At 61.4% G+C, this 55579-nt stretch carries 58 protein-coding genes and 1 pseudogene (2 of these 59 only partly in view); 39 read left to right on the top strand and 20 right to left on the bottom strand.

The features are described from left to right. Together nuoM and nuoN are read left to right on the top strand one after the other, a co-directional pair. Nucleotides 1-775: the 3' portion of an NADH-quinone oxidoreductase subunit M gene (gene nuoM, locus VCJ09_RS11895; RefSeq protein ID WP_324734489.1), read on the top strand. The gene continues 758 nt to the left of window position 1, outside the view; only the last 775 of its 1533 coding nucleotides appear in the window; its start codon lies beyond the left edge, outside the window; its stop codon occupies nucleotides 773-775. 5 nt (nucleotides 776-780) lie between these two features. Next, complete coding sequence (gene nuoN / locus VCJ09_RS11890) at nucleotides 781-2247, top strand: NADH-quinone oxidoreductase subunit NuoN (RefSeq protein WP_324734488.1); 1467 nt, start codon at nucleotides 781-783, stop codon at nucleotides 2245-2247. Between the two features lie 60 nt (nucleotides 2248-2307). Here nuoN and VCJ09_RS11885 read toward each other — a convergent pair whose 3' ends face one another. After that, entirely contained in the window at nucleotides 2308-3627 is a 1320-nt protein-coding gene (locus tag VCJ09_RS11885) for a Na+/H+ antiporter family protein (protein WP_324734487.1), read from the bottom strand. A gap of 344 nt (nucleotides 3628-3971) precedes the next feature. Here VCJ09_RS11885 and VCJ09_RS24790 point away from each other — a divergent pair. The 3 genes and pseudogenes from VCJ09_RS24790 to VCJ09_RS11875 form a co-directional block, all read left to right on the top strand. Further along, nucleotides 3972-5255, top strand: a pseudogene (locus tag VCJ09_RS24790) (PDC sensor domain-containing protein); the annotation flags it as partial. A gap of 105 nt (nucleotides 5256-5360) precedes the next feature. Next, the gene (locus VCJ09_RS24785) at nucleotides 5361-6116 is read left to right on the top strand and encodes a methyl-accepting chemotaxis protein (protein WP_407693040.1); all 756 of its coding nucleotides are present in this window, start codon (nucleotides 5361-5363) and stop codon (nucleotides 6114-6116) included. Nucleotides 6117-6193: 77 nt separating this feature from the next. Beyond that, on the top strand, nucleotides 6194-6790 hold the full coding sequence (locus VCJ09_RS11875) for an NADPH-dependent FMN reductase (RefSeq protein ID WP_324734485.1): 597 nt from the start codon (nucleotides 6194-6196) through the stop codon (nucleotides 6788-6790). A gap of 159 nt (nucleotides 6791-6949) precedes the next feature. On the opposite strand, the gene VCJ09_RS11870 is transcribed toward VCJ09_RS11875, so the two are convergent. Further along, a complete protein-coding gene (locus VCJ09_RS11870; protein WP_324734484.1) occupies nucleotides 6950-7267 on the bottom strand; it encodes a hypothetical protein in 318 nt (105 codons plus the stop codon). Between the two features lie 50 nt (nucleotides 7268-7317). Between VCJ09_RS11870 and VCJ09_RS11865 the strand changes: the two genes are divergently transcribed. Continuing rightward, complete coding sequence (locus tag VCJ09_RS11865; protein ID WP_324734483.1) at nucleotides 7318-8169, top strand: transglutaminase-like cysteine peptidase; 852 nt, start codon at nucleotides 7318-7320, stop codon at nucleotides 8167-8169. A gap of 145 nt (nucleotides 8170-8314) precedes the next feature. Here VCJ09_RS11865 and VCJ09_RS11860 read toward each other — a convergent pair whose 3' ends face one another. From VCJ09_RS11860 to VCJ09_RS11845, 4 genes are read right to left on the bottom strand one after another with little or no spacing between them, the layout of a single operon-like run. Beyond that, on the bottom strand, nucleotides 8315-9643 hold the full coding sequence (locus VCJ09_RS11860) for a sensor histidine kinase (protein WP_324734482.1): 1329 nt from the start codon (nucleotides 9641-9643) through the stop codon (nucleotides 8315-8317). Then, the gene (locus VCJ09_RS11855) at nucleotides 9640-10308 is read right to left on the bottom strand and encodes a response regulator transcription factor (RefSeq protein ID WP_324734481.1); all 669 of its coding nucleotides are present in this window, start codon (nucleotides 10306-10308) and stop codon (nucleotides 9640-9642) included. The genes VCJ09_RS11860 and VCJ09_RS11855 overlap by 4 nt, the downstream gene beginning before the upstream one ends. Beyond that, entirely contained in the window at nucleotides 10309-10623 is a 315-nt protein-coding gene (locus tag VCJ09_RS11850) for a PepSY domain-containing protein (protein WP_324734480.1), read from the bottom strand. Next, nucleotides 10623-10931 (bottom strand): PepSY domain-containing protein, encoded by a 309-nt coding sequence (locus VCJ09_RS11845; RefSeq protein ID WP_324734479.1) that lies wholly within the window; start codon nucleotides 10929-10931, stop codon nucleotides 10623-10625. The genes VCJ09_RS11850 and VCJ09_RS11845 overlap by 1 nt, the downstream gene beginning before the upstream one ends. A gap of 187 nt (nucleotides 10932-11118) precedes the next feature. Between VCJ09_RS11845 and VCJ09_RS11840 the strand changes: the two genes are divergently transcribed. Both VCJ09_RS11840 and VCJ09_RS11835 read left to right on the top strand, forming a co-directional pair. Beyond that, a complete protein-coding gene (locus VCJ09_RS11840; RefSeq protein WP_324734478.1) occupies nucleotides 11119-12198 on the top strand; it encodes a patatin-like phospholipase family protein in 1080 nt (359 codons plus the stop codon). A gap of 69 nt (nucleotides 12199-12267) precedes the next feature. Next, nucleotides 12268-13116 (top strand): hypothetical protein, encoded by an 849-nt coding sequence (locus VCJ09_RS11835; protein WP_324734477.1) that lies wholly within the window; start codon nucleotides 12268-12270, stop codon nucleotides 13114-13116. 125 nt (nucleotides 13117-13241) lie between these two features. Here VCJ09_RS11835 and VCJ09_RS11830 read toward each other — a convergent pair whose 3' ends face one another. After that, a complete protein-coding gene (locus VCJ09_RS11830) occupies nucleotides 13242-13910 on the bottom strand; it encodes a hypothetical protein (protein ID WP_324734476.1) in 669 nt (222 codons plus the stop codon). A gap of 270 nt (nucleotides 13911-14180) precedes the next feature. Beyond that, complete coding sequence (locus VCJ09_RS11825; RefSeq protein WP_324734475.1) at nucleotides 14181-14366, bottom strand: hypothetical protein; 186 nt, start codon at nucleotides 14364-14366, stop codon at nucleotides 14181-14183. Between the two features lie 150 nt (nucleotides 14367-14516). Here VCJ09_RS11825 and VCJ09_RS11820 point away from each other — a divergent pair, with 150 nt between their 5' ends. The 4 genes from VCJ09_RS11820 to VCJ09_RS11805 all read left to right on the top strand — a co-directional run bounded on the left by VCJ09_RS11820 (nucleotide 14517) and on the right by VCJ09_RS11805 (nucleotide 16865). Continuing rightward, complete coding sequence (locus VCJ09_RS11820) at nucleotides 14517-14786, top strand: hypothetical protein (RefSeq protein ID WP_079204919.1); 270 nt, start codon at nucleotides 14517-14519, stop codon at nucleotides 14784-14786. 178 nt (nucleotides 14787-14964) lie between these two features. Then, a complete protein-coding gene (locus tag VCJ09_RS11815) occupies nucleotides 14965-15960 on the top strand; it encodes a GlxA family transcriptional regulator (protein ID WP_324734474.1) in 996 nt (331 codons plus the stop codon). Between the two features lie 22 nt (nucleotides 15961-15982). Then, nucleotides 15983-16216: a DUF1272 domain-containing protein gene (locus tag VCJ09_RS11810; protein WP_324734473.1), complete on the top strand. Its 234-nt coding sequence runs from the start codon at nucleotides 15983-15985 to the stop codon at nucleotides 16214-16216. Between the two features lie 169 nt (nucleotides 16217-16385). Next, a complete protein-coding gene (locus VCJ09_RS11805; RefSeq protein ID WP_324734472.1) occupies nucleotides 16386-16865 on the top strand; it encodes a nuclear transport factor 2 family protein in 480 nt (159 codons plus the stop codon). Between the two features lie 232 nt (nucleotides 16866-17097). Here VCJ09_RS11805 and VCJ09_RS11800 read toward each other — a convergent pair whose 3' ends face one another. From VCJ09_RS11800 to nfuA, 3 genes are all read right to left on the bottom strand, one after another. Beyond that, the gene (locus VCJ09_RS11800; RefSeq protein WP_324734471.1) at nucleotides 17098-18063 is read right to left on the bottom strand and encodes a sensor domain-containing diguanylate cyclase; all 966 of its coding nucleotides are present in this window, start codon (nucleotides 18061-18063) and stop codon (nucleotides 17098-17100) included. A gap of 2 nt (nucleotides 18064-18065) precedes the next feature. After that, nucleotides 18066-19064, bottom strand: a complete 999-nt coding sequence (locus VCJ09_RS11795) for a response regulator (RefSeq protein ID WP_324734470.1) — start codon at nucleotides 19062-19064, stop codon at nucleotides 18066-18068. 199 nt (nucleotides 19065-19263) lie between these two features. Continuing rightward, a complete protein-coding gene (gene nfuA, locus VCJ09_RS11790) occupies nucleotides 19264-19848 on the bottom strand; it encodes a Fe-S biogenesis protein NfuA (RefSeq protein ID WP_079201988.1) in 585 nt (194 codons plus the stop codon). A 144-nt stretch (nucleotides 19849-19992) separates the two neighbouring features. Between nfuA and VCJ09_RS11785 the strand changes: the two genes are divergently transcribed. Continuing rightward, nucleotides 19993-20748 carry a DUF1223 domain-containing protein gene (locus tag VCJ09_RS11785; protein WP_324734469.1) on the top strand — a complete coding sequence of 252 codons (756 nt, stop codon included), beginning with the start codon at nucleotides 19993-19995 and terminating at the stop codon, nucleotides 20746-20748. 157 nt (nucleotides 20749-20905) lie between these two features. Next, entirely contained in the window at nucleotides 20906-21322 is a 417-nt protein-coding gene (locus VCJ09_RS11780) for a universal stress protein (RefSeq protein ID WP_324734468.1), read from the top strand. 64 nt (nucleotides 21323-21386) lie between these two features. Here the strand turns inward: VCJ09_RS11780 and VCJ09_RS11775 are convergent, their stop codons facing one another. Next, nucleotides 21387-23666, bottom strand: coding sequence for a fatty acid cis/trans isomerase (locus tag VCJ09_RS11775; protein WP_324734467.1), 2280 nt, complete (start codon nucleotides 23664-23666; stop codon nucleotides 21387-21389). A 156-nt stretch (nucleotides 23667-23822) separates the two neighbouring features. On the opposite strand from VCJ09_RS11775, the gene metH reads away from it, so the two are divergent. Together metH and VCJ09_RS11765 are read left to right on the top strand one after the other, a co-directional pair. Then, a complete protein-coding gene (gene metH, locus VCJ09_RS11770) occupies nucleotides 23823-27539 on the top strand; it encodes a methionine synthase (RefSeq protein WP_324734466.1) in 3717 nt (1238 codons plus the stop codon). 406 nt (nucleotides 27540-27945) lie between these two features. Beyond that, entirely contained in the window at nucleotides 27946-28827 is an 882-nt protein-coding gene (locus VCJ09_RS11765) for a vitamin K epoxide reductase family protein (RefSeq protein ID WP_324734465.1), read from the top strand. A gap of 281 nt (nucleotides 28828-29108) precedes the next feature. On the opposite strand, the gene VCJ09_RS11760 is transcribed toward VCJ09_RS11765, so the two are convergent. Together VCJ09_RS11760 and VCJ09_RS11755 are read right to left on the bottom strand one after the other, a co-directional pair. Beyond that, complete coding sequence (locus VCJ09_RS11760) at nucleotides 29109-29792, bottom strand: phosphoribosyltransferase (RefSeq protein ID WP_324734464.1); 684 nt, start codon at nucleotides 29790-29792, stop codon at nucleotides 29109-29111. 302 nt (nucleotides 29793-30094) lie between these two features. Beyond that, nucleotides 30095-30313 carry a hypothetical protein gene (locus VCJ09_RS11755; protein WP_324734463.1) on the bottom strand — a complete coding sequence of 73 codons (219 nt, stop codon included), beginning with the start codon at nucleotides 30311-30313 and terminating at the stop codon, nucleotides 30095-30097. Between the two features lie 305 nt (nucleotides 30314-30618). On the opposite strand from VCJ09_RS11755, the gene VCJ09_RS11750 reads away from it, so the two are divergent. The 9 genes from VCJ09_RS11750 (at nucleotide 30619) to VCJ09_RS11710 (ending at nucleotide 37020) form a co-directional block, all read left to right on the top strand. Then, nucleotides 30619-31152, top strand: coding sequence for an iron transporter (locus VCJ09_RS11750; protein WP_324734462.1), 534 nt, complete (start codon nucleotides 30619-30621; stop codon nucleotides 31150-31152). Nucleotides 31153-31170: 18 nt separating this feature from the next. Then, nucleotides 31171-31503 carry a cupredoxin domain-containing protein gene (locus tag VCJ09_RS11745; protein WP_324734461.1) on the top strand — a complete coding sequence of 111 codons (333 nt, stop codon included), beginning with the start codon at nucleotides 31171-31173 and terminating at the stop codon, nucleotides 31501-31503. 24 nt (nucleotides 31504-31527) lie between these two features. Next, on the top strand, nucleotides 31528-32382 hold the full coding sequence (locus VCJ09_RS11740) for an FTR1 family iron permease (RefSeq protein WP_324734460.1): 855 nt from the start codon (nucleotides 31528-31530) through the stop codon (nucleotides 32380-32382). Then, nucleotides 32370-33743 (top strand): 4Fe-4S binding protein, encoded by a 1374-nt coding sequence (locus VCJ09_RS11735; RefSeq protein WP_324734459.1) that lies wholly within the window; start codon nucleotides 32370-32372, stop codon nucleotides 33741-33743. The genes VCJ09_RS11740 and VCJ09_RS11735 overlap by 13 nt, the downstream gene beginning before the upstream one ends. Nucleotides 33744-33871: 128 nt before the next feature. Next, nucleotides 33872-34549 (top strand): Crp/Fnr family transcriptional regulator, encoded by a 678-nt coding sequence (locus VCJ09_RS11730; RefSeq protein ID WP_324734458.1) that lies wholly within the window; start codon nucleotides 33872-33874, stop codon nucleotides 34547-34549. A gap of 92 nt (nucleotides 34550-34641) precedes the next feature. Further along, on the top strand, nucleotides 34642-35079 hold the full coding sequence (locus VCJ09_RS11725; protein ID WP_324734457.1) for a putative zinc-binding protein: 438 nt from the start codon (nucleotides 34642-34644) through the stop codon (nucleotides 35077-35079). Between the two features lie 191 nt (nucleotides 35080-35270). Beyond that, complete coding sequence (locus tag VCJ09_RS11720; RefSeq protein ID WP_324734456.1) at nucleotides 35271-35783, top strand: DnrO protein; 513 nt, start codon at nucleotides 35271-35273, stop codon at nucleotides 35781-35783. A gap of 140 nt (nucleotides 35784-35923) precedes the next feature. Beyond that, complete coding sequence (locus tag VCJ09_RS11715; protein ID WP_324734455.1) at nucleotides 35924-36607, top strand: Crp/Fnr family transcriptional regulator; 684 nt, start codon at nucleotides 35924-35926, stop codon at nucleotides 36605-36607. A 221-nt stretch (nucleotides 36608-36828) separates the two neighbouring features. Continuing rightward, the gene (locus tag VCJ09_RS11710; RefSeq protein WP_324734454.1) at nucleotides 36829-37020 is read left to right on the top strand and encodes a DnrP protein; all 192 of its coding nucleotides are present in this window, start codon (nucleotides 36829-36831) and stop codon (nucleotides 37018-37020) included. Nucleotides 37021-37468: 448 nt separating this feature from the next. Here VCJ09_RS11710 and VCJ09_RS11705 read toward each other — a convergent pair whose 3' ends face one another. The 6 genes from VCJ09_RS11705 to VCJ09_RS11680 form a co-directional block, all read right to left on the bottom strand. Next, nucleotides 37469-39310, bottom strand: coding sequence for a nitric oxide reductase activation protein NorD (locus VCJ09_RS11705; RefSeq protein WP_324734453.1), 1842 nt, complete (start codon nucleotides 39308-39310; stop codon nucleotides 37469-37471). Nucleotides 39311-39412: 102 nt separating this feature from the next. Next, a complete protein-coding gene (locus VCJ09_RS11700) occupies nucleotides 39413-40843 on the bottom strand; it encodes a cbb3-type cytochrome c oxidase subunit I (RefSeq protein ID WP_324734452.1) in 1431 nt (476 codons plus the stop codon). 3 nt (nucleotides 40844-40846) lie between these two features. Continuing rightward, complete coding sequence (locus tag VCJ09_RS11695) at nucleotides 40847-41287, bottom strand: c-type cytochrome (protein ID WP_324734451.1); 441 nt, start codon at nucleotides 41285-41287, stop codon at nucleotides 40847-40849. Between the two features lie 321 nt (nucleotides 41288-41608). Further along, nucleotides 41609-41863: a cytochrome C oxidase subunit IV family protein gene (locus VCJ09_RS11690; protein WP_324734450.1), complete on the bottom strand. Its 255-nt coding sequence runs from the start codon at nucleotides 41861-41863 to the stop codon at nucleotides 41609-41611. Nucleotides 41864-41890: 27 nt separating this feature from the next. After that, on the bottom strand, nucleotides 41891-42478 hold the full coding sequence (locus VCJ09_RS11685) for a cytochrome c oxidase subunit 3 (protein ID WP_324734449.1): 588 nt from the start codon (nucleotides 42476-42478) through the stop codon (nucleotides 41891-41893). After that, nucleotides 42462-43241, bottom strand: a complete 780-nt coding sequence (locus tag VCJ09_RS11680) for a CbbQ/NirQ/NorQ/GpvN family protein (protein ID WP_324734653.1) — start codon at nucleotides 43239-43241, stop codon at nucleotides 42462-42464. The genes VCJ09_RS11685 and VCJ09_RS11680 overlap by 17 nt, the downstream gene beginning before the upstream one ends. A gap of 251 nt (nucleotides 43242-43492) precedes the next feature. On the opposite strand from VCJ09_RS11680, the gene VCJ09_RS11675 reads away from it, so the two are divergent. The 14 genes from VCJ09_RS11675 to VCJ09_RS11610 all read left to right on the top strand — a co-directional run. After that, nucleotides 43493-45181 carry a nitrite reductase gene (locus VCJ09_RS11675; RefSeq protein ID WP_324734448.1) on the top strand — a complete coding sequence of 563 codons (1689 nt, stop codon included), beginning with the start codon at nucleotides 43493-43495 and terminating at the stop codon, nucleotides 45179-45181. Nucleotides 45182-45459: 278 nt separating this feature from the next. After that, the gene (locus VCJ09_RS11670) at nucleotides 45460-46071 is read left to right on the top strand and encodes a NapC/NirT family cytochrome c (protein WP_324734447.1); all 612 of its coding nucleotides are present in this window, start codon (nucleotides 45460-45462) and stop codon (nucleotides 46069-46071) included. A 40-nt stretch (nucleotides 46072-46111) separates the two neighbouring features. Continuing rightward, nucleotides 46112-46987 carry an ethylbenzene dehydrogenase-related protein gene (locus VCJ09_RS11665; RefSeq protein ID WP_324734446.1) on the top strand — a complete coding sequence of 292 codons (876 nt, stop codon included), beginning with the start codon at nucleotides 46112-46114 and terminating at the stop codon, nucleotides 46985-46987. 105 nt (nucleotides 46988-47092) lie between these two features. Continuing rightward, complete coding sequence (locus tag VCJ09_RS11660) at nucleotides 47093-47434, top strand: c-type cytochrome (RefSeq protein ID WP_324734445.1); 342 nt, start codon at nucleotides 47093-47095, stop codon at nucleotides 47432-47434. After that, nucleotides 47431-48609 carry a cytochrome D1 domain-containing protein gene (locus VCJ09_RS11655; RefSeq protein WP_324734444.1) on the top strand — a complete coding sequence of 393 codons (1179 nt, stop codon included), beginning with the start codon at nucleotides 47431-47433 and terminating at the stop codon, nucleotides 48607-48609. Before VCJ09_RS11660 ends, VCJ09_RS11655 begins: the two co-directional genes overlap by 4 nt. A gap of 1 nt (nucleotide 48610) precedes the next feature. Next, nucleotides 48611-49069, top strand: a complete 459-nt coding sequence (locus tag VCJ09_RS11650) for an Lrp/AsnC family transcriptional regulator (protein WP_324734443.1) — start codon at nucleotides 48611-48613, stop codon at nucleotides 49067-49069. After that, nucleotides 49066-49581, top strand: coding sequence for a siroheme decarboxylase subunit beta (ahbB, locus tag VCJ09_RS11645; protein WP_324734442.1), 516 nt, complete (start codon nucleotides 49066-49068; stop codon nucleotides 49579-49581). The genes VCJ09_RS11650 and ahbB (VCJ09_RS11645) overlap by 4 nt, the downstream gene beginning before the upstream one ends. After that, on the top strand, nucleotides 49574-50017 hold the full coding sequence (locus tag VCJ09_RS11640) for an Lrp/AsnC family transcriptional regulator (protein ID WP_324734441.1): 444 nt from the start codon (nucleotides 49574-49576) through the stop codon (nucleotides 50015-50017). The genes ahbB (VCJ09_RS11645) and VCJ09_RS11640 overlap by 8 nt, the downstream gene beginning before the upstream one ends. Beyond that, nucleotides 49992-50534, top strand: coding sequence for a siroheme decarboxylase subunit beta (gene ahbB / locus VCJ09_RS11635; protein ID WP_324734440.1), 543 nt, complete (start codon nucleotides 49992-49994; stop codon nucleotides 50532-50534). Before VCJ09_RS11640 ends, ahbB (VCJ09_RS11635) begins: the two co-directional genes overlap by 26 nt. Nucleotides 50535-50609: 75 nt before the next feature. Beyond that, complete coding sequence (gene nirJ / locus VCJ09_RS11630) at nucleotides 50610-51797, top strand: heme d1 biosynthesis radical SAM protein NirJ (RefSeq protein ID WP_324734439.1); 1188 nt, start codon at nucleotides 50610-50612, stop codon at nucleotides 51795-51797. Nucleotides 51798-51864: 67 nt separating this feature from the next. Beyond that, nucleotides 51865-52710 carry a uroporphyrinogen-III C-methyltransferase gene (gene cobA, locus VCJ09_RS11625; RefSeq protein WP_324734438.1) on the top strand — a complete coding sequence of 282 codons (846 nt, stop codon included), beginning with the start codon at nucleotides 51865-51867 and terminating at the stop codon, nucleotides 52708-52710. Then, on the top strand, nucleotides 52701-54203 hold the full coding sequence (locus VCJ09_RS11620; protein ID WP_324734437.1) for a nitrite reductase: 1503 nt from the start codon (nucleotides 52701-52703) through the stop codon (nucleotides 54201-54203). The genes cobA and VCJ09_RS11620 overlap by 10 nt, the downstream gene beginning before the upstream one ends. 348 nt (nucleotides 54204-54551) lie before the next feature. Beyond that, a complete protein-coding gene (locus VCJ09_RS11615; protein WP_324734436.1) occupies nucleotides 54552-54875 on the top strand; it encodes a c-type cytochrome in 324 nt (107 codons plus the stop codon). Nucleotides 54876-55057: 182 nt separating this feature from the next. After that, nucleotides 55058-55579, top strand: partial view of a LysR family transcriptional regulator gene (locus VCJ09_RS11610; RefSeq protein WP_324734435.1) — the 5' portion only. Its footprint extends 339 nt past the window's final position; the window shows 522 of its 861 coding nt (coding positions 1-522); the start codon lies at nucleotides 55058-55060; the stop codon falls past the right edge of the window.

The following is a 55579-nucleotide window of genomic DNA, read 5'->3' as shown; positions in this document are numbered from 1 at the left end:
ACCCACCGCCGGCTCCGTCGATCTGGCCGGGATCCTGTTGAAAACCGCGGCCTACGGCCTGCTGCGCTTCGGCATACCGCTGTTCCCCAATGCCTCGGCCGAGTTCGCTCCGATCGCCATGGGCCTCGGAGTACTGGGCATCGTCTATGGCGCCCTGCTGGCCTTTGCCCAGACCGACATCAAACGGCTGATTGCCTACACCAGCGTGTCGCACATGGGCTTCGTGTTGATCGGCATCTACTCCGGCACTCAGCTGGCGCTGCAAGGCGTGGTGATCCAGATGCTCGCCCATGGTCTCTCCGCCGCGGCGCTGTTCATCCTCTGCGGCCAGCTCTATGAACGCCTGCACACCCGCGACCTGCGCCTGATGGGCGGCCTGTGGGGCCGGCTGAATTATCTGCCGGGGGTGATGCTGTTCTTCGCCGCCGCCTCGCTGGGCTTGCCCGGCACCGGCAACTTCGTCGGCGAATTCCTGATTCTGCTCGGCGCCTTCAAGGTCGCCCCGCTGGTCACCGTGATTGCCACCGGCGGTCTGGTGCTGGCCTCGGTGTACTCGTTGATCATGATCCAGCGTGCGTTCTATGGCCCGGCCAAGGCCGAGGGAGCGCTGCGAGGGTTGGGTGGCCGCGAGTTGACGATGATGCTCGGCCTGATTGGCTTGTTGCTGCTACTCGGGGTCTATCCGCAGCCGGTGCTGGACACCTCGGCGGCGAGCATGCACGGCGTCCAGCAATGGCTGGCCACGGCCTTCTCTCAACTGCTTTCGGCCCGGTAGCGCACATGGACCTGACCCTGAATCATTTCATCGCCTTGCTGCCGCTGCTGGTCACCAGCGCCACCGCCGTGCTGGTGATGCTCGGGATTGCCTGGCGACGTAGCCATACCCAGAGTTTCGTACTCTCGGTGATCGGCCTCAACCTGGCCTTGTTGTCACTGCTGCCCGCGCTGCAGGTCGCCCCGCTGCAGGTCACCGGGCTGCTGATGGTGGATCGTTTCGCCTGCTTCTATATGGCCCTGATACTGGTCGCCACCCTCGCCTGCCTCACCCTGGCCCACGCCTACCTCGGCGAGAAGCAGGGTAAGGGCTACCCAGGTAACCGCGAAGAGCTCTACCTGCTGATGCTAATTGCCGCCGCAGGTGGCTTGGTGCTGGTCAGCGCGCAGCACCTGGCCAGCTTATTCATAGGCCTGGAACTGCTCTCGCTACCGACTTACGGGCTGGTGGCCTATGCCTTTTTCAACAAGCGCTCGCTGGAGGCGGGCCTCAAGTACATGGTGCTGTCGGCCGCTGGCTCGGCGTTCCTGTTGTTCGGCATGGCCTTGCTGTATGCCGATGCAGGCAGCCTCAGCTTTGCCGGAATCGGCACCATCCTGGCGCCAGCCGCGCAGCCTGGCCCGCTGGTGCAGTTGGGCATGGCCCTGATGCTGGTCGCCCTGGCGTTCAAGCTGTCGCTGGTGCCCTTTCATCTGTGGACACCGGATGTTTACGAAGGCGCGCCAGCACCGGTTGCGGCCTTTCTCGCCACGGCCAGCAAGGTCGCCGTGTTCGCCGTGCTGCTGCGTCTGTTCCAGCTTTCACCCGCCGCCGCGAGCCCGCCGCTGCACGATCTACTGGCAGTAATCGCAATCGCCTCAATCCTCTTCGGCAACCTGCTGGCCCTGCTGCAAAACAACCTCAAGCGCCTGCTCGGCTACTCTTCGATTGCCCACTTCGGCTACCTGCTGGTCGCCCTGATCGCCAGCGAGGGCCTGGCGGTCGAAGCGGTCGGCGTGTACCTGGCCACCTACGTGCTGACCGTACTCGGCGCCTTCGGCGTGGTCACCCTGATGTCTACGCCCTACAACGGCCGCGACTGCGATGCGCTCTACGAATACCGCGGGCTGTTCTGGCGCCGTCCCTACCTGACCGCGGTGCTCACGGTAATGATGCTGTCGCTGGCGGGCATTCCGCTGACCGCGGGCTTCATCGGCAAGTTCTACATCATCACCGTAGGCGTACAAGCCGAGCTCTGGTGGCTGCTCGGCGCACTGGTAATCGGTAGCGCGATCGGGGTGTTCTATTACCTGCGGGTGGTGGTCACCCTGTTCATGGTCGAACCCAACCTGCGCCGCCACGATGCGCCATTCAACTGGGGCCAGCGTGCGGGCGGCATCATGCTGCTGGTCGTCGCCCTGCTGGCGTTCTTCCTTGGCGTGTATCCGCAACCGCTACTGGATTTAGTGCTAAACGCGGGGCTCGTCCAGTAAACGCAAACGGCCCTGAATTGTTGTTTCGGCAAACGGCAAGCCTGAACAGTACTTATTGGCTTACAGCACCATCGCCGCGACCCAGCCGAACACCAGCAGCGGCAGGTTGTAGTGCAGAAAGGTCGGTACCACGCTGTCCCAAATATGGTTGTGCTGACCGTCGACATTCAGCCCCGAGGTCGGCCCGAGGGTCGAGTCCGAGGCCGGCGAACCAGCATCGCCCAGGGCGCCGGCAGTACCGACGATGCTGACGATGGCCAACGGACTGAAACCCAGCTGCACGCCCAGCGGCACGAAGATCGCGGCGATGATCGGCACCGTGGAGAACGACGAGCCGATGCCCATGGTCACCAGCAAACCGACCAGCAGCATCAGCAATGCGCCGATGGCCTTGTCCTGCCCCACCAACTCGGCAGCGCTGTCGACCAGGGTTTCCACCTCGCCGGTGGCCTTCATGACCTCGGCGAAACCGGCGGCGGCGATCATGATGAAGCCGATCATCGCCATCATCTTCATGCCCTCGGTGAACAGGCCATCGGCCTCTTTCCAGCGCACCACCCCGGACACCGAGAAGATCACGAAGCCGACCAGGGCACCGATGATCATCGAGTCCAGCCACAACTGCACGACGAAGGCCGCGCCAATCGCCACAGCGGCCACCAGCAGACTCAGCGGGTTGTAGGCCACGTCGATACGCTCGGCCTGCTCGATCTTCGCCAGGTCATAGACGCGTTTCTTGCGATAGCTGAACAACACCGCCACCAACAGGCCGAACAGCATGCCCAGCGCCGGAATCGCCATGGCCTCGGTGATGCTGATACCGGTCACATCCACCCCAGCCTTGGCCACATTGGCCAGGAGGATTTGATTGAGGAAGATGCCGCCAAAGCCGACCGGCAGAAACATATAGGGCGTAATCAGGCCAAAAGTCAGCACGCAGGCGATCAGCCGGCGATCCAGTTGCAGCTTGCTCAACACATAGAGCAGCGGTGGCACCAATAGCGGAATGAAGGCGATGTGGATCGGCAGCACGTTCTGCGAGGCAATCGCCACCGCCAGCAGCAATGCGATCAACAGCCACTTGAGCAATCCTCCGCCCTGCGCATCCTGTTGGCCGACCAGAGCCAGGGCCTTGTCGGCCAGCGCATGAGCCAGGCCGGACTTGGCGATGGCCACGGCAAAGGCACCGAGCAAGGCATAGGACAGCGCCACCGTGGCACCGCCGCCAAGCCCCCGATTGAACGCCGTCAGCGAGCCTTCCACCCCTAAGCCGCCGAGCACACCACCGGCCAGTGCGCCGACGATCAGCGCGACCACCACGTGCACGCGGCACAGGCTGAGGATCAGCATGATGCCGACCGCTGCGATTACTGCATTCATGAACCGCTCCTAATGAAGCTTTGCTGGAAAAATCCGAGATGGGTGGCTGCGTCGGCGGATGGCGGACTGCATGCCCATGATCAGCGGCGCACAGCAGCCAAGCAGAAGACTGACCGGCAACCGCCGCAGCGCCCCGAAAAAGTCGCGTACTCTGCCGCAAGCACTCTGGGCTGTCAAAAATACTCCGTGCGATATATTGATCACCTCGTGCATAATTCCAGCATTTCACTCTGCCTCCAGCCCCACAAGCCACAGTTATCTCGTCGCGGCGCAGTCAATTCGATCAAGAAAACCTCACCCGCGCCGATAGACGATCTGTAGAACAACAACGTAAGGAGCATTTCATGCCGTTCAGCCGTCTTTCGATCCAGTGGAAAATAACCCTGCTTGCCGGCCTGTGCCTGCTGGCGATCGTGACGCTGCTGGTCGGTGCCTCGCTCTATCAATCCACCCGCAGCGCCGAGCTGGTGCGCAGTTCCAGCAGCAGCATGCTGGCCGACAGCGCCAAGCTGCGCCTGCAGGCACGCGGCGAGCTGCAGGCGATTCGCATCCAGCGCTACTTCATGGATACCTACCAGTACGGCAAAGGTGTCTCCCGGCAAATCCTGTTTCTTCGCGACCAGGCCGAAAAGCGCTTTCTCGATGCCTTCGACCTGCGCGAAGACCTGACCCGGCAAGTGCGCACCAGTCTGCAAGCCAATCCGTCGCTACTCGGTTTGTACCTGGTGTTTGAACCGAACGGCCTAGATGGCAAGGACGAACTGTTCGCCGATCAGGCCGAACTGGGCAGCAACGACCAGGGCCGTTTCTCGCTGTACTGGTCGCAAGCCAAACCGGGTCAACTGGAGTCAGAGTCGATGAACGAGCAGATGCTCAACGACACCAAGACCGGCCCTAGCGGCGACCCCTACAACGCCTGGTACACCTGCCCGCGCGACAGCGGCAAGACCTGCGTACTCGAGCCCTACTTCGATGAGGTCGGCGGCCAGCAGGTGCTGATGACCAGCATCGCCTTCCCGCTCGAACTGGAGGGCAAGGTGATCGGCGTGGTCGGTCTCGATATCAGCCTGGATAGCCTGCAACAGCTGAGCCTGCAAGCCAATCGCGAGCTCTATGGCGGTGCCGGTCACGTCAGTATCTTCAGCCCGGCGGCGTTACTGGCCGGCCACAGCCGTGATGCCAGCCTACTCAGCAAGTCAGTCGACAAGGCTTACAGCGAGCACGCCAGCGAGTTACTGCCGTTGATCAATAGCGGCACCGCCGCCGAACTGCAGCACGGTGAAATGCTCCGTGTACTGCAGCCGTTCAAGCCGATTCCCGAGGCCAAGCCCTGGAGCGTATTGCTCGAAGTCCCCGAACAGGAACTGCTCGCCCCCGCCCTGCAACTGGAACAGCAACTGGACCAGCGGCGCACCAGCGACAGCGCAGTAGCCCTGATGATCGGTCTAGTGGCTATGCTGCTCGGCCTGCTGCTTATGTGGCTGACCGCCCGCGGAGTGACCAAGCCGATTCTCGGGGTGGCCGCCATGCTCAAGGACATCGCCAGTGGCGAAGGCGACCTGACCCGCCGCCTGGAGTACGCCAAACAGGACGAACTGGGCGAGTTGGCCGGTTGGTTTAACTGTTTTCTCGACAAGCTCCAGCCGATTATTGCCGACGTCAAACGCAGCGTGCAGGATGCTCGCGGTACTGCCGACCAGTCCTCTGCCATCGCCAGTCAGACCAGCGCGGGTATGCAGCAGCAGTTTCGTGAAGTCGACCAGGTCGCTACCGCCTTCCAGGAAATGAGCGCCACCGCTCAAGATGTAGCGCACAACGCCGCGCAAGCCGCCGACGCGACACGCAGCGCCGACCAGGCCAGCCGTGAAGGCCTCGAAGTGATCGGCAAGACCACCTCGACCATCGAGTTGCTGGCCAACGAAATGAACGTGGCCATGCAGGAAGTCGAGGGCCTGGCCAACAGCAGCGAGCAGATTGGTTCGGTGCTCGAAGTGATTCGCTCGATTGCCGATCAGACCAATCTGCTCGCGCTCAACGCCGCCATCGAAGCAGCCCGCGCCGGTGAAGCCGGGCGCGGCTTCGCGGTAGTTGCCGATGAGGTGCGAAACCTGGCCAAGCGCACTCAGGATTCGGTAGAGGAAATCCGCCAAGTGATCGAAGGCCTGCAAAAAGGTACCCGCGAGGTGGTCAGTACCATGCATAGCAGCCACCGCCAGGCCCAGGGCAGCGTGGAGCAAGTCGGCCACGCGGTGGCCGTGCTGCAGCGGATCAGTCAAGCGGTGAGCGTGATCACCGACATGAACCTGCAAATCGCCAGCGCTGCCGAGGAACAAAGCTCGGTGGCCGAGGAAATCAATCGCAACGTCGCCTCCATCCGTGATGTCACCGAATCCATTTCCGGGCAGGCCAATCAGTCGGCGAATATCAGCCAGAACCTGAACAAGCTGGCCAACCACCAGCAGAGCCTGATGGATCAATTCCGCGTCTGACCAGCCAGTACCCTATGCTTTGCAACCCAGGCCTGCGTCCGCTAGCCTGGGTGATCAATTTTTTAGGGAATACCTGCATGCTCAATATCGCCTTGGTTGCCGGTTCCGGCCGCAATAACAGCCAGTCCGGCAAAGTTGCACGCTTCCTGCGCCAGCGTCTGATGCAACTCGAACAGACCACCGACGAGCTGAGCTGCGTGATCGACCTGGGGCTGGCGCCACTGCCACTGTGGCCCGCCGAGGACGCCGGGCCTTGGAACCTCTACAGCAAGCAGCTGAGCAACGCCGATGCCATCGTGATAGTCGCTCCCGAGTGGAACGGCATGGCCTGTCCGGCCATCAAGAACTTCTTCATCTACGCCAGCAAGACTGAACTGGCGCACAAACCGGGCCTGCTGGTCGGCGTATCGTCTGGCGCTGGCGGCGCCTACCCGATCAGCGAACTGCGCGCTTCCAGCTACAAGAACTGCCGCCTCTGCTACGTTCCCGAGCACCTGATCGTGCGTCAGGTCGAAAAAGTCCTCAACAGCCCCGAGCCCAGCAGCGAAGACGACCAGCGCCTGCGCGGTCGCATCGACTATGACCTGGATATCCTGGGTAAATACGCCCGCGCCCTGAAACCGGTGCGCGCAAGTATCGACATGAGCAACCCGGCGTTTGCCAACGGCATGTGACAGAGGGAGTCGTACCAACTGGGAGCATGATGCGGCACCTTCAACAATTGAGTTGGGTGCCGGCGAATCAATTGAGAGGCACCTCCCTGTGCCAAGGGATGGCTCATCCCGATTCTGCCGAGATGCCAGCACCCCCTACTTCGGACAGCAACCAGTCGTTCAATGAGGGGTGCCATACAGCGCCCTGTCCCTCAGGATAGGGGACTTGAAACGAGTTTCCGAAGCGCCGCTTTGTTGCTCCTGTTGCTCGAGCGCGGGACCAGCCGCAGTGGGCTGTTCCTCGAGCATCTGAACAAATCGTTGGCCAGAGTCCTGACTGGCGCGATTGCTGATAAGAGCCTCTTGCTGCAGGCGATAGTCCATCAATAGGTCACTGCCACCTTCTGCCAGCAACAACCCGGCTTCGTTCGCCTGTGCTGCGGTCACAGTTGCCGTCATTAATACGGCTAGTGCCGTCGTATGCAGTATCGATGTCATGGTGTGATCCTCCACATAAAGCATTGCCCCCCATGTAAAGCATTGCCCCCGTGTTTCAGATTACTAGCGAGGCGTTCTGTTACAAGGCAGCCTGTCGGATGCAGTCACCAGCCGATAAACGGACCTTGCCCGTGGATAGGCTCGGGTTTTATGGTGGATGTGCCTGTCAAAATCATCCGGCAGGTGATGTTGTGTCGCCAGCGCAGGAGAATCGTTTGCACTACTTCTTATTGACCTTGCTCAATCGCCGGCGACATCTCCTGACAGGCCTAGTGCTCGGTGGCAGTTTGCTCATGGGAGTGGCCAAAGCCGCGCCTCACTCTCCGCGCGAACATCGGGATGTACAGGTAACGCAGCGGCTTAAGCACTGGCAGTCATTGATCGCCGAGTCGATGCAACTGAGCGAGCCGGAGAAACTGCAGGCGGTTAACGAGTTTTTCAATAAGCACATCCGCTTTGGCGAAGACCGGGATCTGTGGGGGCAAAACGACTATTGGGCCTCGCCGCGGGAAACCCTCGAACTGGGTGCCGGGGACTGTGAAGACTTCGCCCTGGCCAAATACTTCACCCTGCGCCTGCTCGGTGTCTCCGAACAAAGCCTGCGCCTCGTCTACACCACCCTGGCCTCTACCAAGCAGGCTCATATGGTGCTGGGCTTCTGGTCCGATAGTGGTGCAGCGCCCGTACTGCTGGACAATCTGAACAGGGAAATCCTGCCAATTACCCAGCGCTTCGACCTACAGGTACAGTTTGCCTTTGGTCCAACGCACATGTATCGGTTCGAGCGGAGCAGCTTGCAGGTGGCTGGCAACACCGAACTGCTACCCCATTGGCAAGTGCTGATGACCAGGATGAAAGGCGAAGAGCTTGCCCTGTCAGACGCGGGCAAGGTCAATCTTTAGTGACAATATTTCGTTAAAAATGCAGACAAAACCGTCGATACAAGGCGCAACAACGCAGTATCTGTACCGCAGGCAATTTTCAACGATTGGCTAAAGAGCAGAGGCGCAAACTTTTTGGCTGGCGCAACTCAGTGCGCCAAATTCGTTAGGCCTTGCGCAGCGCTGGTTGCAATAACTGGATACGCACGCACAAACCACCCAAGGGGCTGTCCACCAGCTCCAGATGCCCACCCCAGGCATCGACGATGTCGCGCACGATGCCCAGCCCCAGACCGTGTCCGGCAACCTGTTCATCCATGCGTGTACCGCGGTTCAGGACGTCAGTACGTTGCTCCGCTTCGATGCCAGGGCCGTCGTCTTCCACCTTGAGCAGGTAACCTTCAGTCGTGCACTCGATGCTTAGGCGCACCTGACTTGCTGCCCATTTGCAGGCGTTATCCAGCAGATTGCCGAGCAGCTCAAGCATATCCTCGCGATCCCAGGGCAGACGCAAACCCGCTGCTGCCTGCCAATCCAGATGCAAGCCACGGTTGTGAATCATCGCCAGGGTAGAGAACAGGCCTGGCAATTCCTCGGCACAAGCGAAGTGCGCACCAGGTAAGGCCTCCCCAGCCAAACGCGCACGGCCCAACTCACGTGCCAGGCGCTGATCGATCTGCTGCAGGTTCTCGAGCAGGCTGGCCTGCAACGCAGGATAGTCTTTCAACTCGTCCCGCCCGGCCAGACTGACCAATACCGCCAGTGGAGTTTTCAGCGCGTGGCCAAGATTGCCCAGGGCATTGCGCGAGCGCTTCAAGGTGTCTTCGGTATGCGCCAGCAGGTGGTTGATCTGCGCCACCAGCGGCTCAAGCTCGCGGGGTACGCGGCTGTCCAGCTCGTTGCGCTGGCCCTGTTGCAGCTGGGCGATCTGCTGGCGCACCTGTTCCAGCGGGCGCAATGCGCGGCTGACGGTCAGACGCTGCAGCGCCAGGATCAACAACAACGCGGCTACGCCCATACCCAGGCCTATTAACTGTACGCGGCGAAAGCTCTGCAGCACTGGTGTGTAGTCCTGGGCCACAAGAACTGACAGCTGCCGGCCGAAGCGCTGATAGTCGCCGCGGTAGGTCAGCAGTAACTGGCCCTGCGGGCCGTCATGCAACTCGTCTTGCAGCCCTGGCTCAAGCGCTGGTTGCAGTTCACTGTCCCACAGCGAACGCGAGCGCCATGTCTTGTCGGCAAAATCGATGCGAAAATAATGCCCAGAATATGGCCGCTGAAACGCTGCACTGAGGCGTTGTTCATTCAACTGGATACCCTGCGGGCCACGCGCCATGGCAATCAGCAGCGACTCGGCTTCATCGCGCAGGTCCGTCTGCAGGTAACTGCGCAGGCCAAGATCAAACAACCATAGGCTGGTCTGCGCCATAAGCAGGCCGACCACCAGCAAGATGCTGATCAAGCCCAGGCTCAAGCGCCGCTGGATCGATTTCAAACAGCGTCTCCGCTGAACCGATACCCCTGCCCGCGCCGGGTTTCGATCGCTTCCCGGCCAATTTTGCGACGCAAGTGATTGACATGAACCTCGATGACATTCGAGTCGCGCTCGGTCTCGCCGTCGTAGAGGTGCTCGGCCAGATGGCTTTTCGAGAGTATCTGTCCGGGGTGCAGCATGAAATAACGCAGCAGACGAAACTCCGCGGAGGTCAGGTCTATTTCCTCACCATTGCGGCTGACGCACTGGCGACGCTCATCGAGCAACAAACCGGCCGCCTGCAATTGCGGCTGGTTGGCCAGGCCGTGCGAACGACGCAGTAACGCCTGAATCCGCAACTGCAGTTCTTCCGGATGAAAAGGTTTGCACAGGTAATCATCGGCACCGGTTTTCAAGCCTTCGATTCGTTCAGCCCAGGAGCCGCGTGCGGTGAGGATCAAGACCGGGGTCGCCAGGCCATCCGCACGCCACTGCTGCAGCACCTGCAAACCGGGCTTGCCTGGCAAGCCGAGGTCAAGAATGATCAGGTCGTAAGGCTCGCTGGCACCCTGATACAGCGCATCGCGGCCATCGGCCAGCCAATCCACCGCATAGCCGTGGCGGGCCAAGCCGGCGAGCAGCTCGTCGGCCAGGGGCACATGGTCTTCCACTAACAACAGGCGCATTCAGTCGTCTACCTCGTCCTTCAGGATGCGTCCATCACGAGCGTCCAGTTCCAATTCGCGAACCACGCCTTGCGGGGTCAGTAACTCGACCTCATAGACCAGAATGTCGTCTTCCTCTTCCAGCTCGGCCTCGAGCAAGGTGGCGCCGGGGTATTGCTGCAGAGCCTCGTCCAGCAGTTGCTCGAGGGGCAGGATGTGCCCCGCCTGGCGCATGCGCAAGGCTTCATCCTGATCCAGGTCGCGGGCACTGACGCTACCGTTCAGCACCAGCAGAAACAGGCCGCACAGCACGCTATTACCCAGAGCGACTTGCATCAATCGTCCTGCTGATGCTTGAGAACCTGACCGTTGCTGGCGTCCAGTTCAATGTCCCATTGCACGCCTTGTGCGTCGCGCACTTCGAGCTGATAAATGTAGCGGCCGTATTCTTCTTCGAGCTCGGTTTCTTCGATTTTGCCACCGGGATACTCGGCCAGGGCCGCGGCATTGAGCTTATCGAACGGCTGGATGGTGCCCGCATCGCGCAGTTTCAATGCCTCATCCGGGCCCAGGTCACGCGCTTGAGCAATACCGGCAGCGACACTCAGGGCAACAGCAGTTAACAGTGCGATCAAGGCTTTCATGGTGAATCTCCGTAAGGTTCGTTTCGATGGGATTCATGTTAGCGCTGCCGACTTAATTCAAGCTGAACTCGCTCGAACGCCATAGCGGCCCTCTCCCCCGTCGCTCTCTGCATCATTCACCGGATGAAGTGGCTTGGCCTGCTCGCCTGGGGCCTTATAATCGCGTTCTTGCGTGATGGAGGCGAGCATGAGTGCGATTCTAATCAAGTACCCCGCCCTGACCATCAAGGCCGGGTCACGGGCCTTGGCGCGCATCCGCGAGCGCGGCTTGCAACCCGCCGACGTGGGCATTCTGCCTGGAGCTGCCGGCGGACCTAAAGCCCTCGGTATCCAGGGGCTGGACTTGGCCTTGTTCGGCGACTGGCTGTTGCGCGCGCCACGTGAGCGCTCGCTGATCGGCGCCTCGATCGGCTCCTGGCGTTTCGCCAGTGCCTGCTTGCCGGATGCCGTCGCAGGCCTTCTGCGCCTGGGCGAACTCTACACCGAGCAACGCTTTGCCAAAGACGCGAGTATGGCCGAGGTCTCGCGCAGTTGTCGGCTGATGCTTGAGGATCTATTGGCCGGCCAGGACGCCGACGTATTGAGCAACCCGCACTACCGGCTGAATATCGTCGTGGTGAAGAGCCACGGCCTGCTCCGACATGACCACCGCGGCGCGCTGGGCCTGGGCTTGTCCTCGGTGATCGGCAACAACCTGCTCGGGCGGTCGCGCCTGGCTCGGCACTTCGAGCGGCTGATCCTGCACGATGCACGTCTGGCCCCGCCGTTAACCGAACTTAGTGACTTTCCTTCGCGCTACCTGACGCTGGACCACAGCAACCTGCGCCATGCCCTGCTCGCCTCCGGTTCGATCCCGATGATCATGCAAGGGGTACGCGACATCCCAGGCGCCGGTCCGGGAACCTACCGGGACGGAGGCCTGCTCGATTATCACCTCGACCTGCCCTACAGCGGCGACGACATCGTGCTCTATCCGCATTTCACCGACAGAGTCATTCCCGGCTGGTTCGACAAGGGCATGCCCTGGCGCCGTGGCGATGCCGGACGCTTGCAGGATGTATTGCTGCTGGCACCCTCGCGTGAATACCTGGCACGCCTGCCCCACGGCAAATTACCGGATCGCAAGGACTTCAGCCGTTACCTGGGTGATGACCCCAGCCGCGAACGCTATTGGCGCAAAGCCATGGACGAAAGCCAGCGACTGGGTGACGAATTCCTCGAATTGGCGGACAGTGGCCGCCTGGCCGAGCGCATGCTGGCCTTATGACGAATGCGTGATTGCAGTGGCAATCGCGGCCGGCTAGGTTAGTCAGCGCTCAACCACGGAAGGACGTTCATGAAACTTGCGGTCGCCATCATCCACGGCATCGGCACCCAACCAGACAACCGCGACACGGATGGCCAGCACGCCTTTGCACAAAGCCTGATTGCCGGCCTGCGCCTGCGCCTCGGGGCAGAAGCCGACCACGTCGCCTTCCAGAGCCTGTACTGGGCCAGCGTGCTGGATAAACGCCAACTGGCCTTTCTCGACCAACTGCGTGACCAGCCAGTTGGTTGGCGCTGGCTACGGCGCATCGTCACCCTGTTTCTCGGCGACGCCAGTGGCTACCGCAAGGTCAGCCAGGCCTACGACACCACCTACGAAGAAGTGCATCAATGCCTGCGCGGCGGCCTCAATGCCCTGCGCGCCAAGGTCGATGCCGATACGCCGCTGGTGGTGCTGGCGCATTCATTGGGCGGGCATGTTTTTTCCAACTTTGTCTGGGATCAGCAGGTCATCAACAAGACCCCAAGCTGCCCGTATGATCCATTTCTTGCCCTGGAAACCCTGACAGGATTGGTTACCTTCGGTTGCAACATTCCTCTGTTTACCTTTGCCTACGACCCGGTGATCCCGATTCGCTTTCCTGGTCATTGCTTGAGCGAGCCGATGCGTGAACAAGCACGCTGGCTCAACCTCTACGCCCCGGCCGATCCCTTGGGCTACCCGTTACGCCCGTTGCCGAGTTATGCCGCGGTAGTCAGCGAGGATTGCGCCATGCCGGTCGGTCCCTGGTACAAGCGACATACACCGTTAAGCCATCTGGCCTACTGGGACGATAGAAACTTTCAACGTTATATAGCGAACTACTTACAGCAACTTCTAACCACCTGCAATTCCATGCAAGCCAGTGAGTGCTCATAAAGCAAGACACCCCCGAAATCCGTGACAGTCGCAGAATTACTGTCACGATCCGGGGGCGCCTTAGTCCAGCAGCGCTAGGATGTAGCGCGTTTTAACGGTAAGAATACCGAGTGGCGTTATATCAATTACCAGGCGGCCAGAGCCGAATTCCTCAACGCATAAGCGTTAGCTGGAGTTTCCTCAGCTTCTTCACGGTTTTTCGCCCACTGGGTCAGCAGTACCATCACCATGAAACCACCGATAATCAGTACCGGGTAGGCTGCCAGAATTTCCGTTAACGAGTACTTCCAGGACAGAGGGCGACCGACGCCAAGCATCGCGGCATAGAACCAGGACACACCCGAAAGCGCACCGGCAAACAGCGCGAACATGCGCATATTGAATTCCAACTTGAGCACCGTGCCAGCTTTCTGCAGGGCAGGCAGCACCAGGCTATGCAGCAGCATGCCATTGAACGTCAGCAACATGACGATGGCGATTTTAGCTTGTAGCTTTGGATTCAGTAGATAGGACAAACCCTTATCGCCAATGTCGACCCAAATAATCGCAACACCGGTTACCCAGAGCACCGCCAATGCAGCGGATACAGTTTTCTGTAAACTTTCCATGTGGCGACTGTCTTGCAGATGATTCTTCTCACCGGTCAATAATTCTTTGACCATTGCGATGTCGCTGGTTAATACCATGCCAATTGCAACGCAACAGGCGATCAGGTGCGTATAAACAATCCCTAGACGCATAAACTCCATGGTCGTTTTTTGCTCAAAAAACGAAGCGATAATAGTAAAATCCATGGGTGCCTCTTTTTATATTCAGGAGAATCAGACTATCTGCGTCATATGATTCATTTGGTTTTTTACGTTTGCAGTGAAGAAATACTCCAGTGCAGTTTTCGGTTTCAGAGTCGAAACATCAAATGCATAACCGCCTGGCGAATGAACTTCTCATCATTCGACTTCCTCTTTCAAAAGTAAAAAGCCCCTTCACACACGATGCGCTCATGTGAAAAAAAGCTCCTGGATTGGTGGAAACGCAGGTAAATCCCTCGCTTCCGTCTGCCTGACTTATGAACGATCAAAGCAAAAACCGTTCACTTTCTGATCGATGAAGCCGACAAACGGCAGTGCTTTTATGGCCTCGAAGCGCGTCGCGCGATGCCGCACAGCTCCTGAAAGCGCCGTGTTTGACGGTTTATTCTCTGATTGAGCAGGGTTCAAACTTTTTCTCGGCACGGTAGTCATATCATCCAAGAGAACGCCTGTCTTGACAGAGCACACATTATTCACTCGCAAATGTGACTTGTAGGTCGCCTCCAGTCATCAACATGTAAGACTGGCCGGCGTAGCACCAAGCGCCGCTGGCCCTATGACATTTGGGATTACCTCGGAGAAACCGCCCCCATGAACGCCCCGCTGCGTTTTAACGAAGCACTGCTGATCGCCGATCGCGCCTTTCAACCCTTCCAGTGTGTCGCCTGGGCACCGCAAGATGGCACTGGCGAGCTGAGCCTGACGGTCATCGACCGTACCAGCACCCGTCTACTGGGCCGTACCCAGCTGTCGAGCAGCATCTACAGCGACCCGGTACAACTAGCCCTCGTGCTGAACAAGTCGCGCGCTGAATTGAGCCAGCAGGGTTATGACCTGGCTCCCTGGAGCATGCCGGAGTAATCCTCAGGTCTTTACGGGCACCGTATAAACCAGCGCCCGACGCCGGGGTAGCGGTGCCCAGCTCCTGACCTGCTCTGATCTGGAGCAAGTCGAACTGGCAATATCTGTGGGCCTATTGTCCTTGTTGCCACCCTTTCGCTGAGCGCAGACTGCATCCATCGCTCACCGAGAACTGCCCATGGATGCGCTTAAAACCATTGCCTGCCTGCTTTACCCGAATGTGATGAGCCTGGATGTGACCGGCCCATTACAGGTCTTTGCCTCGGCCAATGTCGAGCGCCAACGCCAGGGTTTGCCGGCGATCTATCATCTTGTCGTACTCGGTCAACAGGTCGGCGCTGTCGCCACGTCGGCCGGGTTTCAACTGGTTGCCGAACAGGCCTGGCGCGAGTTCGACGCCGCACAGATCGACACCCTGCTGATTCCTGGCGGCCTGGGCGAACAGGCCCAATGCCAGAACCAGGCACTCTTGACCTGGCTGCGTGCCGCCGAACCGCAGGTACGCCGCCTGGGCTCGGTCTGTTCCGGCGCGCTAATACTGGCCGCCGCCGGCCTGCTCGATGGTCGCCGCGCGACTACCCATTGGGCCGATGCGCAAACCCTGCGTCAGGGGCATCCCGATGTCGAGGTGCTAGTGGACTGCCTGCACACCTATGACCCGCAGGATCTGCCCGGCAATGGCCATATCTTTACCTCGGCGGGAGTAACCGCGGGTATCGACCTGGCCCTGGCGTTGGTTGAAGCGGATCTCGGGCGCGTCACTGCACTGGCGGTAGCCCGGCGCCTGGTGATGTTCCTGCGCAGGCCAGGTGGGCAGGCCCAATTCAGCGCCCTGCTCACGCCTGAGCCAAGTCGCGTGCCGCGTCTGGCGGCCTTGCTCGAGTGGATTCCTGCACACCTGAGTGACGACCTGTCGCTGGAGGCGTTAGCCACCCAGGCGCACATGACGCCGCGCACGCTGTCGCGGGTGTTCGTCCAGGAGCTGGGCATGGGGCCGGGGCGCTATGTCGAACGCATTCGCCTGGAAGCGGCACGCAATCTACTGCAAGACGCTCAGGCGTCGATCAGTACGGTGGCGCGCCTGAGCGGTTTCGGTCACCCGGAAAACCTGCGCCGCACCTTCCACAAACATCTGTCCGTCAGCCCGCAGGAATACGCCGAGCGCTTCGCCTGATTTCCCGACCCAGGAGCTAGCCATGCTGCAACTACGCCCAAACTGCGAATGCTGTGACCGTGATCTGCCCGCCGACTCGCCTGACGCCTTGATCTGCTCGTTCGAGTGCACCTTCTGCCGCACCTGCGACGACAAGACTCTGCACGGCAACTGCCCAAACTGCAGTGGCGAATTGCTCAGGCGACCGATTAGGCCGGTAGCCGCACTGATTCGATTTCCCGCTTCCACTGCCCGCGTATGCAACCCACGCGCCTGAGGACACCAGCATGCGGGCCTTTCTGCGCAAAATCGAGAGCAACGCCATCCGGCCAGCACTGAAGCGGCGCGGTGCTCGCCAGGCTCAGCGGGAACTGGTTTCTATTTAGCAAGCTCCGTCCACCCAGGTTCGCTTACCGACCTGCCCCGCGTCACGAAGGAGAAACTCCATGACAACTGAAAATTCCGTTCGTCCACCCCTGCCGCCTTTCACACGGGAAAGTGCCATCGAGAAGGTCCGCCTGGCCGAGGATGGCTGGAACAGCCGCGACCCGGAGCGGGTTTCGCTGGCTTATACGCTGGATACCAAATGGCGCAACCGCAGCGAATTCGCGTTCAATCGACAAGAGGCAAAGGCGTTTCTCACCCGCAAATGGGCCAAAGAACTCGACTACCGCTTGATCAAAGAGCTGTGGGCTTTTACCGGCAATCGCATCGCCGTGCGGTACGCCTACGAGTGGCATGACGATTCGGGGAACTGGTTCCGCTCCTACGGTAACGAGAACTGGGAGTTCGATGATAATGGGCTGATGGCCAATCGTTTTGCCTGCATCAACGACATGCCAATCAAGGAATCCGAACGCAAGTTCCATTGGCCCCTGGGCCGTCGCCCCGATGATCATCCGGGCCTATCAGAGTTGGACCTCTAAACGGTGATTGCGCAGCGTTGAACGCGGATGTTCAACCTGCGTAGGCTGCGCCGGGCCAATCAGACGCGAGTCCGCTGCAGAGCGGCAAAGCACTTCAATTGCTTATTGGCGATTCAGCCTGCTGGCGATCACCGCCGTCGCCCATGCCGGCGACCTGCTATCGAGCAGCAGCCGCTAGCCGAAGTACGGGTAGGCGGGTGAGCGCTGCGTTTGCCCAGGGGGATGTCGATGGTTAGCCAGGCGGCGCCGTATATACATTGACCTGGTTACGGCCGCCTTCCTTGGAGGCATACAGCGCCTGGTCGGCTCGTTCGATCAGCTGTTGATACTCTTGAGTGGGGTGGCTCAGGTCAGCTACCCCCAGGCTGATGGTGAACGGGATACCTTGCCCCTCATAAGTGACCAGCAGGGATTCGATGCGCTGACGCAGGCGTTCGGCAAACAGCATGGCTCCGGCACTGTCGACATCCGGCAGCAGAACCACAAATTCCTCGCCGCCATAGCGCCCGGCATAATCGGTGTCGCGCACCTGCTCGCGCATAACGTCGGCGACTGCCTGAATCACCTTGTCCCCAGCCGGATGACCATAGGTGTCATTGACCTTCTTGAAATGATCGATATCGAACATCACCAGTGCGGCCGTGCTCTGATAACGCCGGTGCCGGGCGTATTCGTGCTGCAGGCATTCTTCCCAGTAGCCACGGTTATTCAGGCCGGTCAGGCGATCGGTGCGCGAGAGTTGTTGCAACTGCAGGTTTGCCGCCTGCAATTGCTGCTTGTTTATCGCCACGCTGGTCACGTCATAAATGATCAGGCAAATATGCTCGATACTGGTATTGGTGGCCTGCAGCGGCAGAATGGTGGTGTTCTGAAACATGAACTCTTCCTGCCCGGTGATCGGCTGGTAGTTCTTGAACTTCACCAGATAGGGGCGCTGCTCCCAGATGGTGAAAGCCGGCGTGCCCAGCGTCACGACCCCTTCAACCTTGTGGCGGAACCAGTTTTCCTCGATTTCCGGAAACAGGCTGAACAAGGATTGCTGATGCACCTCATGGGGCTGCAGGCCCGAGCGGTTCTCCATGAAGGTATTCCAGACGTGCACGCGGTATTCGCGATCCAGCACCACGACACCGACATCGATGCTCTGCACCACGGCCAGCAGCCAGTGAAACTCGTTGAACTCCAGATTCTCTTTCATGTTCAGTTCATCAGGTAAGCAAGCTTGTTAGAAAGCAACGCCACCGAATCTTCAGTAAACAGCAGCAGTAAGTCGAAATGAATATGGTGACCTTCGATGCTGTAGCTGATCTCCACGGCCAGGGTGGTCTTCCAGCGTGGCCGATTGAGCTTGATCAATTCCTCGATCGAGGCATGCTCGCCCAGTACGGTGGGGTGGCTTAGGGAAAACTGCGCATCGATCTGCCCGGCAATACCGTTCAGGCAGGCGCCGATCAGTACAGTGGAAAGATCCAGGAACATTTCCATTTCGGAATAATCGGACGAGAACCCACTCATCAGACGGGCCATCTCGCCCAATTCCGAATCATGGAAAATCAGCAGCGCCTCGCCAGCAATGCCACTGCCGATAAACCCCTGGCACACGGCGGTAAGCCCGTCGCCCCGCTGGGCATCCGCCAGGGCCATGTGCAGCTCGCCGACTTCAAACAGGCTGACATTCGGCACCGGCAATTGCACAAACACGCCCAGCAGCTTGGCTAGCAAGGCGGCAGCACGGCCCATGGCAACGTTGACCACCTCACGAAAGGCATCGATAAAATTGATCGTGGAGTCATCGCCGAGCGCATGCACGGCCAGCTCACTGCCACTGCTGCCGAGCAACTCCAGGCTGTCGAGGGTGTTTCTGAGCAGATCTGGATCAGCCGGTTTTTGTACAAAGGCCAACGCCCCGAGCGCCATGACCCGCTGCATCGCCTGTTCCTGAACATCGCCAGACACCACAATGACCTTGCATGACAGGCCTTCGGTCTGCAGGGCAGCGAGTACCTGATAGCCATCCATCTCGGGCATCGTCAGGTCGAGCAGCATCACATCGATCTGCCCTTGACGCAGAATCGCCATGGCCTCCATGCCGTTGGCCGCCTGCGTTATGACCACAGGCCAGTCGGCAGGCAGCGCACGTAGCAATTGCTTGCGCGCCATATTTGAGTCGTCACAGATAAGTAGAGTGCTGACAGTCATGCGCATCACTTTTTATAGTTGTCTGCCGGCCGGGATCGCGGCGGATCAGTTGTAGCTTGTATCAATACGCCATGTCGCCAGCGTTGCATCTCAATGCTAAGCGGTAGTTTTACGGTAAAACACCACGCAATGGTGGAAAGATAGAAACAAAAAAGGTGGCCATTGGCCACCTTACGCAGAGCTGACTGAAGAACGTGCCTCAGTAGTAGGCGTTTTCCTTGTTGCTGTGGTCGGTCACGTCGCGCACACCTTTAAGTTCCGGGATGCGTTCAAGCAGGGTTTTCTCGATGCCTTCCTTGAGGGTCAGGTCGACCTGTCCGCAGCCCTGGCAGCCACCGCCAAACTTCAATACCGCGATGCCGTCATCGACCACATCGATCAGGCTCACTTCGCCGCCATGGCTGGCTAGCCCCGGATTGATCTCGGTTTGCAGGTAATAACTGATGCGCTCGTTGATCGGGCTGTCTGCGTTGACCATCGGTACCTTGGCATTCGGCGCCTTGATAGTCAGCTGGCCGCCCATGCGGTCGGTCGCGTAATCGACCACGGCATCTTCCAGGAAGGGTTCGCTGAGCGCATCGATCCAGGCCGTAAAGCTGGCCAGGGCTATCGCCGTATCATCCGGCTTTTCCTCGCCCGGCTTGCAATAAGCGATGCAGGTTTCGGCGTACTGGCTGCCCGGCTGGGTGATGAAGACACGGATGCCAATACCAGTGGTGTTCTGCTTGCTCAGCAGATCAGCCAGATAATCGTGGGCAGCGTCGGTAATGATAATGGTGCTCATGGCAACTCCTCGCAAACATGTTCGCAGTGTACGCCAACCTTCGGGCTTCAATAAAGCCCGAGTATTTATCTCGGAATAGCCTGACTGTAACGCTAGCCGCCCTCGATGAGTCCAAAGACCATTGGATATCAGAGGTGAGCACTGATGAAACTACTGTTCCCAGCCCTCTGGGTCGCCCTCTGCGTACTCTGCGCGCCAGTTCACGCGGAACCTCGCCTACGCCTGACCAGCAGTGCAACAGCTACACCAGTGCTGGAATTGTTTACCTCACAAGGCTGCAGTTCGTGCCCGCCAGCAGAACGCTGGCTATCCGCTCTGACCGAGCATCCTGCGCTTTGGAACGAAGTGATCCCCCTGGCCTTCCACGTCGATTACTGGGACCGGCTTGGCTGGGTGGATCCATTCGCCAACCCAGGCTATAGCGCCCGGCAACGGGCGTACGCACGCTCCGGCGGTAGCCAAGGGGTATATACCCCGGAATTCATCCTGGCCGGCCACGAGTGGCGCGGCTGGTTCCAACGTCAGCCGCTGCCACTGGTGCAGATGCCGACGGTTGGCAGGCTGGTGCTTGAGATTGACGGCGACAACTTGAAACTGACGTTCACTCCAGCTAATTCGGCTCCAGCTCGACTGACAGCTCATGTTGCACGCCTGGGCTTCGGCCTGAGCACCGCGGTAGGGCGAGGCGAAAATGCCGGGCGCACGCTAACCCATGACTTCGTGGTCTTGACCCTGCAGCAGCTTGGAGCCAGTGAAACACACCACTGGCAGACCCGTCTTGCCGCCGACTCGCGCGGCGAGCGCCAGGCATTGGTCGCCTGGCTCACCGCGTCAGGGCAGCCAACGCCCTATCAGGCTGTCGGCGGTTGGCTGCTAACAACCAGTACAGAAGGCCAATAGCTGGGCCGCACAGCGCGCCTCTAACAGACCCTTTCGGATCGTTGTGCGATCAAATCAGTGTATGACCGCGGGCGGCCCAATCATCTGCAATACTTCAAGCACAGTTGGTGCGCCTGCAACTGCAAGCGCTATAGCCTGAAAAAGGAGCTTCCCAAAGATGTACAAGCAGATGATGATTCCCGTCGACCTCGCCCATATCGAACGCCTCGAAAAAGCCCTGAGAACCGGCGCAGACCTTGCGAAGCTGTATGACATACCGGTCTGTTACATCAGCGTATCGGCCAACACGCCAACGGCAGTCGCGCGCAATCCGACAGAGTTCAAGGAAAAACTGGAGCAGTTCAGTGTGGTTCAGGCAGAGCAATACGGACTAAAAAATGTCAGTAGCGCCCCCTATATCAGCCATGACCCGGCGGTTGACCTGGACAAGACCTTGCTCAAAGCGGCCAAGGACTGCGGCGCAGACCTAGTGGTGATGGCCTCCCATGTACCTGGTTTGGCGGAACACCTATTCGCCTCAAACGCCGGGTATTTTGCGTCCTATTCCGAGGCGTCGGTGCTGGTAGTGCGCTAAGCGCGCAGGCACGAGAGAGTTTGCCAGCATAACCTGCACGCCCCTCAGTTCTAGCCGCCGGGCATTACAGGTTTTCATAGCGGTGCATATCCAGCACGCCGGCCTCGACCGCTTCGGTTTCGCGGATATACGCCGACATGTCATGGAAATAGCGCCAGAACTCGGGGTGGCTGCGACGAACCCCCCAACGCCCGACCAGCGTGTCGAACGCCTGGGCATCACGGACCAACTCCATGCTGCGCACGAACTCCGGAACCTCCTGCGCAGTGAGGCTGAACATGAAGTTCGGGTAACTCGTCAGCACCCCAGGGTAAATAGTCAGGGTATCCAGCGCGGGCTGATAACGCAGTTCCTCGCCATACATGAAGGCCACGTTGCTGTGCGCACGGTTGCGCAGCAGGCTATAGACCTCGCGCGTGCCATCGGCCAGTTCGACACGCAGCAGGGCCGCTTCCGGCAGCTGGTGAATGACCTTGAGCCCGCCGGCCGGCTTGCCGGTCAGACGACTTAGCGCCTGCTCTGCCGCTTGCATCTCGGCCGGCAGCCCAGCGCGATGGCAGTGCACGCCATCGCAACGGTTGATCGGATCAAAGCCCACGTAGAGGCTGCCGTAGCGGCTCAAGAGGGCTTCGGCAAAACCCCGTTTGGGGTCTGTTGCCGGCAGTTGCAGGGCTGTTCGGCTATGGGTATCGATGCGCTGGTAGTCCAGCCATAGCTTCAGCTGGCCGCTGTACTGATACCAGTCATCGAGGATCGTCTCGCGGGCGTCAGCCGGCATCAAGCGCAGGAAATTCTGCTCGGCGCCGTTACGGATTCGATCGAAATACAGGCGCGTCTGCGCCTGATGCGCCAGGTTGCCGAATACATCGAAGTTGACCACCAACTGGTAGTAGGCTCGTTCAAGCAGCGGATAGTCCATCCACCAGAGCGTCTGCGGGATCTCGCCGATCAGGCCTTTGCGCACCGAGGCGCTATCGTGCTGGCGGAAGATCGTCAGCAGCGCATTGTCGTTACCGGCCCAGATGTGCGACCAACTGGGCGCGGGTGCAGCGGCGTAGCTGTGCATGCGCAAGGCCTCGTACTCATTGCGCCTGTTGCGATAGCTACGCCACAGACTGAGCAGATTGCCGATATCGTCGAACTGGCCGGGCATGGTCAGCAGTGGCGTCGCCTTGGCGCGGTATTTGGCATCGACCATATACAGATCATGTCGCGGATCCTGGAACACCACCCAGAAGTTGTCACGGATCACGTCGGTGGCGATCTGCCCGCGGCACACAGGGCCACGGATAAAGGTGCGCACGAAATACTCGGCGTTATCCAGCATGAACTGATAGCGCGCCTGCGGCGGAATCGCGGCGAACGTCTCGAATGGATTGGCGCGGCGCCGGGCGCCATAGCCAGGCAACGCATCAACCTGCCAGTCGTCGGCGAAGAACAGCGCTTTGACTCGCGCCAGCTTGTGCGCACTGAGCGGATAGGTCATGTGGGTCTTGTGTACGATCACCCCCTGGACCGGCGCCAGACGGTAATAAAAGGTGCCGCCCGGATCCTCGTTCGGTCGGCGCGTAGCGATAGGATCGACCGGATGGCCAGTCGGGGTACGCGAACGCAACAGCTGGAAAAAATGCCCCGGCTCGGCGCCATTGAAATACAGGTGCGCGAGGAACAGGTGTTCATACAGCCAGCGCGAGACCAGGCTTTCCCGTGCCCCCGGAGCATTGAGAAACTGCTCCCAGGCCTTGACCTGCGCCGCCTCGGCCTTGCTCGCTGCTAGTGCTTGCTGATCGACTGGCGCGCCTTGCTGCAACCAGCGCTGCAGGGTTTGATAATCCACCTCGCTCAGGCCGGTAACTGCGAAAGGCATGCCCGCTTGCGGGTTTGCCTTGGCGAAGCCCGCGAACTGCTCAGGCAGTGGACACTGCTGCTCGCGCCTGATGCCGATATCCAAGTCGGCCGGCAGCTTGGCATTGGCGGTGAGCGCTGTAGCGTGGCCCAGTTCGAGCATGCGGGTCAGCAAGGCCGCCTGACTGTTCTGCGGATCGAGCACCGAAAAGAAATCCTTGCGCCGCCAGGCCGCAGCCCCGTGGGCATCAAGAAACAGCCGACTGGTAGCCTGCGCCGCGAAGCGCTTGCCATCGTATACCGGCAGCTTGTTTGCCCCCCGTTCGAGACCCTCGGCGCTGCCCAGATTGAGCTGGCAAGGCGCGTCGTAGCAGGCATGGCAGGCCACGCAATAGCGGGTGAAGATCGGTTGAATATCGCGACTGTACGAAATCGGCTCAGCCGACAGCAGTAGGCTGGTGAACAACAAGCAAGCGCCGAGTAGTGCGCGATATGGCATGAGCCGATTCCAAGGGTGAGCGTAATCGTGAGTTTAGCGAGATCGCGCTCTCAACATGAGCACAATTCATGCAAAAGACCGGAGCACTGCAAAAGCGCGCAGCTTTGTTATCATTGCGCATCCCCATTGTGTCAGCTTTGCTCAGGTAGTTCCGCCATGCCCCTGTCCGATCGCAGCGCCCGCCTCCACGCCCTTCAGCAAGCCCTGCAGGAACGCATCCTGATCCTCGACGGCGGCATGGGCACCATGATCCAGAGCTACAAACTGGAGGAAGAGGACTACCGCGGCACGCGTTTTGCCGACTGGCCAAGCGATGTGAAGGGCAACAACGACCTGCTGATCCTCAGCCGTCCGGATGTGATCGGCGCCATCGAGAAGGCTTATCTGGACGCTGGTGCCGACATTCTCGAAACCAACACCTTCAACTCCACCCAGGTATCCCAGGCCGACTATGGTATGGAAGCGCTGGTCTATGAACTGAACGTCGAAGGCGCACGCCTGGCGCGCCGGGTAGCCGATGCGAAAACTGCCGAGACCCCGGACAAACCGCGCTTCGTCGCTGGCGTGCTCGGCCCGACCAGTCGCACCTGCTCGCTGTCGCCCGACGTCAATAACCCCGGCTACCGTAACGTCACCTTCGACGAGCTGGTGGAAAACTACAGCGAAGCCACCCGCGGCCTGATCGAAGGCGGCGCGGATCTGATCCTGATCGAGACCATCTTCGACACCCTCAACGCCAAGGCGGCGATCTTCGCCGTACAACAGGTGTTCGAGGACGACGCCGTCGAGCTGCCGATCATGATTTCCGGCACCATCACCGACGCCTCCGGTCGCACCCTGTCCGGGCAGACCACCGAAGCCTTCTGGAACTCGGTGCGCCATGCCAAGCCAATTTCCGTGGGCCTGAACTGCGCACTGGGGGCCAAGGATCTGCGCCCCTATCTGGAAGAGCTGTCGAACAAGGCCGAGACCTTTATTTCGGCTCACCCCAACGCCGGCCTGCCGAATGCCTTCGGCGAATACGATGAAACCCCGGCGCAAACCGCGGCGGTAATCGAGGAGTTCGCCCAGAGCGGCTTCCTCAATATCGTCGGAGGCTGCTGTGGCACTACCCCGGCGCATATCCAGGCGATTGCCGAAGCCGTGGCCAAGTACCCGCCGCGCGCCATCCCCGAGATTGCCAAGGCCTGTCGCCTGTCCGGCCTGGAACCCTTCACCATCGATCGCAACTCGCTGTTCATCAACGTCGGCGAGCGCACCAACATCACCGGCTCGGCCAAGTTTGCCCGCCTGATCCGCGATGACAACTACACCGAAGCCCTGGAAGTCGCCCTGCAGCAGGTGGAATCCGGCGCCCAGGTGATCGACATCAACATGGACGAGGGCATGCTCGACTCGAAGAAGGCCATGGTGACCTTCTTGAACCTGATCGCCGGCGAACCGGACATTTCCCGGGTGCCGATCATGATCGACTCCTCCAAGTGGGAGGTGATCGAAGCCGGCCTGAAATGTATTCAGGGCAAGGGCATCGTCAACTCGATCTCGATGAAAGAAGGTGTCGAACAGTTCAAGCAGCACGCCAAATTGTGCAAGCGCTACGGCGCCGCCGTGGTGGTGATGGCCTTCGATGAAAACGGCCAGGCCGACACCGCCGCGCGCAAGCGCGAAATCTGCAAGCGCAGCTACGACATCCTGGTCGATGAAGTCGGCTTCCCGCCGGAAGACATCATCTTCGACCCGAACATCTTCGCCATTGCCACCGGCATCGAGGAACACAACAACTACGCCGTGGACTTCATCGAAGCCTGCGCCTACATCCGCGACCACCTGCCCCATGCCTTGACCTCGGGCGGCGTGTCCAACGTGTCGTTCTCGTTCCGCGGCAACAATCCGGTACGTGAGGCGATCCACTCGGTGTTCCTCTATTACGCGATCCAGAATGGCCTGACCATGGGCATCGTCAACGCCGGCCAGCTGGAGATCTATGACGAGATTCCCAAGCAACTGCGCGACGTGGTCGAAGACGTGGTGCTCAACCGCACGCCGAACGGCACCGAGGCCTTGCTGGCCATCGCCGACAACTACAGGGGCGATGGCAGCGTCAAGGAAGTCGAGACCGAGGAATGGCGTACCTGGGACGTCAACAAGCGCCTCGAGCACGCGCTGGTCAAAGGCATCACTACGCATATCGTCGCCGACACCGAAGAATCGCGGCAAGGCTTCAAGCGGCCGATCGAGGTGATTGAAGGCCCATTGATGTCGGGCATGAACATCGTTGGTGACCTGTTCGGCTCGGGCAAAATGTTCCTGCCCCAGGTGGTGAAGTCGGCGCGCGTGATGAAACAGGCCGTGGCCCACCTGATTCCCTTTATCGAAGAGGAAAAAGGCGACAAACCGGAAGCCAAGGGCAAGATCCTCATGGCCACGGTGAAGGGTGACGTGCACGACATCGGCAAGAACATCGTCGGCGTGGTACTCGGTTGCAACGGCTACGACATCGTCGACCTCGGCGTGATGGTGCCGGCAGAGAAGATCCTGCAGACCGCCATCGCCGAGAAATGCGACATCATCGGCCTGTCCGGCCTGATCACCCCGTCGCTTGACGAGATGGTCCATGTCGCCCGCGAAATGCAGCGCCAGGGCTTCAACCTGCCGCTGATGATCGGTGGCGCTACCACCTCGAAAGCCCACACTGCGGTGAAGATCGAGCCCAAATACCAGAACGACGCGGTGATCTATGTCACCGACGCCTCGCGCGCGGTCGGCGTGGCCACCCAGTTGCTGTCCAAGGAGCTGAAAGCCGGTTTCGTCGAACGCACCCGCCTCGACTACATCCAGGTGCGCGAGCGTACCGCCAACCGTAGCGCGCGTACCGAACGCCTGAGCTACGCCAAGGCGATCGAGAGCAAACCCAAATTCGACTGGGCAACTTATCAGCCCAGCGTGCCGACCTTCACCGGGGTCAAGGTGCTGGAGGATATCGACCTGACTGTCCTGGCCGAGTACATCGACTGGACGCCGTTCTTTATCGCCTGGGATCTGGCCGGCAAATACCCGCGCATCCTCACCGACGAAGTAGTCGGCCAGGCCGCCACCGACCTGTTCACCGATGCCCAGGCCATGCTGAACAAACTGATCGACGAAAAACTGATCAGCGCTCGCGCCGTATTCGGCTTCTGGCCGGCCAACCAGGTGCAGAACGACGACCTGGAACTCTACGGCGATGACGGCCAACCGCTGGCCAAGCTGCACCACCTGCGCCAGCAGACCATCAAGCCTGACGGCAAGCCGAATTTCTCCCTGGCCGACTTCGTCGCGCCCAAGGACAGCGGCGTCACCGATTACGTTGGCGGCTTTATCACCACCGCTGGCATCGGCGCCGAAGAAGTGGCCAAGGCCTATCAGAACGCCGGCGACGACTACAACTCGATCATGGTCAAGGCCCTGGCCGACCGCCTGGCCGAGGCTTGCGCCGAATGGCTGCACCAGCAGGTACGCAAGACCTACTGGGGCTACGAGCCGGACGAACAGCTGAGTAACGAGGAGTTGATCAAGGAAGGCTACAAAGGCATCCGCCCTGCCCCCGGCTACCCGGCCTGCCCGGATCACACCGAAAAAGGCACCTTGTTCGACCTGCTGGATCCCGCCGCCAAAGAAGGCCAGGCCGGCCACAGCGGCGTGTTCCTCACCGACCACTACGCCATGTTCCCCGCCGCCTCGGTCAGCGGCTGGTACTTCGCCCACCCACAGGCGCAATACTTCGCCGTCGGCAAGATCGACAAGGACCAGGTGGAAAGCTATACGGCGCGTAAGAACCAGGCCTTGAATGTCAGCGAACGCTGGCTGGCGCCGAATCTGGGCTATGACAACTGAGATCGCGCATGAGCCCTGCGAGCAGCTAGTACTGTCGAGCCTTGCGCGCCGGCTCGACAGTACTCGCCCTGCGCCCGAGTACCGCGATTTTCTCGCTGCCCGGGGCGGTTCCTACGATCAAGCCATGCATGCATTTCCCGATGCGTGCGCCTAGGTGGTCTAGCAGGCTGTGCGCACGGCAAATTGCGCGGCGACGAGGTATTCGCCGACGTGCCTGCTGGCCGTGGCTAGCTGAGACGCTACCTGCCCGATAGCTAACAGTGGCACGGCCATGGGTCCGCCATCCGCTACTGAGTTTTACTGCTAACGTTTAGCCGTAGATCGCCCCCTCATAGATCGAGGTGGAAACTGCATATTCAGCAAGCGCGTTGTTTCTCGACACTTATCCTGAAGAAGAGCCTGGTCTATGAGTAAAACCAAAAAGGTTCGACCTCACGAAGTAATTGCCCACTCCGGCACCGGCCGCAGCGTTCAGCATTCACCAGAGACGCTGGTATTGGTGCTGGCGCTGTGCGGCATGCTGCTGACCGGCTATCTGACCTATGTCGCCCTGCGCGGCGGCACACCGGCATTCTGTTCGGCTGAATCGGCCTGCGATCTGATCCAGCAAAGTCGTTGGTCGCGCTTGCTGGGCCTGCCACTGGCGCTCTGGGGCTTCGTTCTATATGGGCTGCTGGCGGCTAACGCCTGGCGATTGCCGGCCAGGCTGGTGCGCTGGCGGCGACTCTGGCTGCTCGCCTGGTTCGGGCTGGCCGTCAGCCTGTACATGAGCCTGGTTGCCTGGTTACAACTCGAAGCATTCTGCGCCTGGTGCTTGCTGTCGCTGGCACTAATGGCGGCGATCTTCATTCGAGTGAGTCTGCAGCGACCCAAATCGGCACCCGGCACCGACTGGCGGCACTGGTTTACCTATTGCGGGGTAGCAACCCTGGTCACCCTGGGCGGCCTGCAGTTGTATTACAGCGATATGCTGGCTCCGCGCGAAGACCCACAGTTGCAGGCTCTGGCCAGCCACCTGCAGCGTAGCGGCGCGAAGTTTTACGGCACCTTCTGGTGTCCAACCTGCCAGGAGCAGAAACGCCTGTTCGGCCCATCTGCCAAACGTCTGCCCTATGTCGAATGCACCCCAGATGGGCGCAACGGACTGCTTGCACGGGTCTGCATCGAAGAGAAAATCAACCGTTACCCGACCTGGATCATCCGTGAACAGCACTATTCGCAGCTGCTCAATATTGAAGAGCTGACGCGTCTTTCAAGATTCAAGTGGCCGGACAACTCCGGGCTTTGAGTCCAGCTAGCGCACTTGCGCTCAGGCAATGGGCAGGGCAATTGGCAAATGCCTGAACCCAAGCGCGGGTAGCGCTCTCACTGGTGCCGCTGCGCCTGAGCAAGTCCGCAGATTGCCCCACCTTGCCCCTGGCTATCCCGTGCGCGAGCAATCACGCCGGACGATGCATGTCCCCATGACTTAACCTGCCCCCGCCTGATTGCCTGTGGTGTTGATCTGCCTGTGCCGCGAGCGTGGCGCGCTGTACCTGGCCCCCTGCATCGGTCAGGCCTCCTCGTGGTTCATGGCTGTACAGCTTGTTCGCGCTGCCAGGCCTGACGCAGCAAAGCCTGCACCTGCTGATCCGAGGTCTGGGAAAAATCCACATACCAACGGCCAATGGCGATGAACATCTCGGGGGTGAACGGGCAGATGACTTCATCGACCTGTCGACGCAGCAGCGCCACGCTGTCGGTTGGAGCCACCGGTATGGCGACCACAATTCGCGCGGGCGACTGCTGGCGTACCGCCTTGATCGCAGCCTGCATGGTGGCGCCTGTGGCCAAACCATCGTCGACCAGAATCACCTGCTGTCCGTCCAGCACAGGCAGCGGGCGTTCGCCGCGATAGGCGCGGTCACGGCGCTGCAACTCCAGACGTTCCTGCGCGGCCACGGCGTCAACGGTGGCGCTATCGATATGCAGCGACGCCAGCACATCGCGGTTCAATACCTGCACGCCAGCACTGGCGATCGCGCCCATGGCCAGCTCTGCATGACCCGGCACACCGAGCTTGCGCACCAGCATCAGGTCGAGACGCACCTGCAGTGCGCTGGCAATCTCGTAAGCCACCGGCACGCCACCACGCGGCAAGGCCAGCACGATCACGTCAGGTCGCTGGCGATAAGCCGTCAACAAGCGCGCCAGCGCCTGGCCTGCGCTACTTCTGTCGCGGATGGGGATATCCAGAACATCGTGTCGCGTCATGATCATGCTCCAGCTGGCGAGCCTGACTTAACCAGGCACCAGACTTTCTGCAGGGTCTTTGCTCTCTAGTAGTAGTTCGCACGATAGCAGGCCCTGGCAGGTGATAACCCATCGGAGCGATTGATGGCGTCTCAGAGGATGTGAAAATATCGAGCGCCGTCGCGAGACCGCCTCCAGGCGTTCGCGGCAAGGCGCGCTGCGTGAAAGTTTAGTGAGCTAAATCCCCCCAGTTTTCACGTAGCGCAACACCGCAGCGGGCGCTTGGAGGCGGTCGCAGTAGGTGGGAATTTTTTCGCAACCTCTCAGCTATTGAGGGGGCTGTCGATCAACTCGGCAAGAGCCTGGTTGATCGCCGCCGAATTGATCGCCAACAACTGCAGTTGCGCTTGCACGGCCTGTGTCACTTCCGTCGAGCCGCGCTGCTCGATCCACTTGGCCAACAGCCAGACGGCCTCTCCCAGCGCCACCTGGTTCTGATGCAGGCGAGTCAGGGTCGCGGTTGTGAGTTGTTTGTGGTGCATATCCAGTTCCTGCTTGGGTGGCAGTCCATCCATGCGCGACCCAAGGTTCGCCAGCTCCGCTGGCTACGTGCGCCAGGAGCCTGCCAGGGCTTGGGTTCGCGGCGAAGAGGCAGCCGATTTGACAGGCTGTTAGGTTCCAGCAACTGCCGGCCAATCGCCATACCTCTTCATTGGTAGTGGGCACAAGGCTGATCTGGCGCAACTATTTCGCCAAGCAAACCGAATCTTGATGCAAATCATTATTGTTTGATCTGTGATTCCCTAAGCTAGGCCGCAACCACGCCACTGCTCAGAGGAAACCGTCGATGCGCGCCCAACTACCCTTTTCACTCGCCCTACTGCTGGTCGCTACGTTCGCCCAAGCCAAGGAATACCCGATTGGCGAACCCCAGCACTGCGGTGGCCTGGAGGTTGGCGCCGTGTACCTGCAACCGATCGAGATGGATCCGCCGGGCATGATGCGCCCCGCCGCCGACTCCGATGTACACCTGGAAGCTGACATCAGCGCCCTGGAGAACAACCCGAACGGTTTCCAGGAAGGCAGTTTCGTGCCCTACCTGAACATCGCCTTCGTGCTGCGCAAGCAAGGCAGCGACGAGCAGCTCAAGGGCGACTTCCACGCCATGGTTGCCAACGACGGCCCGCACTATGGCGACAACCTCAAGCTGTCCGGCCCGGGCAAGTATCAGCTGACCTTGAGCATCCTGCCCCCGGCCGGTGGCCACGCCATGTTCGGCCGTCACACCGACAAGGAAACCGGTGTCGCCCCCTGGTTCGAGCGCTGTGAACTGCACTACCAGTTCACCTATGCCGGCATCGGCAAGAAAGGCGGTTACTGAGCCCCCCCGGAGAACGCCATGCCCCGTTTCCTGCTCGTCCTGCTGGGAGTGGCCCTCGGGCTGCCCCTGTGCACCAGCGCCGCCAGCCTGCCGACCTACCAACTGGAGATTCGCGATGGTCACTTCAGCCCGCCGGTCCTCGAAGTGCCCGCAGGCCAACGCTTCAAGATCGTGCTGCACAACCAGGGACAGGGCCCGGCGGAGTTCGAGAGCACGCCGCTGCGCGTGGAGAAGGTCTTGTCACCCGGGGTCAGCTCGTTCGTGGTGATCCATCCACTCAGGCCTGGCCGCTACCCGTTCTTCGACGAATTCCACCGCGAGCTCGCCGAAGGCGCCATCGTCGCCCAATGAAGCTGCTGCACCGGGAGTATTGCAATGAATCAGTCGCTGTTTATCGTCTGGCGGGAAAGCATCGAGGCCCTGCTGGTCATCGGTATCCTGCATGCCTGGATCAACCAGCAGGCTGAGCGGGGCCGCGCCATGACCTTGCTCTGGAGTGGCGTGGCCCTGGGCCTGCTGCTGTCGGGGGCGCTGGCGCTGACCATCCTGTTCGCTGGTGAATGGTTGGCAGGGTCCGCCGGCGAGTGGTTCCAGGCGGGCTTGGTACTGCTGGCCAGCGGGCTGATCCTGCAGATGGTCGGCTGGATGCGCCGGCATGGCCGCAGCCTCAAACAAAACCTGCAACAGGCGGCCGACAGCCACCTGCAGCGCAACGGCGGCCTCGGCCTACTGCTCCTGGCCATGCTCGCGGTCGGCCGCGAAGGCAGCGAGACCGTGGTCTTCCTCTATGGCCTGGGCGTGCACAAGCAAGGCGCCGCACTCTGGCAGTTCGCCCTCGGCGGAGCGGCTGGCCTCGGTCTGGCGCTGCTGACCTTCATGCTGTTGCAGGCCGGCAGCCGGCTGGTTTCCTGGCGGCATTTCTTCGGCTTCAGCGAGATCGTGTTGCTGTTGCTCGGTGCGTCCATGTTGATCGCCGGGCTCGACCGCATCAGCGGTCAGTTAATGGCCCTGGAGCTGCCCGAGCAGGTCTACGGCTGGTTCGGCGATGCCCTCTGGGACACCTCCGCCGGCCTCGATGATGCGGCGGGGCTGGGCTCGGTATTGGCCAACTTTGCCGGTTATCGCGCCATGCCCTCCCTGGCCACGGTCGCCGTCCTGGCCGGCTATTGGCTGCTGGTCGCATTCTGGTTGCGGCGCACCGCGCCCACCGTATCGCCATGCGTCCACTGAACAGCCTGCTGGCCGACCTGGGTGACGCCCTGCGCCGGCATGCGCGGCTGATTCGCGGCGTGCAATGGGCGGTCGTGGCGTTCTATTGCGTGTTGCTGGTACTGCCGGCGCTGCTGCCGTTGCCGTCCAGCCAGGCACGCATTCTCGACAACCTGACGCTGCTGGCCCAGTTCATTTTCTGGGGCGTCTGGTGGCCGTTCGTGCTGCTGTCGATCGTGCTGTTCGGCCGGCTCTGGTGCGGGGTGCTCTGCCCCGAAGGCGCGCTCAGTGAATGGATTAGCTGGCGCGGCCTGGGTCGCGGCACACCGCGCTGGATCCGCTGGGGCGGCTGGCCGACCCTGGCGTTCATCCTCACCACCGTCTATGGCCAACTGATCAGCGTCTACGACTATGCCCAGGCGGCCTTGCTGATCCTCGGCGGCTCGACCCTGGCGGCGATGCTGGTGGGCTTTCTCTATGGTCGCGGCAAGCGCATCTGGTGCCGCTACCTGTGCCCGGTCAGCGGCGTGTTCGCCCTGCTCGCCCGCCTCGCACCGCTGCACTACAAGGTCGACGAACAACGCTGGCTGGAGAACCCGCCACCGCGGCAACCGCCGCCCAATTGCGCGCCGCTGCTGGATATCCGCCGCATGCAGGGCGCCGCCGACTGCCACGCCTGTGGCCGCTGCAGCGGGCAACGCGGTGCGGTACAGCTGAGCGCGCGCTCGCCGAACGCCGAGGTACTGATCGTCGGCACCCAGCACAATAGCCACTGGGACAGCAGCCTGTTGCTGTTCGGCGTGATCGGCCTGGCCATGGGCGCCTTCCAATGGACGCTCAGCCCCTGGTTCGTCAGCCTGAAACAGGCAACGGCCACCTGGCTGGTCGAGCACGATAGCTACGGGCTGCTGCAGACCGATGCGCCCTGGTGGTTGCTGACCCATTACCCACAAGCCAACGACCTGTTCAGCTGGCTCGATGGCCTGCTGATCCTGTTTTACCTGTGTGCCAGCTCGCTACTGCTCGGTGGCGGTCTGTGGCTGCTGCTGCGGGCGGCGGGCTTGCTGGTGTCGCGTACCGGCAACGTCTTCGAGCACCTGGCGTTGAGCCTGATCCCGCTCGGTGCCAGCGGGCTGTTCCTCGGCCTCAGCGCCACCACCGTCAAGCTGTTGCGTTACGAGGGCCTGGCCCTGACGTGGGCACAACCGGCTCGTGCCAGCCTGCTCGCGGGTGCGATTGCCTGGAGTCTGTGGCTAGGCTGGCAGGTGCTCGGCCGGCATGGCGCCCAGGGGCTGAAGCGGCTTGCGGCGTTTTGCTGCCTGCTGCTGGGCTCAGCCTGGGTCGGCTATGGCTGGTGGCTGCAGTTCTGGGGTTGGAGTTGAGTCTTACGCCCTCCTCACGGATCGCCCGGCCCGTCGCGCCTAGACTTGTTTGAAATCAAGGAAGCCCCGACTGCCGACCTTCTAGCATGTATATCCGAGCAATCCCGAGCTGCGTTGTGGGAGAGACCATGCTGACCGAACCATCACTTGTCGCACAGTTGCGCCGCCATCACCTGTTCAGCCGGCTGCCGGAGGCGGCACTGCAGGAGGTGTGCGCCTCGGCCAACCTCAAACGCTTGCCTGCAGGCGCCTCGCTGTTCCATCAGGGCGACAAGGCCGAGCGCTTCTATTTCATCTTCAGCGGCCAGGTGAAGCTGCATCGGGTGGTCTGCGACGGCCAGGAAAAACTGGTGGAAATCATCCGCGCCGACGAATCCTTTGCCGAGGCGCTGCTGTTCACCGGCGTGCCGCACTACCCGGTCAGCGCCACCGCGCTGAAAACCTGCCAGATGGCCAGCCTGCACGGCCCACAGTACCGACGCCTGCTGGAAGAGCACCCGAGCATCTGCCTGGATATTCTCGCCACCCTGAGCATCCGCCTGCACCAGCGATTGAACGAGATCGACACCCTGACCCTGGCTAACGCCTGCCACCGGGTCAGGCGCTTTCTGGTCCAGGCCCACGAAGAAGGCAACGGGGTGATCATGCTCGATGTGCCGAAACGGCTGATCGCCTCGAAGCTGGGCATCCAGCCAGAAACCTTCTCGCGCATCCTTCATCGCCTGATCGACGCCGGGGTGATTGCCGTGCAGCGTCGGCGCATCGAGATCATCGATCTACCAGGGCTGAGCAACTACGACGACTAGCAAGCCATACGTGCAGAATTGACCGTAATCAACGTCAGCCGCTGCACGGCCGTCAAACTAGACGACCTCTTGACGTTTGAAGGGTGTGCACAATGTCCAAGACACTCCAGCCCCTGGTCTACTCCTGCTCCGGCTGCTCCAACGTGGCGCAACTGGCGAATACCCTCGCGGTGCGCCTGGATCGTGCGGGTCTGGCGGAAATGTCCTGCATTGCCGGGGTCGGCGGGCATGTCCAGGCGCTGGTGAGCAAGGCCCGCTCCGGGCGGCTGATCCTCGCCATCGACGGCTGCCCGCTGCACTGCGCCAGCGCCTGCCTGGCCCAACACGGCATAGGCGCCGACGTGCATATCACCCTCAGCAGTTCGGGACTGCGTAAACGCTATCGGGAAGATTGCAGCGCGGCAGAAGCCGACGCGTTGTTCGAGGACATGCAGCACATCATCGCCCGCCTGCGTGAGCAACAACCCGGCCCTGGCTGCGCTGCGCAATCGCCGCCGAAGCAAGGCACGGCCGCGCCAGCGGCGGATTGACTGGAATGCACTGGATGCAGGGTTAAAAAAACCCTAAAGGTATTTATAACCCTATCCGCGCATAGTCATATTCACCATGACCACTCATTAAAACCTTTAAATTCAATGAATTGCAGATGGCACGCGGCTTGCTAAGGATAGTTATCCATAACCGCGACACGCGTTGCATGACCGCCATGCAGGGAGTCTCCATGAAGAAAATTCTGCAACCGCTAGCTTGGTACCTGGTCCTGACCTCGGTATTGGCCATGGCCAGCGGCCTTGCCTTGAGTTTCGCCACCGGCACGGTGCTGGCCGCCAGCGGCGATCACCAGCACGGCGCCAGCGAGCCTCAGCAACTGCCGCCGCAGGGGCAGAAATGGGCCACCGATCAACCCTTGCGTGAGGGCATGGCGCACATCCGCAAAGCGGTTGAGCAGGCGCTTCCGACCACTCAGGCACCGATCGGCAACGCTCAGGCCAACGAACTGGCACAGACCATCGAAGCCGAGATTGCCTCGATGGTCAGCCATTGCGCCCTGCCGGAACAAGCTGATGCTACCCTGCATGGCCTGTTCGGCGAACTGCTGCAGGGCAGCGAAGCCCTGCGTACCAATGGCCGCCGTGAGCAGGCCATGCTGCAAGTGGTGACTACACTGAACCGCTATCCGCAGCTGTTCGACGATCCTGCTGCGCAGGCGCTGGCTCTTCCCGTGCAGCATTGAGTTGCAACAGTCCGCCATCTGGGCTGTCTGATATAACCTCTATCACTCGCCCAAGACCGAGTCGTCAGCCCGTCACGCACAGGGCCAGACTCCAGGCCGCTCGGGGCCGATCTTTACGCCAAACAATCAGGATGTCTTCTATGGTGCTTCATCGCGTTCATCACCAGATTCTTCGCAGTCACCATTTGTTCGAGCCGTTGAACGAAGAGCAGATGGATGAACTGATGAGCACCAGTCAACTGCTCAGCATCGACAAGGGCGAGCCACTGTTCCGTCAGGGCGAACCGGCCCACTCGTTCTATTTCGTGATCGCCGGCGCGGTGAAGATCTACCGCCTGACCCCGGATGGGCAGGAGAAGGTGTTCGAGGTCATCGGCAATCGGCAGACCTTTGCCGAAGCCATGATGCTGATGGACACGCCCAATTACGTCGCCTCGGCCGAGGCGGTATGCCCTACTCAGCTCTACCGCATCGCCAACAGCACCTATATGCGTCTGCTCGAGAGCAATAGCCGGCTGCCCTTTGCCCTGCTCGGCAAGCTCTGCGTGCGCCTGCACCAGCGGGTCAACGAGATCGAAACGCTGTCGCTGAAAAACGCCACCCACCGCGTGGTGCGCTACCTGATCACTCAGCTTGCACGACTGCCAGACAGCGGCAACAGCTTCGAGTTGCCGATGGCCAAGCAGTTGATTGCCGGCCACCTGTCGATCCAGCCGGAGACCTTCTCACGGATCATGCGCCGCCTGATCGACGAGGAAATCATCACCCAGGAAGGCCGTCAGATCAGCATTATCGATCGCCTGCGCCTGGAGCAGTTCGAGTGAAATGCCTGTCTTCGCGTCTGCGCGAACAAAGAGAGTCTGTGAAAAAACTCTCACCTACTGCGGCCGCCTCCAAACGCCCGCTGCGGTGTTGCGCTACGTGAAAAGCAGGGTCATTTAGCTCACTAAACTCCCCTGCTTTTCACGCAGTGCGCCTTGCCGCGAACGCCTGGAGACGGTCTCGCGACGGCGCTCGATATTTTCACAACCTCTGAGCGCTCGCCATGTCTAAATGCCTGTATTGCCAACAAGACAATCCCCCCCAGGAACCTGAGTGCCGCAACTGCGGCATGCCCCTGCCGGCACTGGCCGATGCTGCCGGCGAACGTCGGCAGCGGCGCTTTATGTGGTTCTGCATAGGTCTGACCGTGTTCTGCGCGGTGATGATCGTCTGGTTGCCGCGCAGCATCGCCTGAACCGTTCTGCGGCAAATCCCTTTGCTGATAATTGATCGTCCCCACGCTGCTCGTGGGAATGCAGCCCTCGAGGGTCCAGCGTCCCCACAGTCACCGCATTGCGTGACGCAGAGCGTCACCGGCTCGCTCCCACGCTGGAGCGTGGGAGCCATCAAATTAAATCTACACAAAGCCATCATGTAGGAGCGGGCCATGCCCGCGAAACCCATCGCGGGCATGGAACTGGGCGTCCCCCCCCCCGCTCCTACAGGTACCCACAAGCCGACAGACACCTTAGATCCATCCAGTTTGCGCGCAACAGGCTTTGATCGTCCCCGCGCTCCGCGTGGGAATGCAGCCCTCGACGCTCCAGCGTCCCCACAGCCACCGCATTGCGTGACGCAGAGCGTCACAGGCTCGCTCCCACGCTAGAGCGTGGGAGCCATCAAGGGGCCTCGGCCGCGATTTTTTATACTTGGGTCAGCTGCCGGTACAGCTGCGGCAGGCGCAGCGGCAATTGCTGTGGCTGGCGGATCTGGGTGTAGCCATTGGCGCCGAACATGTACGGCAGGTAATCGCCGGCTTCGCTGTCGATGGTGATGCAGAACGGCAACAGTCCCTGCCGCCGCGCCTCCAGCACCGCTTCGCGGGTGTCTTCCACACCGTAGCGGCCTTCGTAGAGGTCGAGGTCGTTGGGCTTGCCATCGGTCACCAGCAGCAACAGCTTGCGTCTTTGCTTGCAGGCACCGAGCAGCTTGGTGGCCTGGCGGATGGCCGCGCCCATACGGGTGTAATAACCGGGCTTTAACGCTTGAATGCGCCCGCGGGTGTTGTCGTCGTAGCGCTGCTTGAACGACTTGAGTTCTTGCATGCGCACCTGCTGGCGGCGCAAGGAGGAGAATCCGTAAAGGGCGAAATCGTCACCCAGAGCCGACAGGGTTTCGCCGAACAGCAGCAGGCTGTCGCTGATCACCTCGATTACCCGGTGCTGGTCGTCCAGGTGGGCGTCGGTGGACATCGACACATCGGCCAGCAACAGGCAGGCCAGATCGCGGCGCGTGTGGCGCTGCTCCATGAACAGGCCTCGTTCGGCGCACTGGCCATGCTGACGCTCGACGTGAAAATCTAGCCAGGCCTGCATATCCAGCTCCGAGCCCTGGGGTTGCTGGCGCAGCCACTGGCGGTCGTTGCGCAGGTGCTCGAACTGGCGCCGCAAGCGTTTGGCCAATGGCGCCAGACGCAAGGGCAGCGGCTGCGGCTCGCTGCCGCGCGGCACCATCATCTGCAGATTGACGAAGTCTTCGCGCAGGCTCTGCTTGCGATAATCCCACTCCGGCAACTTGATGCCCTCGCCCAGCGGGATGTCGTCGACATCCGCTGGCGGCAGATCGAGGTGCAACTTGAGTCCGCCGCCCTTGCGCAGGCGTTGCTTGGACAGGGCCAGTTCGTCGAGATCCTCGGCGACCCGTGCGGCGTCCAGGTCTTCGCTATCGTCGGTGCAGCGATCCAACTCGACATGCTCGGACCAGCTGAACAGGTTTTCCAGGCGAAAGATCAGCAGGCCACCCTTGCTGGTGCTCTCCTCGACCCGCTTGGCGCGCTTGGGTCCGACCTTCTGCTCGTCCTTGGGGGCCAGCAGGTTGCCCTCGCTTTCCTCGCCCAGTTCACAGGCCTGGGGTTCGCCAAGGTTTTCCGCCGGGTACAGCCACAGCGGCAACGGCCAGGGTGCCAGCTCGCTACGCGGAAAATGCTCGACGCTGCCCGGTTCGCGCAGCGCCTGACACAACGCAATCTCCAGTGCCGCCTCGTCCTTGCCTAGCTGCGTGGGATCCGGGCGCAATTGCAGATGGGCCTCGACCAGCCGCCGGTAGCGCGGGCGCAGGGCCGGGTAGCTCTGCAACAACTGCTGGGTCCAACGCTGGTTATCGCGCGCCCAGTGGCGCATGTCGCCCGCTTGCGCGGCCAGCAGCGCCAGCCAGCGATACAGGTCCTGATTCAGCGCAACCTCGGGGTACACCGCCAGGCTCGACGGCAGGCGCAGGTTGCTGGCATCGCACCAGGCCACCGGCATTTGCTTGCAGGTGCCGGCCACCTGTTGCAGCAGGTTGCGCCGCAGCAGCAGGTCGCGCGCGCTGGCGGCTTGCACCCCGACGCCACTGGCGCCGCCCATGGCGCGGAACAACAGCGCCAGGGGTCGCTGCATACTGGCCAGTTCGACCCGCGCCTCGGGAAAATCAGGGCTGGCACGCCGGGTGATGAAGCGGTGCCAGACACTGCCCACCCACTCTTCCAGTTCGACGGTAAAAGCCATCTGCTTCACCTTGCTAGCTGTGCTCCGCGCCAGAGGCCCGGAGCCAAATGCAAAAACGGCCCGCTGTACCAGCCGGGCCGAGATTTATTTAGCGCTCACGACTCATGCCGAAACGGCTAAGGCTGCTTCGTCGCGGGCCGTGGCCCGGCCACGCTGCTTGAAGCTGTACAGGTAGCAGAGCAAGCCGATCAGGAAGAACACCCCGGCTACCAGACGCAGCCAGAAGAACACGGCCAACTGGTCGACGGTACTCATGAACGACAGCGCAGTGCCATCCGTCGGCCAACGTTGTAGTGCGACCTGCACCACGCCGGCAGCAGTGAGGAACAGGGTGATCGCCACCATCGACAGGGTCATCAACCAGAAGCCCCAGATCTCGATGGTTTGCGCCCGCTCATCCGGCGCCTCGCCGAGACCACGCAAGCGCGGCATGGCGTAGCTGATCATGGTCATCACGATCATTGCGTAGGCGCCGTAGAAGGCCAGGTGGCCATGCGCCGCGGTCAGTTGCGAACCGTGGGTGTAGAAGTTCACCGGGGCCAGGGTATGCAGGAAACCCCACACGCCAGCACCGAAGAAGGCCGTCACGGTAGTGCCCTTGGCCCACAGGGTAGCGGCGCGGTTAGGATGCTGGCGACGCCGTTTGCCGACCATGGTGAAGGCGAACAACACCATGGCGAAGAACGGTATCGGCTCCATGGCCGAGAAAATCGAGCCGACCCACAGCCAGACCTCCGGCGCACCTATCCAGAAGAAGTGGTGACCGGTGCCGAGGATGCCGGTGATCAGGGCCATGGCGATGATCACATACAGCCACTTCTCGACCACTTCACGATCCACCCCGGTGACCTTGATCAGGACGAAGGCGAGCATCGCACCCATGATCAATTCCCACACGCCTTCCACCCACAGATGCACCACGAACCACCAGTAATACTTGTCGCGCGCGAGGTTTTCCGGGTTGTAGAAGGAGAACAGGAAGAACACCGCCAAGCCGATCAGGCCGGTCATCATGACCATGCTGATGGTGGTCTTGCGACCTTTGAGCAGGGTCATGCCGATGTTGTAGAGGAAGCCCAGTGCGACCACCACGATGCCGATTTTGGTTATGGTCGGTTGTTCCAGGAACTCCCTGCCCATGGTCGGCAGCAGATCATTGCCGGTCATCTTGGCCAGACCCGCATAGGGCACGAACAGATAACCGAGAATGGTCAGTACGCCAGCGGCAGCGAATACCCAGAACAGGATGATCGCCAGCTTCGGGCTGTGCAGCTCGCGATCGGCCTCTTCCGGTATCAGGTAATAGGCCGCCCCCATGAAGCCGAACAGCAGCCAGACGATCAGCAGGTTGGTGTGCACCATCCGCGCCACGTTGAAGGGAATCAGCGGGAACAAGAAGTCGCCAACCACGTACTGCAGGCCCATGATCAGACCGAACAGGATTTGCCCAAGGAACAGGATCAGGGCGAACACGAAGTACGGCTTGGCCACGGCTTGCGAGGCGAATTTCAGATGTGGATTTGCAATGGTCATCTATCAGCCCTCCTTGTTTGGCGGCCAGTTGTTGGTATCGATCTTCGAAGTCCACTTGAGGAACTCCGCCATATCGTCCACTTCCTGCTCGCTCAAATTGAATTGCGGCATTGCTCTGCGCCCTGGAATGCCCAGGGGCTGCGCCTTCATCCAGGCATGCAGGAACGGCGTGAAGGCAGCATCGCCGCCCCGGCGATCAAACACATTGCCCAGCTCCGGCGCGAAGTAGGCGCCCTCGCCCAGCAGACTGTGGCAGCCGATGCAGTTGTTGTTCTCCCAGACCGCTTTGCCGCGAATAACCGACTCGTTTAACTCCGAGGCGTTGCTACGCTCCGGAAAGGTCTGCTCGGTGTGATAAGTCAAAGCCAGGAACACCAGGAAGAAGAACACGCTCCCCCCAAAGTAAATATTCCTGGCCATGCTCTTGGTGAAGGTCTCTGACATGGTCGCTTCCTCTTTACTTGGCCTCTCCATTCTAGAAAGCCTGCTAACGAAACCTGCTTGATCGCAATCAAGAAAGCTCGAAAGCCCGATGGTTTCACTCGGGTATGGCCAGAGGGCGGGAAACAGCGAAGAGGACGCAGACAGATAAGGCCCGACGACAAAGGCTTGCCAAACGATGGTTGGGCGCAGACATAGGGCGGGTGCAACCCGCCGCGCCTTGCATGCCCCCTACCCTGGCGGGTTGCAACCGCCCTACGCAGCCTGATCGCCGCGTCTATGCATCGTGCATTGTAGGGATGCTCGATGTAGCCCGGATAAGGGCTACGAGAACAGCAGCGCCAGCAATACCCCAGCCGCCAGCACCACCGGCCAACTCAGCAGCAGCCAGCGCCACATACGCGGAGCGTGACGCAACTCCATGAAACCATCGGCGATCAGCCAGGCCTTGCCCAAGGCCACGAGCAACACAGTACCGGTCATTAGCAGGGTCGCACCGGCATTGCCCAACTGCACGCTGGTCACGGACAGCGCGGCCAGCCCCAGCCAGCAGAGAATCAGGGTGTTTGAAGTAGACATGGCGACCTCGTCGATGCAGCGCGCTGCTCAGTTCAAGATATAAACCAGCGGAAACAACAGCACCCAGATCAGATCGACCATGTGCCAATACAACACGCCGGACTCCATCACGCTGCAATTGCCCGGGCCATAGGCGCGGCGCCGGCAGCGCTCGGCCAGCCAGCCGAGGATCACCAAGCCCAGCAGCACATGGACGAAATGAAAACCGGTGAGAATCCAGTACAGGGTGAAGAAGGTGTTGTGCTCCATGCCCAGCCCCGCCCCAGCCAGATGGCTGTACTCGCCGAGCTTCAACAGCACATACACACTGGCCGACAGCAGCGCCGCGAGCAGCAACCATGCAGCGCGCGGTGCTCGCGCCTGGCGTACCTGCTCCTGGGCCAACGCGGCGAACAGCCCGGAGGTGAGCAGGCTCAGGGTCAACGCCAGACCGGTGGAGCTGTCGAGCAACTGGCGACTGTCGTGGAACAGCTGCGGCTGCAATGCCTGGGCCACTGCGAAGGTGAGAATCAGCAGGGCGAAGACCGTCAGCTCGGCGAGGATGAAGAACCACATCGCCAGGTCGCCCGGCAGACGCCGGACCGGGCTGGCAAGGGTTTCAAGCGAAGTGGACATCGACCACGTCCATCAGCGCGGCGACGGTCTGCGGATCGTCCGATAGCGGCTCGGCCAGGCAGGCCAGACAGGCATCCCGCGGGCTCATGCCGGAGCCGATCATGCGGGCGGTGAAGATCAGCAGGCGCGTCGAGGCGACTTCCTCCAGGTCATGCTGCTCCAGTCGGCGCAGAGCCTGCCCGAGCTTGACCACCTGCGCGGCCAGATCGGCACTGACCCGCGCCTCGTTGGCGACGATGCGTTCTTCCTCGGCCACCGGCGGATAACCGAAGCGCAAGGCGACGAAACGCTGGCGGGTGCTGGGCTTCATGCCCTTGAGCAGGTTCTGGTAGCCGGGGTTGTAGGACACCACCAGCATGAAACCCGGCGGTGCGCGCAACACCTCGCCGGTGCGTTCGAGGTACAGCTCGCGGCGGTCATCGGCCAGCGGGTGCAGCACCACGGCGGTGTCCTGGCGTGCCTCGACCACCTCGTCGAGGTAGCAGATGCCGCCCTCGCGCACCGCACGGGTCAAGGGACCATCCTGCCACCAGGTGCCCTGGGCGCCGATCAGGTGGCGACCGACCAGGTCGGCGGCACTCAGGTCGTCATGACAGGCCACGGTGTACAACGGCAAGCGCAAACGGTGCGCCATGTACTGAACGAAACGGGTCTTGCCGCAACCGGTCGGGCCCTTGATCAGCACCGGCATGCCGTGCTGCCAGGCCTGTTCGAACAGCACCTGCTCGTTGCCCAGTGGTTGATAGAACGGCGCATCCAGCACGGCAGCCGCTTCGACTAGTTTCACAGGCGCATTCACAGTCAGTACCTCACCGCGGTGATTAATCATGCCTACACGCTACCCGTGACAAGTCGCCGCGCTCAAGCATTTCATTTTCAGCACTTGATTGCCGTCAAGCACATAGACGTTGCGCCTGACTAGGATGCAGCGGCGAGAAGAGCCTAAAGAGCCACGCCGTTAGCACGCCGTTACTTAGCCGGAGTTGCCTTGGGCACTCCACGAAGGAGCACCACATGAGTATCGTCACCCGTCCATTGCTTGCCGGTATTTTCGCCGGCCTGTCGTTACTCGGCCTGTCGGTCGCCCAGGCCAATATCAATCCACCCGATATGACCGCCGAGGAAAAGGACTCAGCCAAACAGATTTACTTCGAACGCTGCGCCGGCTGCCACGGCGTGCTGCGCAAGGGTGCCACCGGCAAGAACCTTGAACCCCACTGGGAAAAGACCGACGCCGACGGCAACAAGACCGATGGCGGTACCCTGAAGCTGGGCACCAAGCGCCTGGAAAGCATCATCGCTTATGGCACCGAAGGCGGGATGGTCAACTACGACGACATCCTCTCCAAGAAAGAAATCAACCTGATGGCCCGCTACATCCAGAACACTCCGGATGTGCCGCCCGAATTTTCCCTGCAGGACATGAAAGACAGCTGGAAACTGATCGTTCCGGTTGACCAGCGGCCGAAGAAGCAGCTGAACAAGATCAATCTGAAGAACGTGTTTGCCATCACCCTGCGTGATGCGGGCAAGCTGGCCCTGGTCGACGGCGACACCCACAATATCTGGAAAATCCTCGACACCGGCTACGCCGTGCACATCTCGCGCCTGTCCGCTTCCGGTCGCTATGTCTATACCGTGGGCCGCGACGGCCTAACCACCATCATCGATATGTGGTACGAAGAGCCGACCACGGTCGCCACCATACGCCTGGGTTCAGACGCCCGCTCCGTGGACACCTCCAAGTTCAAGGGCTACGAGGACAAGTACCTGATCGGCGGCACCTACTGGCCGCCACAGTTCTCGATCATGGACGGCGAGACCCTGGAACCCTTCAAGGTCGTCTCCACCCGCGGCCAAACCGTGGATGGCGAATACCACCCCGAGCCGCGCGTGGCCTCCATCGTCGCCTCGCACATCAAGCCCGAGTGGGTGGTGAACATCAAAGAGACCGGGCAGATCATGCTGGTCGACTACACCGACATCAAGAACCTCAAGACCACTACCATCGAAGCCGCCAAGTTCCTCCATGACGGCGGCTGGGATGCCTCCAAACGCTACTTCATGGTCGCCGCCAACGCCTCCAACAAGGTGGCGGCGGTCGACACCAAGACCGGCAAACTGGCTGCTTTGATCGACACCGCGAAGCTCCCGCACCCCGGCCGTGGCGCCAACTTCGTACACCCGCAGTTCGGCCCGGTATGGTCCACCGGTCACCTCGGCGCCGATGTGGTGTCGCTGATCTCCACCGCTTCCGACGAGCCCAAGTACGCCAAGTACAAGGAGCACAACTGGAAGGTGGTGCAGGAACTGAAGATGCCGGGCGCCGGCAACCTGTTCGTCAAGACCCATCCGAAGTCCGAGCACCTGTGGACCGACGCGCCGATGAACCCTGAGCGCGAAGTGGCCGAATCGGTCTATGTGTTCGACCTCAACGACCTGAGCAAGGAGCCCAAGCGTCTGGACGTGGCCAAGGACTCCGGTCTGCCGGAAAGCAAGGCGATCCGCCGCGCCGTTCACCCCGAGTTCAATGCGACGGGCGACGAAGTGTGGATCTCCCTGTGGGGCGGCAAGGCCGATCAGTCGGCGATCGTCATCTATGACGACAAGACCCTGAAGCTGAAGAAGGTGATCACCGATCCGGCGATCGTCACGCCAACCGGCAAATTCAACGTTTACAACACTATGTACGACGTCTACTGACCCCGCGCCGAACGCGTACTTAACAGGCTGTTGATAGATGTAGCGAGCGACGGCTAGGCAGGGACGCCTTAAGGCGAAATCGGCCAAGGAAGCGCGGTGTACGAGTGGTACATGGGCATGACTCGCTTTAGCTCGCCCTTCGGGGCCGCGCTAAAGCGCGTTAGCCGCAAGCGGCTTTCCGCGACTGAGTTCAACCCGGCATAGCCTCACGCAGTGGTTTTTCAACGGCCTGTCAGCCGCCGCCCGCCTGGGCGGTGACTGAGATCAGGAGCAAGGCCATGACCGATCGAAAGACACCACCCGAACACAAACAACCCACGGGGTTTTGGGCCCGCCTGCGCAGGCCGAGCCTGACCTATTCGCTGGGCGGCTTGCTGATTGTTGGATTTGCTCTGGGCGTCCTGTTCTGGGGCGGCTTCAACACTGCCATGGAGGCGACCAATACCGAAGGCTTCTGCCTGTCGTGTCATGAGATGCGCGACAACGTCTACCCAGAATACAAAGAGACCATTCACTACACCAACCGCACCGGCGTACGAGCGGTCTGCGCGGACTGCCATGTGCCCAAGGAATGGACCTACAAAATAGCCCGCAAGATCGAAGCCTCGAAAGAAGTCTGGGGCAAGATCATCGGCACCATCGATACCCGCGAGAAGTTCGAAGCCAAGCGTCTGGTGCTGGCACGCCGCGAGTGGAGCCGGATGAAGGCCAACGACTCACGCGAATGCCGCAACTGCCACAGCCTCGAAAGCATGGAAGCCGCGTCGCAGAAACAACGCGCGCGCAAACAGCACGAAATGGCCCGCGAAGACAGCATGACCTGCATCGATTGCCACAAAGGCATTGCCCACCATAAACCGCAAGGCATGACCGAAGCCGACGAAGAGTAGCGCCTGAAGCTATGGCCGCTAACCGCTAGGAGAAAACAGCATGAACATACGTATGATGACTTGCGCACTCGGGGCCAGCCTCGCCTGCGTCACCGTTCCCGCCTGGGCTGCAGCCCCGGCTGACTGGAGTTCGATCAAGTCCAGCGACATCACCCTGTTCTACCCGGGCGTATCGCCCGTCGAATGGGTCACCAAAGGCACCGAGCATGGCGGTGCGCGGGCGCTGAGGAAAGGCGAGACCTGCGCCGACTGTCACTCCGAGGAAGCCAGCGACATCGGCAAGACCATTGTCAGCGGCAAGAAGCTCGAGCCGACGCCGATTGCCGGCAAGGCACCTTTTATCGACGTCAAGGTGCAGGCCGCCCATGACGATGAGAACCTTTATCTGCGCTTCACCTGGCAGCAACCACCCGCCTCGGGTGCAGCCAAGATGGACGAGCAGAACCCGGTGAAAATCGCCTACATGCTCGAAGCCAACGACCAGGTTCAGCTGGCTTCTCAGGGCGGCTGCTGGGGCAGTTGCCATGGCGACGCACGCACCATGCCCGGTGCCGACGAGCACAAGACCAAGTACGTCAAGGATGGCTCGCTGGCCAACGGCGTGTTCTACGACCTCAACCAGTGGCGCAGCGGCGAGAACAAGGCCTACGACGGCTATGTCGCCGAGGAGCGGGTCATGGAAGGTGGCCAGGCTCTGGTCGGCGCCACCGGCAAGCTCGACGGCAACACCTGGACCGTCGATTTCACCCGCAAGTTTGCCGGTGGCGAGGGCGATGTGACCCTCGAATCGGGCAAGACCTACAACTTCGGTTTCGCCATCCACGACGACAATGCCACCGGGCGCTACCACCATGTATCGCTGGGCTACACCCTGGGCATAGACGCCGAAGCCGGCATCCAAGCGCTCAAGCAGTAGCCTGCCCTGCGCCGACCCCGGTCGGCGCAGTACTAGTTGATATGGGTCAAGGCCCCTCAACAAGCGCCACTGCATTCTGCTCCCATTGCATTAGGGACCACCGCCATGCCGCTAGCCCAATCCGCTTCACGTGCCCTGGGACAGCTTCTGCTGGTGCTTCTACCCTTTTCCCTGGCCCAGGCCGAGGCGCCCGGCGCCGAACGCCAAGCCCAGCTGCAAAACCTGTTGGCACAGGACTGTGGTTCCTGCCACGGCCTGCGCATGACCGGTGGGCTAGGCCCCGCCCTGACCCGCCAGGCCCTGGCCAATAAACCTCGCGAATTACTGATCGCCACCGTGACCCACGGCCGCCCCGGCACCGCCATGCCGCCCTGGAATGCCCTGCTCAGTGAGCCGGACATCGCCTGGTTGGTCGATCGCCTCCTCGAAGGATACCCAACGCCATGATTCGTTCGACCCTGTTGCTGGCCGCGGTCAGCCTGTTGCTCAGCGCCTGCGCGCAATCACCGCTGCGTGGCAGCGGCGATCTGGGCGTGGTGGTGGAGCGCGCCACCGGCAGCCTGCAGATCATCGAAAGCAGCCAGCAGACTAGCCTGGCGCGGATCGAGGGCCTGGGCGACCTGTCCCACGCCTCGGTGGTGTTCTCCCGCGATCAACGCTACGCCTACGTCTTCGGCCGCGACGGTGGCCTGAGCAAGATCGACCTGCTGCGCATGCGCCTCGACAAGCGGGTGATCCAAGGCGGCAACAGCATCGGCGGTGCCATTAGCCAGGACGGCAGCCTGATTGCCGTGGGCAACTACGAGCCGGGTGGCGTCAAAGTCTTCGATGCGCAAACCCTGGCACTGGTGGCCGATATTCCCGCCACGCCACTGGCCGACGGCAGCAAGCATTCGCGGGTGGTCGGGGTGGTCGATGCGCCCGATCGCCGTTTCGTCTTCAGCCTGTTCGACACCGGCGAGATTTGGATCGCCGACTTCAGCCAGGGCAACACCCCGGCGATCAGTCGTTTCACCGACGTCGGCAACCAGCCCTACGACGCGTTGCTGACCCCGGATGGTCGCTACTACCTGGCCGGCCTTTTCGGCGAAGACGGCATGGCCAAGCTCGACCTCTGGCACCCGGAACGCGGCGTCCAACGGGTACTCGGCAACTATGGCCGCGGCCAGCAGAAACTCCCGGTGTATAAGATGCCGCACCTGGAGGGCTGGGCGGTTGCTGGCGATCAGGCCTTCGTCCCGGCGGTAGGCCGGCATCAGGTGCTGGTGATGGATTCGCAGAACTGGCAGCAGACCGCCGCCATCGAGGTCGCCGGCCAGCCGGTGTTCGTCATGGCGCGCCCCGACGCCCGGCAGATCTGGGTCAATTTCGCCCACCCGGACAACCACCGGGTGCAGGTCATCGACAGCGAAACCCATAAAATCATCGCCGACCTGCAACCCGGCCCCGCCGTGTTGCACATGGAGTTCACCGCCCGCGGCGACCAACTCTGGCTGTCGGTGCGCGACGGCGGCGAGATTCAGGTCTGGGATCCCTACCGGGTTGAATTGCTCCAGCGTTTGCCGGCGGCGAGCCCGAGCGGCATCTTCTTCAGCAGTCGCGCTCACCAGATAGGGCTATAGGATGAACATCGATCCGCTCAGCAGCCGTTTGATCGAGCGCTTCCAGCATGGCATGCCGCTGTGCGCCGAACCTTACCGGGTCATGGCCGACACCCTCGGTTGCGCGGAAGCCGAAGTGCTCGCCTGCCTCGAACGGCTGCGCGCGGCCGGCAGCCTGTCGCGCATTGGCCCGGTGTTCGACCACAGCCGCGCCGGCGCCAGTACCCTGGTCGCGCTGGCGGTACCGGAGGCGCGCCTGGAACAAGTGGCCGAACGCATCAGCCGCTACCCCGAAGTCAATCACAACTACCTGCGCGAGCATGCTTACAACCTGTGGTTCGTGCTGACCGGCCCGGACCGTGCACACCTCGACCGGCTGCTCGACGAGATCGAAGCCGATTCCGGCCTGCGCCCACTCGACCTGCCGATGCGTAACGCCTATCGCATCGACCTGGGTTTTCCCTTGGTGGATCTACCATGAACCACGCGCTATCCCCCGCTCAGGCTATTTGCCTACGCCGCCTGCTGGAAACCGGCTTGCCGCTGGCGCCGCGCCCTTACCAGGTGCTCGCCGAACAGATCGGCGTCGACGAAGCGGCGGTAGTCGAACAGATGCAGCAGTGGCAGGCGGATGGCCTGTTTCGCCGCGTCGGCCTGGTGCTCAAACACCGCGCCCTGGGCTTTCTGGCCAACGCCATGCTGGTAATGGACATTCCCGACGAGCAGGTCGAAGCCGTCGGCCTGCGGCTCGGTCAGGCACCCGGCATCAACCTCTGCTACGAGCGCCCACGGCGTTTGCCGCATTGGCGCTACAACCTGTTCTGCATGGTGCATGGCCGCGAACGCGAGCAGGTGCGCCAGCAGATCGCGCGCCTGCTGGCCGAGCAGCAACTGAGCGAGGTGCCCCATCAACTGCTGTTCAGTAGCCGCGCCTTCAAACAATGCGGCGGCCGTTACGCACCCGCGGCAACCGAAGCGGTGCGCCATGGATGAGCTCGACCGGCGCCTGCTCAATCGCCTGCAGCTCGGCCTGCCCCTGGTGCGCCACCCCTGGCAGGCACTGGCCGATGAACTGGACAGCGACGCCGAGCACCTGCGTAAGCGCGTACAAGCGCTGCTGGACGACGGCACCCTGAGCCGCTTCGGGCCGATGTTCGACATCGAACGACTCGGCGGCGCCTTCACCCTCGCCGCCTTGTCCGTGCCGGAACAGCGCTTCGACGAAGTCGCCGAGCAGCTCAATGGCATGCCTGAAGTGGCGCACAACTACCGCCGCGAACACGCCTGGAACATGTGGTTCGTGCTCGGCTGCGCAACGCCGCAGGGCATTCTCGACACCCTGCAACGCATCGAAAGCGAGACTGGCTTGACGGTGCTCAACCTACCCAAGGAGGAGACCTACCATGTCGGCTTGCACTTCCCCGTCTGAAGATCAGCTAACTCGCCGCCTGGTCGAACTCACCGAGGCCGGCCTGCCGCTACTGGAAGACCCCTGGGCCTGGCTCGCCGAACAGTTGCAGCTGAGCATCGAGGCGACCCTGGCGCTGCTGCAACGACTGCAGGCCGATGGCGCTATCCGCCGTATCGCCGCAGTGCCCAACCACTATCGTCTGGGTTATCGGCACAACGGCATGACCGTATGGGACGTGGACGACAGCGAGATCGCCCGCCTCGGCCCGCTGATCGGCGCCCAGGCGTTCGTCAGCCATTGCTACCGCCGCCCGCGTCGTGAGGACTGGCACTACAACCTGTTCGCCATGGTGCATGGCCGCAGCGCCGAACAGATCGATGCCTACCGCGAACAGATCCGCACCTTGCTCGGCGCTGCCTGCCGCGCCGACGAGATGCTGGTCAGCAGTCGCATCCTGAAAAAAACCGGCCTGCGCCTGGGCACCTCGCCGCGCTTTATTGTTTCCGATCAAGGAGCGGCAATTCTCCCTCGGTGATGCTGCAACCCTAGATCCACGCGCCATGCGTGATGCGCCCACTGGGAGCGCTGCGTTCTTCGAGGAATATCGCTCATGTTGAGAATCAGCCATTACCTGCGTGCCCTGACCGAACCGAACGCCCCCGTGCTCGGTGCCCGCGGCACCGGTCTGGCCCGTCCGCCGGTGGTGATCTGGAACCTGCTGCGGCGCTGCAACCTGACCTGCAAACACTGCTACGCCACCTCCGCCGACAGCGCGTTCCGCGACGAACTGGACACCACCGAAGCCCTGCGGGTGATCGACGACCTGCATGACGCCGGGGTGCGTGTGCTGATCCTTTCCGGCGGCGAACCCTTGCTGCGCGAGGACATCTTCCAACTCGCCGAGTACGCCCGCGACCGAGGCTTCTTCGTCGCCTTGTCCACCAATGGCACGCTGATCGACGAGAGCAACATCGAACAGATCGCCGCCGCGCGCTTCGACTACGTCGGCATCAGCATCGACGGCCTGGAGGCCGTGCATGATGAATGGCGCCAGCTCAAGGGCAGCTTCGCCGCCTCCCTGCGCGCCGTCGACCTGTGTCGCCAGCACGACATTCGCGTCGGCCTGCGCACCACCCTGACCCAGCACAGCTACCCGCAACTGCCGGCACTGCTGGCCCTGATGCGCGAGCACGACGTGCAGAAGTTCTACCTCTCGCACCTCAACTACAGCGGGCGCGGCAAGCGCAGTCGCAGTCGCAAGGCCGATGCCCATCACCAGATGACCCGCGACGCCATGCAGCAATTGTTCGCCCAGGCCTGGGACGATGTGCAGAACGGCCGCGAGACCGACTTCGTCAGCGGCAACAACGACGCCGACGCCGTGCTGCTGCTGCAATGGGTCGAGACGCACCTGCCACAACACCGCGAACGCCTCGAAGGCATGCTCCGGGCCTGGGGCGGCAACGCTTCCGGCAGCGGCATCGCCAATATCGACAACATCGGCGACGTGCACCCGGACACCTACTGGTGGCAGCACAGCGTCGGCAACGTACGCCGGCAATCCTTCCGCGAAATCTGGCTGGATCAGCCACAGCCCTTGCTCACGCAACTGCGCCAACACCCGCGAGCGGTCACCGGACGCTGCGCCCAGTGCAGCTGGCTGTCGATCTGCAACGGCAACACTCGCACCCGCGCCTGGGCCGAAGGCGACCTGTGGGGCGAAGACCCCGGCTGCTACCTGAGCGACAAGGAAATCGGCCTGCAACCCGTGCACCACATCGACAGCGTGACGCTTTGAGCAGCTGTCGAAGCCCCCGGTCAGAAGCGTCACCCAGCTCTATCAGACGATAATTCCAGGAGTTCGCATGGATATGCCCATCACACTTCCCGCTTCGCTGTGCGCCACCCTCGCCCCTGGCGAAGTCGCGTTGGTCGGCGCCGGCCCCGGCGATCCGGGCCTCCTTACCCTGCGCGCCTGGAGCCTGCTGCAACAAGCCGACGCCGTGGTCTACGACCGTCTGGTCAGCCCCGCGCTGTTGGAATTGCTACCCGGCAGCTGCCAGACCCATTACGTCGGCAAGGCCAGCGGTTGTCACAGCCTGCCGCAACCAGAAATCAACCAGTTGCTCGCCGATCTGGCCTCGCAGCATTTGCGGGTGCTGCGCCTGAAAGGTGGCGACCCCTTCATCTTTGGTCGCGGTGCCGAGGAACTGGAGTTCCTCCTCGAACGCGGCATCAACTGTCAGGTGGTGCCCGGCATTACCGCCGCCGCCGGTTGCACCGCCTATGCCGGCATCCCGCTGACGCACCGCGACCTGGCCCACTCCTGCCAGTTCATCACCGGTCACCTGCAGCAGGACGGTGAGCTGAACTTGCCCTGGAGTAGCCTGGCCGACAGTGGCCAGACCCTGGTGTTCTACATGGGGCTGGCCAGCCTCGGGGCAATCTCCAGCAACCTGATAGGCGCCGGCCTACCCGGTGACACCCCGGCGGCATTGATTGGCAACGGCACCCGGCCCGACCAGCAAGTGGTGCGCGGTACCCTGCAGCAATTGCCGGCGATGGCCCTCGACAACCAACTGACCCCACCGACGCTGACGGTGATCGGCCAGGTAGTCGGCCTGTTCGCCGAGCAGCGCATCGAATACCCGGCACGCCTGCGCGCCGCACCGTCCCACCAGAGCAGAATGGCGGAGGTTGTATGCGACTGATTGCGCTCGCCCTGCTGCTGGCCGGCTCATTCCAGGCCGCGGCACAAGAGGCGCCCAGCGCGGCTGCCCTGGAGCAGGCCGGGCGGCTCTATACACAGCATTGCCAGAGCTGCCATGGCGCCAACCGTTTCGGCGGTGCCGGACCGGCGTTACTGCCGGAAAGCCTTGGGCGGATCAAACCGAATGAGGTCCGCGAGGTGATCCGTAATGGTCGCCCGGCCAGCCAGATGGCCGCCTATGCCGATGTTCTCGACACGGCGCAGATCGACAACCTGGTCAGCTACCTCTACCAGCCGGCCAGCACAGCGCCGAACTGGAGCGACAGCGACATTCGCGCCAGCCACCGCCTGCTCGCGAATCTCGACACCTTGCCGAGCACCCCGCAGCACGGCGCCGACCCATTGAATCTGTTCGTGGTGGTAGAGGCTGGTGACCACCATGTGACTATCCTCGACGGCGACCGCTTCGAGCCGCTGACCCGCTTTCCCTCGCATTTCGCCCTGCATGGCGGACCGAAGTTCTCGCCGGACGGCCGCTTCGTCTACTTCGCCTCGCGCGACGGCTGGGTCAGCCTCTACGACCTGCACAACCTGACGCTGATCGCCGAGGTGCGCGCCGGGCTGAACACCCGCAACCTGGCGGTGAGCAACGACGGCCGCTGGGTGTTGGTGGGCAACTACCTGCCCGGCAACCTGGTGCTGCTGGATGCCCGCGACCTGTCGCTGGTCAAACATATCCCGACGCTTGGTCAGGACGGCACTCCGTCGCGGGTCAGCGCCGTGTACACCGCACCACCACGCGACAGCTTCGTGGTCGCACTCAAGGACGTGCAGGAGGTCTGGGAACTGTCCTACGCCGGCGAGCCGACCTTTATCCCGCGACGCATCCAGACCCGCGACGTACTCGACGACTTCTCCTTCACCCCGGACTATCGCCACCTCCTGGCCACCTCGCGCAAAGCCAAGGGCGGCCAGGTGATCGACCTCGATAGCGGCGCGGCGGTCATCGACATTGCCCTGCCCGGCATGCCACACCTGGGTTCGGGCATCTACTGGAAGCGCGACGACAAATGGGTGTTCGCCACACCGAACGTCAGTCAGGGGCTGATCTCGGTGCTCGACCTACAGACCTGGAAGCTGATCAAGGAAATTCCCACCGAGGGACCGGGCTTCTTCATGCGCAGCCACGTCAATTCCGCCTACGCCTGGACCGACGTATTCTTCGGCCCGAACAACGATGCGGTGCACCTGATCGACAAGCAGACCCTGAAGATCGCTCATACCCTGCGGCCAATGCCCGGCAAGAACGCCGCCCATGTCGAGTTCACCCGGGACGGCCGCTACGTGCTGCTCAGCGTCTGGGATCGCGACGGCGCCTTGATCATCTACGACAGCAAGACTCTGGAGGAGATCAAACGCATCCCGATGAACAAACCCTCGGGCAAGTACAACGTCGGCAACAAGATCGAATTCGCCGAGGGCACCTCGCACTGAGTGAGACCGGCCAGGGTGACTGCTATAGTTGGCCCGCAGCCCATTTCAAGATCGCACTCTATCCGGTCGCTGTTGTCTGAGATGATAAGCCGCATTGAACCGCTGCGGTGCGGAGGCGCATAGTGGCAGGCGCATCTATTGATTGAGATCAAGCAATAAAAAGCGCCCCCAAACTATGCTTGAACCGTTTGCAGCAGACTGCCATTGCACCAATGTTTGTCACCATAAGCTGACTCGGGCCAAAGCTGGCCCCGCAACGCATCACTATCACGGCCTAGGTACAACGTTTACCTAGCCCAATCGACGCAGGTTGCATATCTCCTGCGTCACTCGCCTTGAGGAAATACCATGAAGAAGTTTCTGATTCCGCTGTTGGCCCTGGGTGCTGCGCTGAGTATGCAATCTGCCCTGGCGGCTGACCCCGCAGCCGGCGAAGCACTGTTCAAGAGCAAGCCCTGCGCGGCATGCCATAGCGTCGACATGAAGCTGGTCGGCCCCGCGCTGAAAGACGTCGCCGCCAAGTACGCCGACACCGAAGGCGCCGTCGAGCTGCTGGCCGGCCGGATCAAGGATGGCACCCAGGGTGCTTGGGGCCCGATGCCGATGCCGGCCAACCCGGTCACCGACGAAGAAGCCAAGGTCCTCGCCGAATGGGTGCTGAGCCTCAAGTAACCGGCTCCTAGAGGACGTCATTGCGCTGTTCACCAAGCCCAGCGCTTTGGGCGAAAGCACGATGGCGTCCTACTCCAACTCGATAGCCGCCTACTGCACGCGGCGGGCGTGCACCCTCTAAATCTGCACCAGATGAAATACACTGCGACTTCACATCAATTTAATTGAAGCGAAGCAACGCAATGGACATCGATCTCGCCCGCACCTTCTTGGATATCATGCGCAGCGGCAGCTTCATCGCCACCGCAGAGCGCCTGCATATCACCCAGACAGCGGTGACAGCGCGAATTCATAACCTGGAAAACCAACTCAGCTGCCGGCTGTTCGTGCGCAACCGCGCCGGGGCACGGCTGACTGCGGATGGCGAGCGTTTTGTCGCCTATGCGACACAGTTGGTGCAGACCTGGGAAGCGGCGCGGCGGGATCTGCCTTTGCCACGCGGCTCCGGCGACCTGCTCACCCTGGGCGCGGAGATAAGTCTGTGCAACCCGCTGATGCTGGCTTGGGTGCAGCGTCTGCACCAGGTTCTACCCGCACATGCGGTGCGCAGTGTAGTAACCAGTGGCAGCCTGCTCCAGCAACAACTCGACCTTGGCGTGCTCGACGCGGCATTGGTCCACCAGCCGGAATATTGGCCGAACCTGCAGGTTGAGCAATTGCTCGAGGAAAAGTTGATCCAGGTGGTACAGACCCATAACCCCGAG

The organism is Pseudomonas paeninsulae (genome assembly GCF_035621475.1).
Taxonomy (GTDB): domain Bacteria; phylum Pseudomonadota; class Gammaproteobacteria; order Pseudomonadales; family Pseudomonadaceae; genus Aquipseudomonas; species Aquipseudomonas paeninsulae.
This window is presented reverse-complemented; position numbering and strand designations above follow the sequence as displayed.

Bases quoted from the DNA above. Each gene is read 5' to 3' on its own strand.
- VCJ09_RS11830 (WP_324734476.1), bottom strand. From the start codon at position 13,910: ATGGATTTTACTATTATCGCTTCGTTTTTTGAGCAAAAAACGACCATG.
- VCJ09_RS11730 (WP_324734458.1), top strand. From the start codon at position 33,872: ATGCTGACCGAACCATCACTTGTCGCACAGTTGCGCCGCCATCACCTG.
- VCJ09_RS11875 (WP_324734485.1), top strand. From the start codon at position 6,194: ATGCTCAATATCGCCTTGGTTGCCGGTTCCGGCCGCAATAACAGCCAG.
- VCJ09_RS11850 (WP_324734480.1), bottom strand. From the start codon at position 10,623: ATGCAAGTCGCTCTGGGTAATAGCGTGCTGTGCGGCCTGTTTCTGCTG.
- VCJ09_RS11675 (WP_324734448.1), top strand. From the start codon at position 43,493: ATGAGTATCGTCACCCGTCCATTGCTTGCCGGTATTTTCGCCGGCCTG.
- VCJ09_RS11685 (WP_324734449.1), bottom strand. From the start codon at position 42,478: ATGTCCACTTCGCTTGAAACCCTTGCCAGCCCGGTCCGGCGTCTGCCG.
- VCJ09_RS11845 (WP_324734479.1), bottom strand. From the start codon at position 10,931: ATGAAAGCCTTGATCGCACTGTTAACTGCTGTTGCCCTGAGTGTCGCT.
- VCJ09_RS11705 (WP_324734453.1), bottom strand. From the start codon at position 39,310: ATGGCTTTTACCGTCGAACTGGAAGAGTGGGTGGGCAGTGTCTGGCAC.
- VCJ09_RS11835 (WP_324734477.1), top strand. From the start codon at position 12,268: ATGAAACTTGCGGTCGCCATCATCCACGGCATCGGCACCCAACCAGAC.
- VCJ09_RS11665 (WP_324734446.1), top strand. From the start codon at position 46,112: ATGAACATACGTATGATGACTTGCGCACTCGGGGCCAGCCTCGCCTGC.
- VCJ09_RS11670 (WP_324734447.1), top strand. From the start codon at position 45,460: ATGACCGATCGAAAGACACCACCCGAACACAAACAACCCACGGGGTTT.
- VCJ09_RS11615 (WP_324734436.1), top strand. From the start codon at position 54,552: ATGAAGAAGTTTCTGATTCCGCTGTTGGCCCTGGGTGCTGCGCTGAGT.
- VCJ09_RS11805 (WP_324734472.1), top strand. From the start codon at position 16,386: ATGACAACTGAAAATTCCGTTCGTCCACCCCTGCCGCCTTTCACACGG.
- VCJ09_RS11650 (WP_324734443.1), top strand. From the start codon at position 48,611: ATGAACATCGATCCGCTCAGCAGCCGTTTGATCGAGCGCTTCCAGCAT.
- VCJ09_RS11700 (WP_324734452.1), bottom strand. From the start codon at position 40,843: ATGACCATTGCAAATCCACATCTGAAATTCGCCTCGCAAGCCGTGGCC.
- VCJ09_RS11750 (WP_324734462.1), top strand. From the start codon at position 30,619: ATGCGCGCCCAACTACCCTTTTCACTCGCCCTACTGCTGGTCGCTACG.
- VCJ09_RS11620 (WP_324734437.1), top strand. From the start codon at position 52,701: ATGCGACTGATTGCGCTCGCCCTGCTGCTGGCCGGCTCATTCCAGGCC.
- VCJ09_RS11640 (WP_324734441.1), top strand. From the start codon at position 49,574: ATGGATGAGCTCGACCGGCGCCTGCTCAATCGCCTGCAGCTCGGCCTG.
- VCJ09_RS11820 (WP_079204919.1), top strand. From the start codon at position 14,517: ATGAACGCCCCGCTGCGTTTTAACGAAGCACTGCTGATCGCCGATCGC.
- VCJ09_RS11840 (WP_324734478.1), top strand. From the start codon at position 11,119: ATGAGTGCGATTCTAATCAAGTACCCCGCCCTGACCATCAAGGCCGGG.
- VCJ09_RS11740 (WP_324734460.1), top strand. From the start codon at position 31,528: ATGAATCAGTCGCTGTTTATCGTCTGGCGGGAAAGCATCGAGGCCCTG.
- nirJ (WP_324734439.1), top strand. From the start codon at position 50,610: ATGTTGAGAATCAGCCATTACCTGCGTGCCCTGACCGAACCGAACGCC.
- ahbB (WP_324734442.1), top strand. From the start codon at position 49,066: ATGAACCACGCGCTATCCCCCGCTCAGGCTATTTGCCTACGCCGCCTG.
- VCJ09_RS11690 (WP_324734450.1), bottom strand. From the start codon at position 41,863: ATGTCTACTTCAAACACCCTGATTCTCTGCTGGCTGGGGCTGGCCGCG.
- VCJ09_RS11855 (WP_324734481.1), bottom strand. From the start codon at position 10,308: ATGCGCCTGTTGTTAGTGGAAGACCATGTGCCCCTGGCCGACGAGCTG.
- nfuA (WP_079201988.1), bottom strand. From the start codon at position 19,848: ATGAGCACCATTATCATTACCGACGCTGCCCACGATTATCTGGCTGAT.
- VCJ09_RS11745 (WP_324734461.1), top strand. From the start codon at position 31,171: ATGCCCCGTTTCCTGCTCGTCCTGCTGGGAGTGGCCCTCGGGCTGCCC.
- nuoN (WP_324734488.1), top strand. From the start codon at position 781: ATGGACCTGACCCTGAATCATTTCATCGCCTTGCTGCCGCTGCTGGTC.
- VCJ09_RS11725 (WP_324734457.1), top strand. From the start codon at position 34,642: ATGTCCAAGACACTCCAGCCCCTGGTCTACTCCTGCTCCGGCTGCTCC.
- VCJ09_RS11815 (WP_324734474.1), top strand. From the start codon at position 14,965: ATGGATGCGCTTAAAACCATTGCCTGCCTGCTTTACCCGAATGTGATG.
- VCJ09_RS11735 (WP_324734459.1), top strand. From the start codon at position 32,370: ATGCGTCCACTGAACAGCCTGCTGGCCGACCTGGGTGACGCCCTGCGC.
- ahbB (WP_324734440.1), top strand. From the start codon at position 49,992: ATGTCGGCTTGCACTTCCCCGTCTGAAGATCAGCTAACTCGCCGCCTG.
- cobA (WP_324734438.1), top strand. From the start codon at position 51,865: ATGGATATGCCCATCACACTTCCCGCTTCGCTGTGCGCCACCCTCGCC.
- VCJ09_RS11720 (WP_324734456.1), top strand. From the start codon at position 35,271: ATGAAGAAAATTCTGCAACCGCTAGCTTGGTACCTGGTCCTGACCTCG.
- VCJ09_RS11810 (WP_324734473.1), top strand. From the start codon at position 15,983: ATGCTGCAACTACGCCCAAACTGCGAATGCTGTGACCGTGATCTGCCC.
- VCJ09_RS11870 (WP_324734484.1), bottom strand. From the start codon at position 7,267: ATGACATCGATACTGCATACGACGGCACTAGCCGTATTAATGACGGCA.
- VCJ09_RS11660 (WP_324734445.1), top strand. From the start codon at position 47,093: ATGCCGCTAGCCCAATCCGCTTCACGTGCCCTGGGACAGCTTCTGCTG.
- VCJ09_RS11885 (WP_324734487.1), bottom strand. From the start codon at position 3,627: ATGAATGCAGTAATCGCAGCGGTCGGCATCATGCTGATCCTCAGCCTG.
- VCJ09_RS11760 (WP_324734464.1), bottom strand. From the start codon at position 29,792: ATGACGCGACACGATGTTCTGGATATCCCCATCCGCGACAGAAGTAGC.
- VCJ09_RS11695 (WP_324734451.1), bottom strand. From the start codon at position 41,287: ATGTCAGAGACCTTCACCAAGAGCATGGCCAGGAATATTTACTTTGGG.
- metH (WP_324734466.1), top strand. From the start codon at position 23,823: ATGCCCCTGTCCGATCGCAGCGCCCGCCTCCACGCCCTTCAGCAAGCC.
- VCJ09_RS11715 (WP_324734455.1), top strand. From the start codon at position 35,924: ATGGTGCTTCATCGCGTTCATCACCAGATTCTTCGCAGTCACCATTTG.
- VCJ09_RS11775 (WP_324734467.1), bottom strand. From the start codon at position 23,666: ATGCCATATCGCGCACTACTCGGCGCTTGCTTGTTGTTCACCAGCCTA.
- VCJ09_RS11755 (WP_324734463.1), bottom strand. From the start codon at position 30,313: ATGCACCACAAACAACTCACAACCGCGACCCTGACTCGCCTGCATCAG.
- VCJ09_RS11800 (WP_324734471.1), bottom strand. From the start codon at position 18,063: ATGAAAGAGAATCTGGAGTTCAACGAGTTTCACTGGCTGCTGGCCGTG.
- VCJ09_RS11795 (WP_324734470.1), bottom strand. From the start codon at position 19,064: ATGACTGTCAGCACTCTACTTATCTGTGACGACTCAAATATGGCGCGC.
- VCJ09_RS11710 (WP_324734454.1), top strand. From the start codon at position 36,829: ATGTCTAAATGCCTGTATTGCCAACAAGACAATCCCCCCCAGGAACCT.
- VCJ09_RS11780 (WP_324734468.1), top strand. From the start codon at position 20,906: ATGTACAAGCAGATGATGATTCCCGTCGACCTCGCCCATATCGAACGC.
- VCJ09_RS11765 (WP_324734465.1), top strand. From the start codon at position 27,946: ATGAGTAAAACCAAAAAGGTTCGACCTCACGAAGTAATTGCCCACTCC.
- VCJ09_RS24785 (WP_407693040.1), top strand. From the start codon at position 5,361: ATGCAGCAGCAGTTTCGTGAAGTCGACCAGGTCGCTACCGCCTTCCAG.
- VCJ09_RS11785 (WP_324734469.1), top strand. From the start codon at position 19,993: ATGAAACTACTGTTCCCAGCCCTCTGGGTCGCCCTCTGCGTACTCTGC.
- VCJ09_RS11655 (WP_324734444.1), top strand. From the start codon at position 47,431: ATGATTCGTTCGACCCTGTTGCTGGCCGCGGTCAGCCTGTTGCTCAGC.